General features: G+C 67.9%; 47 protein-coding genes (1 of these 47 running past the window's edge). 25 read left to right on the top strand and 22 right to left on the bottom strand.

Features of this window, described 5'->3' with window-relative positions; all coding sequences use genetic code 11:
* The 3 genes from AC3DE2_RS19875 to AC3DE2_RS19865 all read left to right on the top strand — a co-directional run.
* A protein-coding gene (locus AC3DE2_RS19875) for an ATP-binding protein (RefSeq protein WP_488427520.1) crosses the window boundary here: on the top strand, positions 1 to 3595 show its 3' portion. The gene continues 728 nt to the left of window position 1, outside the view; the window shows 3595 of its 4323 coding nt (coding positions 729-4323); its start codon lies beyond the left edge, outside the window; the stop codon is at positions 3593 to 3595.
* 331 nt (positions 3596 to 3926) lie between these two features.
* Complete coding sequence (locus AC3DE2_RS19870; RefSeq protein WP_488427519.1) at positions 3927 to 4811, top strand: helix-turn-helix domain-containing protein; 885 nt, start codon at positions 3927 to 3929, stop codon at positions 4809 to 4811.
* 87 nt (positions 4812 to 4898) lie between these two features.
* The gene (locus AC3DE2_RS19865; RefSeq protein WP_488427518.1) at positions 4899 to 7757 is read left to right on the top strand and encodes a TonB-dependent receptor plug domain-containing protein; all 2859 of its coding nucleotides are present in this window, start codon (positions 4899 to 4901) and stop codon (positions 7755 to 7757) included.
* 59 nt (positions 7758 to 7816) lie between these two features.
* Here the strand turns inward: AC3DE2_RS19865 and AC3DE2_RS19860 are convergent, their stop codons facing one another.
* The 7 genes from AC3DE2_RS19860 to AC3DE2_RS19830 all read right to left on the bottom strand — a co-directional run bounded on the left by AC3DE2_RS19860 (position 7817) and on the right by AC3DE2_RS19830 (position 12316).
* Positions 7817 to 9079, bottom strand: a complete 1263-nt coding sequence (locus AC3DE2_RS19860) for an RNA polymerase sigma factor (RefSeq protein WP_488427516.1) — start codon at positions 9077 to 9079, stop codon at positions 7817 to 7819.
* A gap of 140 nt (positions 9080 to 9219) precedes the next feature.
* The gene (locus tag AC3DE2_RS19855; protein ID WP_295382838.1) at positions 9220 to 9594 is read right to left on the bottom strand and encodes a YciI family protein; all 375 of its coding nucleotides are present in this window, start codon (positions 9592 to 9594) and stop codon (positions 9220 to 9222) included.
* An 18-nt stretch (positions 9595 to 9612) separates the two neighbouring features.
* Positions 9613 to 10278, bottom strand: a complete 666-nt coding sequence (locus AC3DE2_RS19850) for a dihydrofolate reductase family protein (RefSeq protein WP_295382839.1) — start codon at positions 10276 to 10278, stop codon at positions 9613 to 9615.
* Positions 10279 to 10299: 21 nt separating this feature from the next.
* Positions 10300 to 10965 carry a dihydrofolate reductase family protein gene (locus AC3DE2_RS19845; protein WP_488427515.1) on the bottom strand — a complete coding sequence of 222 codons (666 nt, stop codon included), beginning with the start codon at positions 10963 to 10965 and terminating at the stop codon, positions 10300 to 10302.
* Positions 10962 to 11393: a VOC family protein gene (locus AC3DE2_RS19840; protein ID WP_488427514.1), complete on the bottom strand. Its 432-nt coding sequence runs from the start codon at positions 11391 to 11393 to the stop codon at positions 10962 to 10964. The genes AC3DE2_RS19845 and AC3DE2_RS19840 overlap by 4 nt, the downstream gene beginning before the upstream one ends.
* A gap of 54 nt (positions 11394 to 11447) precedes the next feature.
* Positions 11448 to 11855, bottom strand: a complete 408-nt coding sequence (locus AC3DE2_RS19835) for a VOC family protein (protein WP_488427513.1) — start codon at positions 11853 to 11855, stop codon at positions 11448 to 11450.
* A gap of 44 nt (positions 11856 to 11899) precedes the next feature.
* On the bottom strand, positions 11900 to 12316 hold the full coding sequence (locus AC3DE2_RS19830) for a YciI family protein (protein ID WP_488427512.1): 417 nt from the start codon (positions 12314 to 12316) through the stop codon (positions 11900 to 11902).
* Between the two features lie 248 nt (positions 12317 to 12564).
* On the opposite strand from AC3DE2_RS19830, the gene AC3DE2_RS19825 reads away from it, so the two are divergent.
* Positions 12565 to 12942 carry a YciI family protein gene (locus AC3DE2_RS19825; RefSeq protein WP_295382844.1) on the top strand — a complete coding sequence of 126 codons (378 nt, stop codon included), beginning with the start codon at positions 12565 to 12567 and terminating at the stop codon, positions 12940 to 12942.
* An 18-nt stretch (positions 12943 to 12960) separates the two neighbouring features.
* On the opposite strand, the gene AC3DE2_RS19820 is transcribed toward AC3DE2_RS19825, so the two are convergent.
* Entirely contained in the window at positions 12961 to 13380 is a 420-nt protein-coding gene (locus tag AC3DE2_RS19820; protein WP_295382845.1) for a hypothetical protein, read from the bottom strand.
* A 138-nt stretch (positions 13381 to 13518) separates the two neighbouring features.
* Here AC3DE2_RS19820 and AC3DE2_RS19815 point away from each other — a divergent pair, with 138 nt between their 5' ends.
* Both AC3DE2_RS19815 and AC3DE2_RS19810 read left to right on the top strand, forming a co-directional pair.
* On the top strand, positions 13519 to 13761 hold the full coding sequence (locus tag AC3DE2_RS19815) for a helix-turn-helix domain-containing protein (protein WP_295382846.1): 243 nt from the start codon (positions 13519 to 13521) through the stop codon (positions 13759 to 13761).
* A gap of 217 nt (positions 13762 to 13978) precedes the next feature.
* The gene (locus AC3DE2_RS19810; RefSeq protein ID WP_488427511.1) at positions 13979 to 17332 is read left to right on the top strand and encodes an autotransporter family protein; all 3354 of its coding nucleotides are present in this window, start codon (positions 13979 to 13981) and stop codon (positions 17330 to 17332) included.
* A gap of 24 nt (positions 17333 to 17356) precedes the next feature.
* Here AC3DE2_RS19810 and AC3DE2_RS19805 read toward each other — a convergent pair whose 3' ends face one another.
* Positions 17357 to 17866: a DUF1697 domain-containing protein gene (locus AC3DE2_RS19805; RefSeq protein ID WP_488427509.1), complete on the bottom strand. Its 510-nt coding sequence runs from the start codon at positions 17864 to 17866 to the stop codon at positions 17357 to 17359.
* 116 nt (positions 17867 to 17982) lie between these two features.
* Here AC3DE2_RS19805 and AC3DE2_RS19800 point away from each other — a divergent pair, with 116 nt between their 5' ends.
* Positions 17983 to 18777, top strand: coding sequence for a DUF2884 family protein (locus AC3DE2_RS19800; protein ID WP_488427508.1), 795 nt, complete (start codon positions 17983 to 17985; stop codon positions 18775 to 18777).
* Positions 18778 to 18824: 47 nt separating this feature from the next.
* On the opposite strand, the gene AC3DE2_RS19795 is transcribed toward AC3DE2_RS19800, so the two are convergent.
* Both AC3DE2_RS19795 and AC3DE2_RS19790 read right to left on the bottom strand, forming a co-directional pair.
* Positions 18825 to 19439: a DNA N-6-adenine-methyltransferase gene (locus tag AC3DE2_RS19795; protein WP_440470699.1), complete on the bottom strand. Its 615-nt coding sequence runs from the start codon at positions 19437 to 19439 to the stop codon at positions 18825 to 18827.
* A gap of 29 nt (positions 19440 to 19468) precedes the next feature.
* Positions 19469 to 21559 (bottom strand): gluconolaconase, encoded by a 2091-nt coding sequence (locus tag AC3DE2_RS19790; RefSeq protein WP_488427507.1) that lies wholly within the window; start codon positions 21557 to 21559, stop codon positions 19469 to 19471.
* 103 nt (positions 21560 to 21662) lie between these two features.
* Between AC3DE2_RS19790 and AC3DE2_RS19785 the strand changes: the two genes are divergently transcribed.
* A complete protein-coding gene (locus AC3DE2_RS19785; protein ID WP_488427506.1) occupies positions 21663 to 22328 on the top strand; it encodes a DUF998 domain-containing protein in 666 nt (221 codons plus the stop codon).
* Between the two features lies 1 nt (position 22329).
* On the opposite strand, the gene AC3DE2_RS19780 is transcribed toward AC3DE2_RS19785, so the two are convergent.
* Positions 22330 to 24261 carry an alpha/beta hydrolase family protein gene (locus AC3DE2_RS19780; RefSeq protein ID WP_488427538.1) on the bottom strand — a complete coding sequence of 644 codons (1932 nt, stop codon included), beginning with the start codon at positions 24259 to 24261 and terminating at the stop codon, positions 22330 to 22332.
* A gap of 277 nt (positions 24262 to 24538) precedes the next feature.
* Here AC3DE2_RS19780 and AC3DE2_RS19775 point away from each other — a divergent pair, with 277 nt between their 5' ends.
* Positions 24539 to 24868 carry an excalibur calcium-binding domain-containing protein gene (locus tag AC3DE2_RS19775; protein WP_295382890.1) on the top strand — a complete coding sequence of 110 codons (330 nt, stop codon included), beginning with the start codon at positions 24539 to 24541 and terminating at the stop codon, positions 24866 to 24868.
* A gap of 73 nt (positions 24869 to 24941) precedes the next feature.
* Here the strand turns inward: AC3DE2_RS19775 and AC3DE2_RS19770 are convergent, their stop codons facing one another.
* The 3 genes from AC3DE2_RS19770 to AC3DE2_RS19760 all read right to left on the bottom strand — a co-directional run bounded on the left by AC3DE2_RS19770 (position 24942) and on the right by AC3DE2_RS19760 (position 27193).
* On the bottom strand, positions 24942 to 25895 hold the full coding sequence (locus AC3DE2_RS19770; protein WP_488427537.1) for a polysaccharide deacetylase family protein: 954 nt from the start codon (positions 25893 to 25895) through the stop codon (positions 24942 to 24944).
* Positions 25896 to 26018: 123 nt separating this feature from the next.
* Entirely contained in the window at positions 26019 to 26855 is an 837-nt protein-coding gene (locus AC3DE2_RS19765) for an arylamine N-acetyltransferase family protein (protein WP_488427505.1), read from the bottom strand.
* Positions 26856 to 27001: 146 nt separating this feature from the next.
* Positions 27002 to 27193: a hypothetical protein gene (locus AC3DE2_RS19760; protein WP_295382860.1), complete on the bottom strand. Its 192-nt coding sequence runs from the start codon at positions 27191 to 27193 to the stop codon at positions 27002 to 27004.
* Positions 27194 to 27508: 315 nt separating this feature from the next.
* Here AC3DE2_RS19760 and AC3DE2_RS19755 point away from each other — a divergent pair, with 315 nt between their 5' ends.
* A complete protein-coding gene (locus AC3DE2_RS19755) occupies positions 27509 to 30571 on the top strand; it encodes a discoidin domain-containing protein (protein ID WP_488427536.1) in 3063 nt (1020 codons plus the stop codon).
* A gap of 88 nt (positions 30572 to 30659) precedes the next feature.
* On the opposite strand, the gene AC3DE2_RS19750 is transcribed toward AC3DE2_RS19755, so the two are convergent.
* Complete coding sequence (locus AC3DE2_RS19750) at positions 30660 to 31856, bottom strand: serine hydrolase domain-containing protein (protein ID WP_488427504.1); 1197 nt, start codon at positions 31854 to 31856, stop codon at positions 30660 to 30662.
* A gap of 189 nt (positions 31857 to 32045) precedes the next feature.
* Between AC3DE2_RS19750 and AC3DE2_RS19745 the strand changes: the two genes are divergently transcribed.
* Entirely contained in the window at positions 32046 to 33152 is a 1107-nt protein-coding gene (locus AC3DE2_RS19745) for a DNA glycosylase AlkZ-like family protein (protein ID WP_488427503.1), read from the top strand.
* A 33-nt stretch (positions 33153 to 33185) separates the two neighbouring features.
* On the opposite strand, the gene AC3DE2_RS19740 is transcribed toward AC3DE2_RS19745, so the two are convergent.
* Positions 33186 to 34208: a hypothetical protein gene (locus tag AC3DE2_RS19740; protein WP_295382867.1), complete on the bottom strand. Its 1023-nt coding sequence runs from the start codon at positions 34206 to 34208 to the stop codon at positions 33186 to 33188.
* A gap of 307 nt (positions 34209 to 34515) precedes the next feature.
* Positions 34516 to 37209, bottom strand: coding sequence for a pyruvate dehydrogenase (acetyl-transferring), homodimeric type (aceE, locus tag AC3DE2_RS19735; protein ID WP_488427502.1), 2694 nt, complete (start codon positions 37207 to 37209; stop codon positions 34516 to 34518).
* A gap of 235 nt (positions 37210 to 37444) precedes the next feature.
* Between aceE and AC3DE2_RS19730 the strand changes: the two genes are divergently transcribed.
* From AC3DE2_RS19730 to AC3DE2_RS19715, 4 genes are read left to right on the top strand one after another with little or no spacing between them, the layout of a single operon-like run.
* Positions 37445 to 39439 carry a SpoIIE family protein phosphatase gene (locus tag AC3DE2_RS19730; protein WP_488427500.1) on the top strand — a complete coding sequence of 665 codons (1995 nt, stop codon included), beginning with the start codon at positions 37445 to 37447 and terminating at the stop codon, positions 39437 to 39439.
* A complete protein-coding gene (locus AC3DE2_RS19725) occupies positions 39433 to 39870 on the top strand; it encodes an ATP-binding protein (RefSeq protein ID WP_295382873.1) in 438 nt (145 codons plus the stop codon). Before AC3DE2_RS19730 ends, AC3DE2_RS19725 begins: the two co-directional genes overlap by 7 nt.
* Positions 39867 to 40250: an STAS domain-containing protein gene (locus AC3DE2_RS19720; protein ID WP_295382875.1), complete on the top strand. Its 384-nt coding sequence runs from the start codon at positions 39867 to 39869 to the stop codon at positions 40248 to 40250. Before AC3DE2_RS19725 ends, AC3DE2_RS19720 begins: the two co-directional genes overlap by 4 nt.
* Positions 40251 to 40301: 51 nt before the next feature.
* The gene (locus AC3DE2_RS19715; protein WP_295382876.1) at positions 40302 to 40676 is read left to right on the top strand and encodes an STAS domain-containing protein; all 375 of its coding nucleotides are present in this window, start codon (positions 40302 to 40304) and stop codon (positions 40674 to 40676) included.
* Between the two features lie 232 nt (positions 40677 to 40908).
* Here AC3DE2_RS19715 and AC3DE2_RS19710 read toward each other — a convergent pair whose 3' ends face one another.
* Entirely contained in the window at positions 40909 to 43206 is a 2298-nt protein-coding gene (locus AC3DE2_RS19710; protein ID WP_295382877.1) for an NADP-dependent malic enzyme, read from the bottom strand.
* A gap of 219 nt (positions 43207 to 43425) precedes the next feature.
* Between AC3DE2_RS19710 and AC3DE2_RS19705 the strand changes: the two genes are divergently transcribed.
* The 6 genes from AC3DE2_RS19705 (at position 43426) to AC3DE2_RS19680 (ending at position 50101) form a co-directional block, all read left to right on the top strand.
* Positions 43426 to 44589, top strand: a complete 1164-nt coding sequence (locus AC3DE2_RS19705; protein ID WP_295382878.1) for an OprO/OprP family phosphate-selective porin — start codon at positions 43426 to 43428, stop codon at positions 44587 to 44589.
* A gap of 129 nt (positions 44590 to 44718) precedes the next feature.
* Positions 44719 to 45984, top strand: a complete 1266-nt coding sequence (locus AC3DE2_RS19700; RefSeq protein WP_488427497.1) for an amino acid deaminase — start codon at positions 44719 to 44721, stop codon at positions 45982 to 45984.
* Positions 45985 to 46004: 20 nt separating this feature from the next.
* Complete coding sequence (locus AC3DE2_RS19695) at positions 46005 to 47360, top strand: GntT/GntP/DsdX family permease (protein ID WP_488427496.1); 1356 nt, start codon at positions 46005 to 46007, stop codon at positions 47358 to 47360.
* 16 nt (positions 47361 to 47376) lie between these two features.
* A complete protein-coding gene (locus tag AC3DE2_RS19690; RefSeq protein WP_295382882.1) occupies positions 47377 to 48240 on the top strand; it encodes a MurR/RpiR family transcriptional regulator in 864 nt (287 codons plus the stop codon).
* Positions 48240 to 49673, top strand: a complete 1434-nt coding sequence (locus tag AC3DE2_RS19685; RefSeq protein WP_488427495.1) for an N-acyl-D-amino-acid deacylase family protein — start codon at positions 48240 to 48242, stop codon at positions 49671 to 49673. Before AC3DE2_RS19690 ends, AC3DE2_RS19685 begins: the two co-directional genes overlap by 1 nt.
* Positions 49674 to 49705: 32 nt before the next feature.
* Positions 49706 to 50101: a RidA family protein gene (locus tag AC3DE2_RS19680; protein ID WP_295382885.1), complete on the top strand. Its 396-nt coding sequence runs from the start codon at positions 49706 to 49708 to the stop codon at positions 50099 to 50101.
* Positions 50102 to 50104: 3 nt separating this feature from the next.
* Here AC3DE2_RS19680 and AC3DE2_RS19675 read toward each other — a convergent pair whose 3' ends face one another.
* Positions 50105 to 51361 (bottom strand): flavohemoglobin expression-modulating QEGLA motif protein, encoded by a 1257-nt coding sequence (locus tag AC3DE2_RS19675; RefSeq protein ID WP_488427494.1) that lies wholly within the window; start codon positions 51359 to 51361, stop codon positions 50105 to 50107.
* 292 nt (positions 51362 to 51653) lie between these two features.
* Positions 51654 to 52784: a ribosome small subunit-dependent GTPase A gene (gene rsgA, locus AC3DE2_RS19670; RefSeq protein WP_488427493.1), complete on the bottom strand. Its 1131-nt coding sequence runs from the start codon at positions 52782 to 52784 to the stop codon at positions 51654 to 51656.
* A 90-nt stretch (positions 52785 to 52874) separates the two neighbouring features.
* On the opposite strand from rsgA, the gene AC3DE2_RS19665 reads away from it, so the two are divergent.
* Complete coding sequence (locus tag AC3DE2_RS19665) at positions 52875 to 54152, top strand: aminotransferase class I/II-fold pyridoxal phosphate-dependent enzyme (protein WP_488427492.1); 1278 nt, start codon at positions 52875 to 52877, stop codon at positions 54150 to 54152.
* A gap of 161 nt (positions 54153 to 54313) precedes the next feature.
* Positions 54314 to 54967 carry an SGNH/GDSL hydrolase family protein gene (locus AC3DE2_RS19660; RefSeq protein WP_295379046.1) on the top strand — a complete coding sequence of 218 codons (654 nt, stop codon included), beginning with the start codon at positions 54314 to 54316 and terminating at the stop codon, positions 54965 to 54967.
* 30 nt (positions 54968 to 54997) lie between these two features.
* Here the strand turns inward: AC3DE2_RS19660 and AC3DE2_RS19655 are convergent, their stop codons facing one another.
* On the bottom strand, positions 54998 to 55801 hold the full coding sequence (locus AC3DE2_RS19655; protein ID WP_488427491.1) for a polysaccharide deacetylase family protein: 804 nt from the start codon (positions 55799 to 55801) through the stop codon (positions 54998 to 55000).
* 55 nt (positions 55802 to 55856) lie between these two features.
* Here AC3DE2_RS19655 and grxD point away from each other — a divergent pair, with 55 nt between their 5' ends.
* Entirely contained in the window at positions 55857 to 56786 is a 930-nt protein-coding gene (gene grxD, locus AC3DE2_RS19650; RefSeq protein ID WP_295379048.1) for a Grx4 family monothiol glutaredoxin, read from the top strand.
* 97 nt (positions 56787 to 56883) lie between these two features.
* The gene (locus AC3DE2_RS19645) at positions 56884 to 57663 is read left to right on the top strand and encodes an IS1595 family transposase (RefSeq protein ID WP_488425747.1); all 780 of its coding nucleotides are present in this window, start codon (positions 56884 to 56886) and stop codon (positions 57661 to 57663) included.
* Positions 57664 to 57671 lie beyond the last annotated feature (8 nt).

Raw genomic sequence — 57671 nt, 5'->3', positions numbered from 1 at the left:
CGCGGTCCGTGTCGATGCCGCGCCACTGGCGTCCCTGCTCGACAAGGCGGCCGCCACCATCGATGCCGACGAACTCGAACGCCTGCGTTTCCGCTGGGGTTTCGGCGATGCGTCCGATGACGGCCCGGCTTCCCCCACCTCGCTGAGCGAAGCGGAATCACGCCGACTGCGCGCGCTGCCGGTCTTGCGGGTCGGCTTCGAGGTCGACCGTTATCCGTACAGCTTCGTGGATGGCGAAGGACGGTTCGACGGCCTTGCCGCCGACTATCTTGCCCACCTCGGCGACCAGTTGGGCCTGCGCCTGCAGCCCGTTCCCGCGCGCGACTGGGATGATCTCCAGCAGATGATCCGCGCCGGCGAGATCGAACTGGTCGCGGCGGGAACGCCGGACGATTTCCATCAAGACGATGTCGCCTTCAGCCGGCCCTACGAGTACTTCCCGGAAGTGATCGTGGTCTCCGTGCACGGCCCGGCGATTGCCGGCGCACGCGATCTCGACGGCCGGGTGGTCGCGATTCGCGACGAAGCCGGCCTGATCGATCGGCTGCAGGCCCAGCTCGGAAGAACCACGTTCCGCCCGGTCGGCAGCAACGAGGCCGGCCTGGCGATGGTCGCCGAGCAGCAGGCCGACGCCTACATCGGCACCCTGCCGGCGATCGATTCGCTCATCCGCAACCACTATGCCGCGACCCTGCGGGTCGTCGGTCCCGCGGGACTCGACCAGGAACTGGCATTCGGCGCACGCGGTGATTTCCAGGGCCTGGTGCCGCTGTTCGATCGCGTGCTTGCCAACATGCCGCCGTCGCAGAAGCGGGCCATCCGCGCGCGCTGGTTGACCAGCAGCTATCACTACGGCGTTCCCTGGGACTGGGTGGCCGGCGGCATCGTGACGGCGCTGCTGATCATCGCCATCGTCGTGCTGGCCTATGCGCGCCTGCACCGGCTCTCGCGGGCGCGCGTGCGTGCCGAACGCGCACTGGGCGCGCAGTTGTCATTCCAGCGCGCACTGCTGGAGAGCGTGCCGTATCCCATCTTCGTCAAGGATGCCGATGACCGCTATCTCGCGGTGAACCAGGCCTACGAGACCATGTTCGGCTGCCGGCGCGAGACGTTGCTGGGGCATAGGCTCGACCAGGTTCATTTGGATCCGCAAGCCGACCTTGCCGGCATGCGGACCGCGGACAGTGCGCTGGCAGCCTGGAAGGAACCCGGGCACGGTGAACTTCGGCTGCCCTCCCGCAAGCCCGGCGTGTCCGCGCGCAGCATGATCGTGTGGTCGCATCCCTTCCAGTACCACGCCGATGGCCCGCCCGGCCGGCTGGCGACCCTGGTCGACGTCAGCGAGATTCGCGCGGCCCAGGCGCGCGCCCGCTCTTCGGAGCAGCGGTTGTCCGACATCACCGATGCCATTCCGGCGACGGTGTTCCAGTTCCGTCTATCGCCACAGGGGGAACGCCGCTTCATCTACGCTGCGGGCAACGTCCGCTCCCTGCTCGGCCTGTCGGCGGAAGAACTGGTGGCCGACGAACGCCTGCTCTACGACCGGCTGCATCCGGATGATCGCCAGCGCCTGCTCCAGGCGCTGAAGGAAACCGCGGATACCCTGCGCCCGTTGCCGTCCCTGGACCTGCGGCTCTGGACGGGCGAACGCTGGCACTGGCTGCGGACCGAAGCCGGGCAGCCGCGTCCGCTCCCCGACGGAACCCTGGAATGGAGCGGCTACTGGATCGACATCGATGCCGCCCATGCCCAGGAGCAGGCGCTTCATGATGCCAAGGCACGCGCTGAATCGGCCGCAGCGGCCAAGGCTGCGTTCCTGGCCTCGATGAGCCATGAAATCCGCACGCCGATGGCAGGCGTGCTGGGACTGATCGAACTGCTGGCGCGCACGCCGATGAACCGCGAGCAGGCCCACATGCTGCGGCTGGCCGACGATTCCGCGCAGGCGATGCTGCAGATCCTCGACGACATCCTCGACTACTCGCGGATAGAAGCCGGTCGCCTGGCCATCAGCCGCCAATCGTTCGACCCGCGCGCGCTGGTCGACAGCGTGGCCGGCCTGTTCAGCGCGCGGGCGCAGGAGAAGCATCTGCGCCTGCATGTCGTGCAAGACCGACGCCTGTCCGCCCGCCTGCTGGGCGACCCGGTCCGCATCCGCCAGGTGCTGAGCAATCTGGTCAGCAATGCGATCAAGTTCACCGAGACAGGCGAGGTCTCGATGACGCTCATGGTGGTGGATGAGCAGGCTGGCCAACAACGCCTCCGCTTCACCATCACCGACAGCGGCATCGGCATCGCCACCGACGATCTGGCCCAGCTGTTCCATCCTTTCGTGCAGGCGGAAGCACCCGGCGCGCGCCCCTCCGGCGGCACCGGCCTGGGCTTGGCCATCAGCCGCAGGATCGCCACCCTCATGCACGGTGATCTCCATCTGGCGAGCGAACCCGGGGCCGGCACCGAGGCCGTGTTCGAACTGACCCTGCCGATCGCCGAACCTTTGCAGCCTTCGCCGGCGTTCCGTGGTCGGCGCGCATGGTTGCGCAGCTGCGACCCGTGGCGCAGCAAAGGTCTGTACCACTCGCTTTCCGCGCTGGGATTCCAGGTGCTGCGCAGTGAAGGCGACGCGACGGAACCGCCCCCCGAGGGTATCGATCTGTTGGTCATCGACGCCTGCGCGCTTTCGCCCGCCGGGTGCAGCCAGGGCGTTCCCTGCATCCGGGTTGATCTGCAGGGTCCGCGGGAAGGCGTGTCCGGACAGGCCTGCATCGCCCTGCCCGGCGATCCGCTGTTCCATCATGCCATCGCGGACGCGTGCGGGGAGGCGCTCGGCCTGCAGGATGCCGCCGAAGTGACGACTTCCGTTTCGCATCGCACCGACGGGAACGGCTACATCCTGGTCGCGGAGGATCACCCGGTCAACCGCGCACTGATCACGCGCCAACTCGAACGCCTCGGCTACGCCCATCGCGTCGTCGAGGACGGCGTACAGGCCTTGGCGGTGATCGCATCCGGCGGTGTCGATCTTCTGCTCACCGATTGCCACATGCCGGGCCTGGATGGGTTCGCGCTGGCCAGGCGGATCCGCGAGGAAGAAGGCCCTGGCCGGCACCTGCCCATCATCGCGCTCTCGGCCAGTGCGTTGCCCGAACAGGTGCGGCGCTGTCTGGATGCCGGCATGGATGATTTCCTGGCCAAGCCGGTCCAACTGGAGCAACTGGCCGGCAAGCTCGAGCAGCATCTGCGTAAGCGCGCCGGCCTTCCGGCTTTGCCTACGGCACAAGCCGCAGGCACGGCATCGGAAATCCGGCCGACGCTGGCTGCCGACGCCATGGGGGCCTGGGTCAATGACCTGGTCGCGGCCTGTCGCGAAGATCTCGCCAGACTGGATGCGCTTCCCTCTTCCGATATCGCCGCGCGCCGCGCATTGCTGCATCGCATGGAAGGCGCACTCGCGCTGGTAATGCCGATCCCCGAAGGGGACCCCTTCAGCGCCGGTATCCGTGACCTCGGCGCGAGGGAGCATTGGGTACGCAAGCAGGTCCAGGCGCTCCGGGGCTCGCCAAGCCCGGGCGGCGGGCATGTCGCCATCGCCTGACCAGCCTGCCGCATGCAAAAAAAAGGCATCTTGCGATGCCAAGGGGGACTGGCGCGGCTCGACGCGCCAGAAGGAGATTGGTCGGATGCATCGCCGCGATGCGTCTGCCTGGACAGGCTAGGACATTTTCCGTGTGACGAGTTTCCACGGTTCGCACGGTCGACCCGGCCAATGTGCCCGCTCACTTTGCGTTTGTTGTTGCCACACGCCTTGTCTCGGAGTTTTCCGATTCCCGACAGTCGCCACGCCGGCCAATCTGCCGATGCCGTCCGGTTCAACACGGAGGCAATCACCAAAGCGCGCCAGCGCGCCGCAATCGAGGCAGACTCATATGGAACAACCGATGCTATGGGCGGACCGGGGCAGAACCCTGCGCTGTGGCGACACTCTGGAAGCATCTTCGCGTCCACACTGCCTGGCCGCATCACGCCAGGGCAACCTGGGATTGCAGGCCCGCCGGTACTCGCTATGGGTGCAGATCCGCGGAGAATCCTGGATAGAGTCCGCCGAGGGCCGATTCCGCCTGCGACCGGGCCAATGGATCGTACTGGATCGCGATTCCCGCCCCATCGTGCAGGCCACGTCCCTGGGACTGTGCCTAGGCCTTTCATTCGATGGTGGCGGCTCCGCCTCCCGTCGTGCCGCCACTGACGATGCACGCGTGTATCCCGGCAGGGGGCGCCTGGACGAGGGTGAGCGGCTGGTTTTCCTGCGCCTGTGGCGTCGCGCCTGCCCGCGATCCGCGAATGCCGCCAGAAGTGGCGATGCCGCGCCGTTGCTGGCGTTCATGGCGGAAATCCAGGGCGATCTGCAGCGCTATGCGCAACGGTGCCCTGGCCGCACCCGCAGCCATCGGCACCAGGTATTCGTGCGCCTGCAGCGCGCGCGCTTGTATCTCAACGGGCACCGCAACCGACGCGTGCCGATGCGCGAACTCGCCCGGCTGGTAAATTTCTCGCACAGTTACTTTTCGCGGACCTACACCTTTGTCTACGAAGAGCAGCCGCAGGTCACCGCCTCGCGCATCCGCCTGGCCCATGCCGCCGAACTGCTGACCAGCACGGAAGCACCGATCGGTGAGATCGCCCAGGCCTCAGGCTTCGAGAACAACTGCAGCTTCTCGCGCGCGTTTCGCGCCCGCTTCGGCGTCTCGGCAACGGACTATCGACGACGCGAAAACGCGCACGAGGACAATTCCCGCAAACCCAATGCGTGACCCTGGCAAGGCGATTCTGCGAATCCATCGGTAACGTTAAGAAGGCGTTTTTTCAGCCTTTTTCAGCGTTCCCAGGAGAGCATTCGAATGAAATACAAGAAGTCCCCGTCGGCCCTGCGGCTCGGCGTCCTGCAGGCGTCCGTGCTGCTGGCGCTGTCTCCCGCCGCCTTCGCCCAGTCGTCCGACAACGTCTCCACGCTGGACAAGGTGGAGGTGACGGGATCGCGCATCCGAGGCGCGCAGATGGAAACGGGCCAACCGGTTCTGACGCTGAGCCGCGAAGATATCGAGAAGAAGGGCTTCACTTCCGTCGCCGATGTTCTTCAGAACCTGACTTCTGCAGGTTCTCCCGCCATCTCTCGAGCCAATGCGCTTTCCTCAGGCGAAGCCGTGGGCGGCAGCTACATCGATATCCGGCATCTCGGCGCCACGCGCACGCTGATCCTTATCAACGGCAAGCGCCTCGGCGCGACCACCAGCGGCTATCAGGATCTCAGCCAGATTCCCATGGCGGCCATCGAGCGCATCGACGTCCTCAAGGATGGCGCCTCGGCGATCTATGGCTCCGACGCCATCGCCGGCGTCGTCAACGTGATCACCCGCAAGCAGACCGAAGGTCTGGAAGTAAACGGCTACTGGGGTCAGGAAAGCGCCGGAGACGGCCGCACCGATCAGTATTCCTTCACCCTGGGCACCCAGGGCGAGCGCAGCGGCGCTACCCTCTCGGTGGAATACCACCAGCAGAAGCCGGTCTCGGCGGGCGATCGCTGGTTCAGCAAATGGGGCAACGCGGGTCCGAACTACAAGGGTGACGGCTGGAGCGCCATCAGCCAGAACGGCGCGTTCTGTGACCCCTGCTCGCCCGCTGTGCCCCCGGCGTCCGTAAAGTGGTGGACGCTCAAGGACGGTGGTGATCCGAGCAATCGCGCCGACTACCGGTTGCACACCGCTGCGGACAATGCGAACGCCAACCAGCAGATGTATCTGCAAACGGGCATCGAGCGTCGCTCCGTGTTCGCCAGCGCGTACTACGACATCAACGACCGCGTCACCTTCAACGTGGATGCGCTGTACAACCATCGGACGACCGATCAGCAGATCGCCGGATATCCGTACCAGTCTGCCGCCTTTGGAACGCCTCTCAGCCGTGACAGCGCTTTCAATCCGACACCGGGCCAGGATGTCACCTTCCGCCGTCGCCTCTGGGAAGTTCCTCGCACGACCAAGAGCGAATTGGAGACCTACCGCTTCGCCGGAACCCTCGAGGGCAATTTCGAGATCGGTGGTCGCCAATGGAACTGGGATGTGGGGGCATTGTGGAACCGCAATACGCTCACCAAGACAGGACACGGCGACGCCAGCCTAATCGCCACCCGCCAGGCACTCGGCGCGTCCTTCATCAACGCCGACGGGGTCGCTCAATGTGGCACTGCCGCTAACCCCATCCCGCTGACGGCCTGTCGTCCCTGGAATCCGCTGCTTCCCTATGGCGTGGACGGACAGGGTTCGTTGGCCGATGCGGCTCTCCAGCGCTTCCTGTTTCCCTACTACACCGACACCGGCCTGACCCGTACCACCAGCTACACGGCCAACCTGTCCGGTGGCCTGTTCGATCTGCCTGCCGGCGAAGTGGGTCTGGCGATCGGTGTCGAACACCGTAAGGAAGAAGGACGGTTCACACCCGACGCGTTCTCCCAGTCGGGAGAGAGCACCGGCCTGGGCGGCTCCACCACGCAGGGTTCCTACAAGTTGGACGAGGTCTACCTCGAGTTGAATGTGCCGATTCTTGCCGACCTGCCCGGAGCGAAGGAGCTGACCTTCAACGCGGCGGGACGCTATTCCGACTACAGCAACTTTGGCGACACCACCAACGCCAAGTATGGTTTTACCTGGCGCCCGCTGGATGAGCTGCTGGTTCGCGGCACGTACGCCGAAGGCTTCCGTGCTCCGAGCATCAGCAATCTGTATGGCGGATTCGCGACCAGCTTCGAGCAATACACTGATCCCTGCGGCGTCAATGCCACCAACAGTGTGAACGGCAATTCGGCGTGTAATTCGGCCGGCGTTCCGCTGGGCTATGTCCAGTTGGGCCAAGGCCTTACGCCCTGCACCAGCTATCCCTGTCAGACGCCGGATCAGTTCATCCGGATGCCGAACGCACAGCTGCGCCCGGAAACCTCGCGCAGCAAGACCGTCGGCGTGGTCTGGAGTCCGCGTTGGGTCCAAGGACTGGATATCTCGCTCGACTGGTACAACTACTCGCTCAAGGACATGATCATTTCCGACAGCGTGGATCGCATCCTGCGGGATTGCTATGTCCTCGGAAACGCATCGCGCTGCGCCACCGTTCAGCGCGACGCGAACGATGGCCATATCACCGGCATGACGTACGGGCTGATCAATCTGGGCCGCATGAAGACCGAAGGCTATGACCTGGGCCTCAAGTACCGGTTGCCCGAGTTCGCCGCAGGACAGTTCAGCATCGACTGGCAGTCCTCCTACGTCAGCAAGTATGACGAGCAGATTCAGGACCGCCACGGCAACGACATCATGAGCGGCAGTGTCGGCATTCCCGGCATCTTCCGGTTGCGTTCCAATCTGGGCGTCGACTGGCAGAAGAACGAGTTCGGCATCTCGTGGACCACGCGCTACTACTCGGGCATGCGGGAAAGGTGCGTTCCCAATCGGCCGTGTACGGATCCGGGGCGTTACGCCGATGGCGAACCCAGCGCGGCGCGCCGGGTCGGTGCCAATACGTTCCACGATATCCAGGCACGCGTGAGCCTCCCGTGGGATGCGACGGTTTCGCTGGGCGCCGACAATGCCTTCAATCATCGGGGCCCGCTGTTGTTCTCCAACTCCGACGCACGCAGCAGCGACTTCCCCTACTACGGTGATTTCGATATCGGCCGTTTCATCTACATGAAGTATCAGCAGCGCTTCTAAGCCGCCAACTCCGTGCGGTGCTTCAAACCTCTCCCGTTCGCGGGAGAGGTTTTTTGTTTCTACGAATCCACGCACGCGGCCGCACGCGCCAGCATCAGGTCGCGCTCGCGGGCATTGCGGGTCAGTGCGGCGGCGCGCTCGAAGGCTTCGCGTGCTTCGTGTCTGCGGCCCAACTGCTCCAGCAGGTCGCCGCGTACCGCGGGCAGTTGCGGATACTCGCGCAGCAGGGGCTCCTCGACCAGCGCGTCGACCAGGGGCAGCGCCGCGGCCGCGCCCTCGGCGCGACTGAGGGCGACGGCGCGATTGAGCTCGACCACCGGTGAGGGCATCACGGCCGCCAGTTGTGCGTACAAGGCGGCGATGCGCGTCCAGTCGGTCTGCTCGGCACGCAATGCGCGCGCATGGCAGGCGGCGATGGCGGCCTGGAGGGTATAGGGTAGCCGCGCGCCGCCCAGCCGGGTCGAGCGTTCCAGCGCCTGCAGCCCGCGCTGGATCTGCAGGCGATCCCAGCGTGCGCGGTCCTGCTCCAGCAGCAGGATCGGGGTTCCATCGGCCGCGGTGCGGGCACGCGCCCGCGACGCCTGCAATTCCATCAGGGCCAACAGGCCATGCACCTCGGGCTCGTCCGGCACCAGCCCCGCCAGCACGCGTCCCAACCGCAAGGCTTCCTCGCACAGCGTGGGACGCATCCAGTCATCGCCGGCGGTGGCGGAGTAGCCCTCGTTGAAAATCAGGTAGAGGATTTCCAGCACCGACTCCAGGCGCTCGGCCAGCTCGCTCCGGCGCGGCACCTCGAACGGGACCTGCTTCTGCGCCAAGGTGCGCTTGGCGCGCACGATGCGCTGGGCGATGGTCGGTTCCGACTGCAGGAACGCGCGCGCGATCTCGTCGGTCGACAGCCCGCCCAGCAGCCGCAGGGTCAATGCCGCCCTGGCCTCGGTGGAGAGCACCGGATGGCAGGCGATGAACACCAGGCGCAGCAGATCGTCGCCGATGTCGTCTTCCAGCCGGTCGCTGTCGTCAGGCCTGGCCACGTCCTGTCCATCCAGTTCGTAGGCCAGTTCGTCGTGCTTGCGCGCATGCAGCTGGTGCTGGCGCAGGCGGTCGATGGCGCGATGCTTGGCGGCGGTCATCAGCCAGGCGGCGGGGTTGTCCGGCACGCCCGATGCCGGCCAGCGTTCGAGCGCGGACACCAGTACGTCCTGGGCCATTTCCTCGGCCAGCCCGACGTCGCCCAGCATGCGGGTGAGCCGGGCGATCAGGCGCGGGGATTCCATCCGCCAGAGCGTGTCGAGGGTGCGATGCAGGTCGTGGGCAGCCATGACCGGCGATCTGAACACCGGCCGGCGGGACGCGCAAGCTGAATGGCGGAGACCTCATCGACGTACCCCTCCCGTCCAGGTCCGCGGGCGATTCGCCATCCATGGGCGCGGCCGTCCGGAAGCCGCTCGGTCACCGGCGCCTATCCATCCAGTTCGAAGTAATGCAGGGGGCGGATTTCGATGCCCCAGCCCCATGCCTCTCCCGCATCCAGCCGAGTGGTCGGATGCAGCATCGCGATCCTGATGGCGTGTTCGATGTCGTCCGCCTCGATCAGGAACGCGCTGCCGATCCGGGCCGGCCCGGGGGCAAAGGGTCCGCTGACGACCTGCACGGTCTCGCCGACCCGGCGCAGGCTGTGGCTCTGGCGGCCGACACCGGCGTCCAGGATGACCTGGCCGCTGCCATACAGTTCCTCCAGGTGCGGCTGGCATTGCCGCATGGCCTGCTCGACCTGTTCACTCGGGCATGCATCCATCCGGTCCGGGTCGAAATAGCCAAGGCAGAGATACTTCATCGCGGGCGGCTCACGGGGTCAGCGCAGTGGACCGCGCGCGCCATGCAGGCGCTCGAACTTCAGGTGCACCACGGCGGGTGTCGCCACCGTGCGCACCAGCGACAGGCCGTGCAGGTCATCACCCAGTTGGTCAAACAGGCGCTCACCGCCGCCCAGCAGGATCGGCACCAGATGAAGCTCCATCTCGTCCACCAGTCCGGCGGCCAGATACTGCCGCGCCGCGTGCGCGCCGCCTGCCAGGGCGACATCGCGTCCGCCCGCAGCCGCGCGCGCCTGTTCGAGCGCGACATGGATGCCCTCGGTGACGAAATGAAAGCGGGTGTCTCCGAGAACCAGCGGCGATCTCGGGTGCCGCGTCAGCACGAATACCGGGTGGTGGAAGGGCGGCTCATCGCCCCACCAGCCATTCCAGGGTTCGCTCGTGCTCCATCCCCCCGGATGCCCGCCGAACATATTCCGCCCCATCACCGTGGCGCCGATGTTGACGAGCGACTCCTCCATCACCGCCGTGCTGGCGTTGATCTCACCGCCTTCCATGCCGTGCGCGCCGCGCCAGGCCGCCAGCGCGGTGGCCCAATGGTGCAGGCGCTCGCCGCCGATGCCCAGGGGATGCCGGACGCTCTGTTCCGGTCCGGCGACAAAGCCGTCCAGCGATATCGAAATGCGGAAACGCAGGCGCGACATGGCGTTCTCCAGGTGTCGTCGTCAGTCCAGGCCCGCCGCGATCCGGCGCTGGCGTTCCAGTTCCTCGGCCGAGGGTTCGTCCAGCCCGAAGTAGCCATAGTCCAGGCCGCCTTCGATGCGGTAGCACTGCCGCACCACGCCGGTATCGAAGGCACGCGACGTCTGCAGTTTCAGCGCCGCCGGGACGGTGCCATCGGCGAACAGGCGCTTGCCTTCCGCCAGCATCACCGGGAACCACCACAGCTGCAGTTCGTCGATCAGGTTTTCCCGCAGCAACGTCTGCACCAGAGTGCCGCTGCCGTGCACCTGCAGTTCCTGGCCGTGCTGGCGCTTCAGCCGGCGGATGTCGGCCAGCACGTCGGGCCCGAGCCGCTGGCTGCCTGCCCAGGCCAAGGTATCGAGGGTGCGGGTGGCGACATACTTGGGAATCCGATTGAACCGCGCCGCGATCGGATCCTCGTCGCCGAGGTGGGGCCAGTGGGCCGCGAACATCTCGTAGGTCCGCCGTCCCAACAGCAGCGCATCGAGTTCGTCCATGCTGCCGTTGATCAGCCCGAGCATGGCGTCGTCGAAGTACGGAGCGGCCCAACCGCCGTGGCGGAAGCCGCCGCTGCGATCCTCGTCCGGACCGCCGGGCGCCTGCACCACGCCGTCCAGGCTCAGGAAGGCGGTGACGACGAGTTTCACGACGCCTGCTCCTGGGCCTGCTCCTGCTCCTGCATCGCAGCCATGTCCATGTACACGACTTCCCACAGGTGGCCGTCCGGATCCTCGAAGCTGCGCTGGTACATGAACCCGTGGTCCTGCGGCTCGCGCGGCTGGCGGCCACCGGCGGCGATCGCCGCATCGGCCAGCTTGTCCACCCCGGCGCGATCGTCCGCGGACAGGCACAGGATGGCCTGGGCATGGGTGCCCGGATCGCTCAACGCCTTGTCGGTGAAGCCCTGGAAGAACTCCCGGGTCAGCAGCATCACGTAGATGGTGTCGCTGATCACCAGGCAGGCGCCCTGCTCGTTGGTGAACTGCGGGTTGAAGTGATAGCCGAGGCCTTCATAGAAGGCTTTTGAGCGGGCCATATCGGAGACGGCGATATTGACGAAGATTTGCGTGGGCATCGGAATGTTCCTTGTCGTCGAAGGGGTGATGGGACAGCGTCGGGCGAAGCCGGCTCAGATGCAGTTGATCATCCAGCGCACGCCATGGCGATCGGCCAGAATTCCGTAGCGCCGTGCCCAGAAGATCTGCTGCAACGGCATCTCGACGCCCTGCGCACCTTCGGACAATGCCGAGTACAGCGACTCGGCCTGCTCCAGATCGTCCAGATCGATCACGACATGGGCGCCGATGACGCCCTGGTAGGGGTGATCGGGCGTGGCATCGGTGCCCATCAGGCTGAACGCGCCGACATCCACGCGCCCGTGCAGGATCCGCGTCTTGAGTTCGTCCGGAAGGTCTTCGCAACCAGGGGTATCACCGAAGCTCTGCATCGCGACCACCTGGCCGCCGAGCAGTTCGGCGTACCAGGTCAGGGCCTGGCGGCAATCGCCGTTGAAGCTGAGATAGTGCTTGAGACGCATGGAAAAATTCCTTTTCGCGGGGTGGGTGTCGGGAAGGGAGGGCGTTACGGGTTGCCGAGGCGCGCGGCCAGGCGTTCTTCCCGTTCGCGCAGTTCCGGCGTCAGTGCGGGACCGAAATCGTCCAGTTCGAAGAACGGGCGGATCTCGACCTCGGCGCCACCGTCGAAGGGCGCGCGCTTGAGCCATTCGATGGCTTCATCCAGCGAACGCACCTGCCAGATCCAGAAGCCGGCGATCAGCTCCTTGGTCTCGGCGAACGGGCCGTCGATGACCGTGCGCTGCTTGTCGTCGAAGCGCACGCGCGCGGCGTGCGAGGTCGGGCGCAGGCCCTCGCCGGCCAGCATGACCCCGGCGTTGACCAGTTCCTCGTTATAGCGGGTCATGTCATCCAGTTGCTGCTGGGTGGGCATCACGCCGGCTTCGGTGTCGGCATCGGCTTTCACGAACACAATCACTTTCATGTCGTACTCCTCGGATGGGGTGGCGGGCAGTCTCCGGCGGGCGGAGCATCGCTGCTTACTGGGTACGACGGACGTGAAGGGCCGGGATCGACAGCCCCCCGCGAAATTTTTTTCGCCGGGCCGGAGAGGCCATTCTGGTGGAAGCGATCTCGGCGCCTGCGACCGGGCCGGGGGAAGATGCCTGCCCGGCCGGGATGCGGCATCATGCGCGCTCCGGCGGGCGTCCCCCGTCCCTCCTGGAGCAAGGCATGCAATACCTGTTGCTGGTCTATACCGATGACACCCTGCTGGAAACCCTGCCCGCGACCGAATATGACCGCCTGATGCGTGGCTGCCTGAACCACGCCGACGAGCTGAAGCAGGCGGGCACCCTGATTGCCTGCCAGCAGTTGGAACCGGCGCGGACCGCGCGTTCGCTGCGGGTCCGCAACGGCCAGTCGGCGATCACCGATGGTCCGTTCGCGGAAACCAAGGAAGTGCTGGCCGGTTTCAACCTGATCGAAGCCGACAGCCTGGACGAGGCCGTGCGCATCGCCCACGAGTTTCCGTGGTCGCGGTTCGGCTGCATCGAGGTGCGGCCGGTGCACGACATGGACGTGGAACGGCGGCGGGTCGGCCTGACCTGAGCAGCGCGCCCGTGCGGCCTACAGCTGCGCGCTGATCCGTGCCTTCACGCCGGGATGATCCCGGTAGTAGGCCGCGTTGTCCGCCAGATCGCGCCAACGGCGATGGTCGGCCAGGGTGCGGCCGACCTGCTGGGCCACGCCCAGCAGCAGCGTCGGTTCCGGTGGATGCTCACCTTCCAGCGCGCCTTCCATCAGGCGAATCATCAGCTGTGCCCGATCCAGGCAGGCTTCGGCTTCGCGGGAGGCGCTGCCATGCAACGCGTCGAGGCGGGCCGGGGCGAACCGGGTGATGCCGACATCCGCGAGCACCGGTTCGTGTGCTCCCTGCAGCAGATGCAGCAGTTGCGCCAGCGGCGTGTCCCGGGAATCCACGCCCGTTTCCGGCGCCTTGGCCTCGCTCTCGTGGTGAGGAATTTCACTTCTTGAATACGGATGCATGGGCAACCTCCTTGTGCGTTCGGGTCGATGCGGTCTCCTGCCGCGTCCCGCGATCTTTCCGGTTGGCGGATACGAGATTCAAACACGGTAGATGAATGCTCTGTAGATTGTCAAACGGTAGCCGGTGAGGCTGGGCGCATGCCGAAAGCATCCTCCGCCACGCGTACCGCGACCGCACGACAGCGCATTTCCGCCAACCTGAAAAAACTGCGGAAAGCGCGCGATCTGAGCCAGGAGGAGCTGGCCGAGCTGGCGGAATTCCACCGCACCTATGTGTCACAGCTGGAACGTTGCGTGACCAACATTTCCATCGATGGCCTGGAACGCCTGGCCAATGCGCTGTCGGTGGATGTGCGTGATCTGCTCAAGCCGGTGGATTGAAAACACCGGGTGCGCGCCATCACGCTTTCGATGTTTGCGCATCCCGGAACCTCGTTTCGTACTTGATGTACGGATGAAGTCGTAATAAGACTCACGCTCGACGCTTGACCATGCAGGCATGGGAGCGTCCTTGCTGGTGCAGGACCTGTCGTGTCGTTGTCCGCTCCGCCTCCACGCGCGCGCCGGACGCCGCTCTTCGTTCCAGGGAGGAAGTCCCGTGCGCCCCACCTGCCCGCATCGCCTCGCCTTCTCCATCGTCGGCTCTCTGCGCAGGCCATCGGCCGGCATCATCGGCAGCCTCGGCCTGGTGCTCCCCGCACTCGCGCTGGCCGACTGCAATCCCGCCACGCCCGCCAGCGGGCAGAGCGTGGTCTGTACACCGGATGCGCCCAACCCCTTCACCAGCGGCATCATCGCGCAGGCGGGCAGCACCGGCGTCAGCGTGACGATTGAAAACGGCGCCGCCCTGCAACCGGAGGCTTCGCCCGGCATCCACCTGCGCGATCAGAGCCGCGCCGACAACGGCGGCGGCATCACCCTGGCCGCCGGCAACACCTGGGATGCGATGTTCGCCGAGGGCAACGGCAATACCTTGATCAACCACGGCACCGTGGATACGACGGGCGACAATGCCGACGGCATGCAGGCCAACGGCAGCGACAACGCGATGGAAAACGCCGTCGGCGGCAGCATCGTCACCCGGGGCGCCAACGCCAATGGCCTGTTCTCCAATGGCGGCAGCAACAACTGGCTGATCAACGCCGGCGACATCGCCACCAGCGGCGCAGGCGCGGCCGGATTTCGCGTCAATGGCGGCAGCGGGCATGTGCTGTCCAATACCGGCAACATCCTGGTCCAAGGTGCGGGCGCGGCCGGCGTGCAGAGCAGCGGCGCGGGTACGCTGACCAACGAAGGCAGCATCGTGTCGCAGGCCGGCATCGGCGTGGCATTCACCGGCAGTGCCGGCAACACGCTCGTCAATCGCGGCGACATCCGCGGCGCGGCCACTGCCGTGGCGTTCGGCAGCGGCAGCGACGTGTTCGAATTGCACGCCGGCACCGTCACCGGCGCCGTCGACCAGGGCGACGGCGCCGATCGCATGCTCGTCACCGGCGGCACGGTGGAAGGCACGGTCCAGCAGGGGCGCGGCGTGGATGATTTCATCATGAGTGGCGGCCAGATTGGCGCGCTGCTGCAGGGAGACAACCTCGATACCTTCCGCATGACCGGCGGCCGCATCGTCGGCGCGTTTGAAGACGGCGACTACGCGGAGATGACCGGTGGCCGCATCGGCCGGGTCAACATGAAGCTGGACGACAACACCTTCGACATGTCCGGCGGCACCATCGACGGCAACCTGGTGACCGGTTTCGGCCGCGACACCATCCTCCTTTCCGACGGCTACATCGGCGGCAACATCAGCGTCAGCGGCGGCGATGACCGCATCACCGTCACCGGCGGCACGGTGCGCGGCGAGGTCCGCGTGAGCTTCGGCAACGATGTGTTCGAATGGAACGGTGGCGGGGTCATCCATGGCACCGTGGATCTGGGCGAAGGCGACGACACCGCGTCGTTGGCCAGCCTCAACCAGTCGCACCTGGGCGCGACGCCGCTCATCGACGGCGGGCTGGGCGGCGATGCGCTGTCGCTGTCCAACATCACCACCGGCGGCCTTTCCCGGTTCCAGCAGTGGGAGCGCATCGACGTCGGCAACGACACCGAGCTGAGCTTCGACACCGATCTGGTGCTGGGCGATTCCGGCAGCGGAACCGGGACCTTGAACGTGGATGCGACCAGCACGCTGTACGCCGGCGGCGGCTGGAACACCGGCGTGCGCGGCTTCGATGGCGCGCAACCGGTCACCTTCGTCAATGCCGGTCGCATCGACCTGACCAATGGCAATACCGGCGGCGCCAACGACACCTTCACCATCACGGGCAACTACATCGGCAACAACGCCGCCGTGTATCTGCAAACGGTGCTGGGCGACGACAGTTCGGCCTCCGATCGCCTGATCCTCTCCGGCGGACACGCCAGTGGCAGCACCGGGCTGGGCATCCTCAATTTTGGTGGCGGCGGCGCGGCGACGACGCTGGACGGCATCCTGGTGGTGCAGGCGCTCAACGGCGGCAGTTCCACCGCCGACGCATTCGCCCTGTTCGGGCCGGTGGCCGCGGGCGCGTTCGAATACTTCCTGTTCAAGGGCGGCGTCAGCGAGGGCACGGCCGAAAACTGGTATCTGCGCTCGACACTGGTGAACGTTCCCGAGCCACCGGCACCTGCGCCGGCACCGGATCCGACCACGCCCACGCCACCTACGCCGCGGCCCCCGCCCCCGGAGCCGCCCGCGCCACCTCCGCCGGAACTGCCGCCACCACCCCCTCCTCCCCCGCCGCAGTTGCCCGGCGATCCGGATGTACCCGATCCCGATCCGGAAAATCCCGGCGAGCAACCGCCGCCGCCACCGGAAGAACCACCGGCGGTCCCGCCGCCGTCTCCGCCACCGCCCGAACCGCCGGTTCCGGACAATCCGGCGCCATTGCCGACGCCTGACCGCGAGCCGCCCACGCCCGGCGCACGTCCTTCGACCGACGAAGTGATTCCGCTCTACCGGGTCGAATCGGCGGTGTACGCGGTGGTCACGCCGATCCTGCAGCAGATGTCGCTGGCCAGCCTGGGCACCTTCCACGAACGCCAGGGCGAACAGGCCCTGCTGGATCGCGATGGCGGTTTCCGCGCGGCGTGGGGCCGGGTGGTCGGGCAAAATACCCGGCAGGATTGGCGTGGCACGGTCGCGCCGACCTTCGACGGCAGCATCACCGGCGTCCAGGCCGGCGTGGACCTGCATGCCTGGGAGAACGCATCGGGCAACGCGCGCCATCACGCCGGCCTGTTCCTGGGCCGCACCCGTGCCGATGGCGACATCCGCGGCTTCGCGCTGGGCTGGTACAACCTGACCGTCGGCAAGAATCGCCTCGACGAGGACCATCTGGGCCTGTATTGGTCGCGCATCGGCGTGCGCGGCGGTTATCTGGATGCGGTACTGATGGCGAGCCGCTACGACGGGCGCGCGCGCTCCAGCCGCGGATTGGGCGTCGACCTTGACGGCCGTGGCCTGACCGCGTCGCTGGAAGTCGGCCGGCCGGTCCACTGGCGCGAAGGTTCACGCTGGTCGCTGGAACCGCAGGCCCAGATCATCTGGCAACGCAGCGATCTCGACGCTCAGGACGACGGCTTCGCGCGCGTGGCCTTCGACATCGACAGCGCCTTCACCGGAAGGGTGGGCCTGCGCCTGGCCGCCGACTTCCCGACCGCGGCCGGCCTATGGCAGCCCTATCTGAAACTCAACTACTGGCATGGCTTCGGTGGACGCGACGTGGTCCGCATGGACCGCGACGAACTGGTGACCTGGAAGGGCTACAACGCCATCGAAGTCGGCGGTGGCGTGGTGGCGAAGTTCAACCAGCGCCTCAGCCTGTACCTGACCGCCGACTACACGGCCGATACCGGCGATGCCGGACGCGACCGCGAGACGGTGGAAGGCAACCTCGGCTTGCGGGTCAGCTGGTGACGGATGCTCCGGGAAGGCGGTGGACTAGGCCGCCGCCATCTCGATCAGCTTGGCGATGGTGTTGAGATTTCTGCCGGTCCCCAGGCGCGCGGCGGGAATGACCAGTCGCGAATCGGCCATGCCGTCGCCGTAATGGACATAGATTTCGCGTTCGCCCAGCACGAGTCGTTCATCGCGCTGGTGGCGGAGCGTATCGAGGGTATTGGCCGGCGGCGGATCGTCGAGGAAGATCACCACCACGCGGTTGGGCGCGGCGCCGGTGAATGGCTGCGCCGCCAGCACCCGCGCCAGTTCATCGCGCTGCCGCACGATCACGCCGACCGGCTTGCCGGCATAGGCGGCCAGGCGCTTCTCCAGCGCGGCCTTGACCTGCGCCGGCGTGCAGTCGCTGTCGAACACGGCGTTGCCGCTGGCGATATAGGTGCGCGCGCGCTGGAAGCCCGCGTCCCCGCACATCGCGCGCAGATCGGCCATCGGCAGCTTTCCGGTGCCGCCGACATTCACGGCACGCAACAGGGCGATGTAGGGCGTCATCGCGCCAGCATAGCGCGACCGCCATCCGCCGCGACGAGGGTCACCATGACTTTTCCCACGGGCCCTGCCGGGCGACATCACGGATGCTCTGGCCCACCCTGTTCCCGGTTGCCTCCATGCGTCCGCTGCCGCTCGCCCTGTCCCTCCTTGCCCTGCTTCCGCTGGCGGCCCAGGCCGACGAGCCGGTGCGGCCGAAGGTCGATTCACGTCAGTGTGGTTTCAGCACGCCCTACAACGTGCTGGTCGATACCGGTGGCGTGTGGCTGTACCGCGACGAAGGTTCGCCCCGCGAAGTGTTCTTCCACGATGGCGAACTGAGCGTGGATCGCAAGGTGCGTACGGTCAGCGATGCTGACGCGCAGCGCCTGCGCCAGCTCGAGTACCAGGCCTATGCGCTGATGCCGGAAGTGGCCGGGCTGGCACGCGACTCGGTCAACGTGACCTTCGATGCGCTGTCCGGCGTGGTTGAAGCGATGACCGGCAGCAAGCGCAAGGCGCGCAAGGTCGATGACTTCCGCATCGACGCCATCGCGCACGTGGACAAGACCCTGGGCCGCGGGCGCTGGGATCAGGAAGTCTTCGACGAGAATTTCGAGGCGAAGATCGAGGATGCCGCCGAGTCGATGGCCTCGATGATCGGACGCAGTGCCCTGTGGAGCGTGTTCACCGGTCGCGCCGAACAGCTGGAGGCGCGCGCGGACAAGATGGACCGGGAACTGGAGCAGATGCTGGAAGTGCGTACCAAGGCCATCGAGGCGCGCGCGGATGGCCTGTGCTTGCAGGTACGGGCGATCAACGATGTGCAGTCGGCGCTGGAGTACCGCCACGACGGCGCGCCCCTGCGTCTGCTGGAAGTCACCGGCGACGCATCGGACAAGCGCGACGCGGACACGGTCGCCGCGCACCACTGAGGGGTCCTGCCGCCATCATGCACGCCTGTTCCGCGGGCGCGCGCCCGTCATGCCGGTCCGGCTTCGCCGACCGGCGTCACCACGAAGCCGTGCTTGCCGAAGATGCGGGCGAACTTGTCCGCGTTCCTGCCGAAGTAGAAGAACGCCTGCCCGCGCGTATTGCCCGAGATGTGCTTGCGATCGGCGTTCCAGAAGCTGATGCGGTGATGGGTGAAGCAGATGCGGGTGCAGCGCGCCACCAGCACGTTGAACCAGCGGGTATCGGTGGCATTGTTGACCAGCACCACGCCCTCGCCGAACTGGCGGGCTTCCCATTGGTCGATGAAGCGGTTGACCGCACGCGCGCACAGGCCCGCCGAGTACGGCGGATTCATGAACACCCGTCCGCGCGGGCCCGCCTTCCAATCCTCGTCGAAGGCCGATCGCTCCACCGTCAGGATGCGCTTGGCGCCGACGATCTCGTTGGCGGTTTCCGAGGTGAAGGGATCCAGATCGATGCCCCCCATCACCGCGCGCACCGAATCCAGATATTCCGGCGGCGTGAACCAGGAATCGGCGTCGCGGGCCTTGCTGGTCGGCACCCGGCCGATGTAGCCGAGCCGGTGCGCGCTGGCGGTGGACACCGGGAGCGCGACGATGTTGGAACGGGGAGTCTTGGGCATGGCCGCCATTCTATGCGCAGGACGGGGAACTAGCGCAGCACGATCTTCAGGTCGCGGCGCGCGTTCGCGGCGTTGCCGCTGTAGTCCAGCGCGGTGATCCGGATCAGATACTCGCCGGCCGGCAACTCCGAGGGCTGCCAGGATCCGGTTTCGACCACGCCATCGCGGACCCGGTTGGTCACCACGTACTGGAAGCGGGTGACCGCGCTGCCGTGCACGGTGATCCCGCTGTCGGCCGCGTAGGCCACCATGACCGCGTGGGGATCCGGCGGCATGCGGTTGAACTCGATGTTCATGCGTGGCGCTTCATGGCCGGGCAGGGGTCGGCCGGCGGCATCCAGGATCTGATAGCCCAGCGCATACAGGCCAAGCCGGCGACGCGGAAGATTGCGGTCGACCTGATCCCAGGCCTCGACCACGATCCGCACGCCGGACAATTCGCGCGGCACCACCACGTGGCCGCGTTCCTTCTCCGCCAATGGCTGATCCAGCGTGTCGAGCAGGTGGATGCCGTCGATGCGGGGCGGCTGCGAATCCGCGTAGCCGGTGAAGCCCAGCGCGATCGCATTGCGCTCGTAGCCGCTACCGCCCACGCTCAGGTGCACGTGTGCCATGGGATTGATCGTGCCCAGCACGTCGCCCGCGGCGAACCGGGTGCCGCGCCGGACCCGGATGCGCTCGGGCTCGCCGGCCTCGTCGCGCAGCAACTGGAACCGCGGATCCGTCACCTCGCCGCGCGCGGTGCGGCCGACCCGCATGTGGATGTAGGCCAGCGTATCCAGTCCCATGCCCTCGCCCTGCCCGCCGAAGCCCCATGCCGCGTGGGGGCTGGCGACCTTGCCATCCGCGATTGCGAGTACCGGCTGGCCGATGTCGCCGCGTATGTCCAGGCCGCTGTGCAGGTGGTCGCGGTTTTCATTCCGGAAATTGCCCCGCACTTCGCCCAGCGTACCCACCACCTCGTGCCAGCCTTGCTGCGGCGCCAACGGCCACCGCCCCTGCGTCTGCGGCAATGGCGCGTGGGGCGCGGGGCCGGCGATCAACGGAGGTGGCGTCGCGGTGCGCGGGGCGATGCGATGCACGCGGTAGCCGGTGGCGTCGGTGGCGATCAGTGACTGGCGACCATCCAGCGCAAGGCCGGCCGGACGCGACAGGCGTTCCTGGCGGGCGTGCCCGGTGATCACGCGGATGTGACCGTCGGCGGCAATCTGGAGAATCCGGCCACCGCTCATTTCCGAAACGTAGAGCACGCCATCCCGGGTGATCGCCAACGCCAGCGGACGACCGATTCCGGTGGCGCCATCCGGCCACCAGGTCCTGGCGGTACCGACGACGCCATCGGCGTTGACGTGGCGGATCGCGTTGTTGCGCAGGTCGGCCACCCACAACACGTCCTGGCGATCGACCGCCAGCGCGGTGGGCGTGTCGAAGCGCGCCGCGACGCCTGTTCCGTCGACGAAACCCGGATAATCGCCACCGGCCAGCGTGCTGACGTTGCCTTCCGGCGTGATCACGCGGATGCGATCGTTGTAGGTATCGGCGACATGGACCCGGCCCTGCGAATCCACGGCCACGCCGATCGGCCCGTTGAACTGCGCCTGCGCGGCCGGACCATCGCGATACCCGGCCACGCCCGTGCCGGCCAGCGTGCTGACGATGCCCTGAGGGGTGATCCGGCGGATGGCGTGATTGCCGGTATCGGCGACGTAGAGATTGCCAGCGCGGTCCAGCGCGAGGCCGGACGGCGTATGGAACGCCGCCGCGGTTCCGGCCCCATCGCGGAATCCTTCCACCGAACCGGCCAGGGTGGCCACCTGCCCGTCGCGGCCGATACGGCGAATGCGGTTGTTGTCGCCGCCATCGGCCACGTACACGGTGCCGTCGCCGGCCACCGCGACGCCATAGGGGTCGGCGAAGCGCGCGGCCTGCGGCAGGCCATCGCGATCACCGCCGATGCCGTCGCCGGCCAGCCATTCCAGTTGCGCGGCCCAACCCAACGGCGTCGGGGCCGGGCCGACCACGGGACCTACCCTGGGCGCAAACGGGTCGAAGAAGAAGGTGGCGGCGAGAGCCGCCGCGGTCAGGCCGATCACCAGGCCCAGCCAGGTTCTGCGCGTCATGCCGGTGCGGGTTCCTTGTGGATCGAAGCGTTCGCCTCGTGGCGGCATCGCATTCTTGCATGAGTCGACACTCTCGTCCGCGTGGATCGCTACCATCGCATCCATGTCATTCCACGTTTCCCCGGATCCCACCCCACCTCTCGCTCCCGCATCAGGCATCGCGGCGCCGGCCTGGACGCGCGCGCTCGCCGCGGGCGTGCAACTGGCTTGCACCGCGTTCCTGTTGATCGCGCTGGCACTGCAATTCCTGCGCCCGGATCTGGACTGGATGCGCACGCCGCTGAGTTTCTATCTGGTGGGCCCGTATGGTCCGTTGTTGCAGGGCGCGTACGGACTGCTGTCGCTGGGCCTGGTCGGACTGGGCATGTCCGCCTATCGCAGTGGCGCGGCCCACGCGCGCAGCGCCGCGCCGCTGTTGCTGTTCGTCATCGCGGGCACTGCCTTGATCGTCACCGCGCTGGCGGAGACGCCTTTTCCGGGACGTGCACTGACGCTGCAGGGACTCGTGCACGGATTGGCCGCGCAGACCGCGTTCCTCTGCGTCACCGTGGCGATGCTGCTGCAGGCCTGGCGCTGGCGTGCCGATCCGGGATTCCGGCACCGCTTCGCCGCCGCCTTCGGGTTGGCGGCGATCTGTTTCCTGGCCCTGTGGGTGCACGTACTCGCACGCGAGCTGCCGCGCGGCGCGAGCCAGAAGGCGGTCATCGTCCTGATCGGCCTCTGGCTGCTGCGGGTGTCCGGCTGGGTACGCCGCGACCGGCGCGCCTGATTCAGCGGGCAGTCTTGCCGCCCAGATGGCGTGACAGGAACGCCAACAGGCGCGTGTAGTACTCACGCCGGTGTTCCTCGGTGTAGAACCCGTGGCCTTCGGTCTTGTAGTACAGCGTTTCCACCGGCACCCCGGCCTGTTTCAGCGCCTTCTCCATGCGCTCGGAGTGCGCGAGCGGCGCGCGCTCGTCGCGTCCGCCGGCAGCCAGGAACACAGGCGCCTTGATGCGCGAAGCCAGGGTGGTCGGCGAACGCTCCGCCAGGCCATCGGGCGGTCCCATCCATTCGCCGGCCCAGGTCTTGCCCGAGCGGCTGCGATTGGACTGGCGCCTGTGCATCAGCCGCAGGTCGTAGACGCCGACATAGCCGGCGGCGCAACGATACAGTTCCGGCTCCCGGGCCGCGCCCATCAGTGCCGCGTAGCCGCCGTAGCTGGCCCCATAGATGCAGATGCGCGACGGGTCGGCGATGCGCTGATCGATGGCCCAGCGCGTGGCGTCGGTGAGATCGTCCTGCATCCGTCCGCCCCACTCGCGCGCGCCCGCCTGCACGTGCGCGCGCCCATAGTTGCCGGAACCGCGATAGTTCACGCGCAATACGGCGTAACCGGCTTCGGCGAGCATCTGCGCTTCGCCGTCGAATCCCCATTCGTCGAAGATGCCGAACGGACCGCCATGCGGGAGCAGCACCATCGGCGCCTGTGATCCCGCGTCGCGCGGCAGGGTGAGGTAACCGTACAGCGGCAGGCCGTCCCGCGCCTCCATCTGCACCACGCGGGTGGGCAGGACGACGGCCGGATCGAACCATTCGCGGGTGGAGAACACCCGATCCGCCTTCTTCTCGACAGTGTCGAACAGGAAATAGTCGCCGTGATTGCGGTCGCTCCACACGAACAGCAGTGCCAGTCGCCCGTCCGTGGTGATCGAGGTCATGTATACGCCATGCCCCGGGAACGCGCGTTCCAGCGCGCGGTAGAACCGCGCGGTCTTCCCTTTCTCGTCGAAGAAGGCGTTGCGTACGCCATCATGCACGTAGGACACGCCAATCGGCGTCCGCCCGTCGACATCGTAGAGTGTCCGGAAGGGATCCACGACGGGGTCCCGCAACAGTTCGGTGCGCTTTCCGTCCGCCGGATTCCAGGCGACGATCGCGTCCGGTCCATTCTTCTGTTCCACCTGCAGATAGGCGGTGAGGCCATCGGCGGAGAATCCAAGTGGAAACTCGCGATGCCGGGTTTCGTTCTCGTCGTTGATCAGGCGCCAATCGGCGCGGTTGTCGCCACGATAGTAGAGCCGGCTGGCGTTATCGACATCGGCACCGTGCGCGAAACGGACCACGCCAGCCCTGTCGGTGGTGAAGTCCGCGCGCCGCACGGGCGGTACGGCCTCGGTAATCCGGCGTCGCGTGTAGATATCGAGCCGATCGATCGAGATATTGGGATCGGTCGTCAACGGCATCGCCGCGACCAGTACGTTGCGTTCGTCATCCGGCAGCGTGTCGGCGAGGAAAACCGCGCGCGGTGGACCCGGCGCCTCGGTGCGGCTTCCGATCTCGCCGGTGCCGAACGGACTGGCCAGCAGGCGCGCCTGGCTGCCATCGGCATTCACCGCATGCAGTTGACCCAGCACGGACGGTTCATCGCGCGAGCCCAGCCGTTCGGCCATCGACACGACCACCCGCTCGTTGTTCGCCCACCAGAAATCGTCCACCACCGAATCCCGGTCGCCGCCGACCTTGGCGGTGATCGCGCGATCCGATCGCCGGATGATCGCCAGCACGGTGCGGTCCTCGAGCGGCACGGTGACCGCGTAGTAGTCGCCGGTGGGCGAGATCTTGATGCGTTCGAACTGGTCCGGCCGCAGATACGGCGCCAGATCCACGGTGCTTCCGGCATCGCTTCCCTGCGCCCACGCCGCCACCGGCGCCAGGCACATCCACAGCCAACCCCATTTGCGCTTGCGCATCCCCGGTTCCCGAATCCCTGGCAATTCCCGCATGCCCCGTGCACGCGCCCCGGGGCGCATCGTCGCAGTTGGCACGATTCCCGTCCATGGGCCCCAGGGGTCAACTACTGACGTGGCACGACGCCCGGCGCGCCTCCACCCGTCGCGTGTCCCGGCGGCATGTGCTTGAAAAGTCGGAAGTTCCCGTGATGGCACGAAGCCTGCGAGTTTCCAGGCGTGGGGATGGGGGAGAACGGGCGTGAGGCGGATGTGGGTGGTGCTGGCCGGGTGCGCGTTGGGGAACGCCGCCTGGGCCCATAGCGGCGGTCTTGACCGGCATGGATGCCATACGCAACGGTCGACCGGCGAGTATCACTGCCACCGCGGTGGCACGGCGCCGCCTCGCGCCCGTTCGACGCCCGCGTCCGAATCACTGCGCCTGGACGCGGCCCCCGCATCGAACAACCGCCCGTTTCGCAACTGCGCGGAGGCGCGCGCCCACGGTGCCGCGCCGGTGCGACGCGGCGATCCCGGCTACGGCGCGCACCTGGATCGCGACAACGACGGCATCGGTTGCGAGCCCTATCGCGGGCGCTGACCGCGCGGCCGCATCGCCGGCAAACCCGCGGCGCCGGGAATGGCTCCGTTCCCTCGCCGACAGCGAGGACGCGTCACTCGCCGTCCACGCCGGCCAGGTCCATCACCCATTTCGGTACCGCCGGTTCACCGGCATAGAACACCTTCGGTTTCTTCTCGGCCATCGCCCAGCGATGCAGCCAGCTCGGTCCGAAGCGGCCGTCGTAGCCCGTCTCGCCGCGCGCATAGGCGGGATCGCGCAAGGCTTCTTCCAGGGTCACGAACCGATAGCCCCTTCGGCGCGCGCCGTCGACCAGGTCGGCGAAGGCCACCGCGTTGAGTTCGTTGGCATGCATCAACCAGACCTGCGGCAAGGCGTAGCCCAGCAATGCCTGCGACTGCCGCTCGTAGTAGTCGAGCTTGTTGAGCATGTACGGCACGTAGCCCTTGCGCAGGCGTTCAAGCGTGGCCTCGCGGTCGACGACGGCGGTACCGGCCAGCACGTTGGCGTAGGCGAAGGCCCAGACCCACTCGCCGTTGTCGACGGTGACCGGGGCGATGCGATAGCCATGCGCATCGAGAAAGGCGCTGAGCGCGGCGCGATCTTCCGGCGTTCGCCCGGCACGCAGATAGGGATGGCGGAACCAGCGCGGCGTGGCGCCACGCTCGGCCAGCAGCGGGCGCAGCAGGCGTTCGCCTTTCAGGATTTCCGCTTCGAACGCCGGCAGGCCGACCGCGTGCAGGTCGACGTGATCGTAGGTGTGGTTGCCGAGTTCGTAACCGGCATTGCGCCAATCGCGCAGCATCCGCAGGCGTTCGGGCTGCACGGCGCCGTCCACCTCCAGCTTGCCCTCGTTGACGAAGCCCACCACCGGCACGTCCGCACGACGCAGTTGCGCCATCAGGCGTGCGTGCCAGTCGGACAACCCTGCGACGGCCTTCTCGTCGAGACGCTGCCAGGGCAGGTCGTCGATGGTCACCGCGATGCGGCGTTGCGGCGCCGTCTCGCCAGCGGACACCGGCGTGGCGGGGGCGGTGGCCTGCGCCATGCAGGACCACAGAAGAAGCAGGGAACAGCACAGGCGGAACACGCGCATCGGCGCCTCTCGGCAGCAGGATTGTGCCGAGCTTATCGTGCGTGGCTCAGGGTCGCCCGTGCCGTTGGGCAACGCTCATGCGGTGGCGCCCACCGGGACCAGCAAGCGTTCGATGGCCGCGTGCAGGCCCGGTTGCGCCGGCACCCGCAAGCCGAATTCACGGCGCAGGACCTGGATCACCGCTTCCGCATCGGCCAGCGCATGGCGCTCGCTGGCCGCCCCCATGCGATGGAGGGCGAAACTGCCGCCCTTGAGGGTCTTGCGCCAGCCGGGGCCGGTGCGCGCCACCCGCAACTGATCCCGGAACGGCGATTCCGGATGGGTGGACACGTACCAGTTGCCCACCACGTAATCGATGTCGGCCTGTCGCTGCAGATCGAACAGATACAGCGGGCGCCATTCGCCGGCCACCCGCGCGCGCAGGGTGTACTGGCCGTCCGCCTGTTCCAGTCGATACGACTCGTGCGGCGTGGCCTGCGCGTCCGGACTGTCCAGGCGCAGCGGCGCGGTCGGCACCATGCCGCCGAAGCCAACGTCGGTGATCCACGACTGGCCGTCCAGTTCGACCAGCACCAGCATGTGCGTGCGCGCGGGCACGGCATCGGCGGTGCCCTCCATGAGCACCCGGCCGGTCAGGCCGCGCGCCTCGAAGCCCAACTGCTGCAGCAGGGCCAGGAACATGCGGTTGAGTTCGAAGCAGTAGCCGCCGCGGCCTTCGAAGAGCAGTTTGCGTTCCAGTGACGGCAGATCCAGCGGCACTGGCATGCGCAGCAGGGTGGACAGGGTTTCGAACGGGAATTCGGCGGTATGGCGCGACTGGAGTTCGCGCAGGCTGTCCAGCGTGGGCGGCGGCGCGGCGGCGTAACCCAGGCGTTGCAGGTAGGGATAGGCGTGCTGCAGGGTCGGGAGCATGGGAATCGGCAGCGGGATGGGGGCCCGTGACAGTGCGCCCTCAAGCGTGCTTGAGGTCAAGCCTGTCCCCGGCGGCCGCGCCGATCCGCGGCCGCCCCGCACGTCCGGCCGGGCGGCATCGGACGCTTCAGTCCGCCGCACCCGCGCTACCGCGCCTGCCGGAAGCGCCAGCGGTAGTTGTTGCCTGGCAGGACCGGCAGGGTGTCGCGGTAGGCGCGCATGCGTTCCTCATTGGTTGGGGCCGTTGGAACCGCATGGCGCGCGGGGTGCTGCAGGGAAAGGAACGCCAGCGGCCCCAGGGTGGCCCGCATGGCGCGGATGAAGTCCGAATCGTTCATGGCGCACCTGCCTCGATGTCGTGGCGATGGCGCACCCGGTGCGGGCGGCGAAGAAACCGCCCGCAGGCCGGTGCTTCGATCGGTACAACGCGGCGGTGATCCGGGATCGGCCAGTGGCGCGGCGACCTCCGGGGCCGTTCCCGGTCGCACCAGTGGCCCGATGCCGCAGCGCAACTCGCATGTAAACGTTTACATCACTAGTATCCGGGCCATCCGCGGGTTTCCGCGGCCTCCCTGCCATACCGAGGGCCTGCGATGTCCGGTTCCACCGCTTCCCCCCGCACCCGCCTCACCCATCGCCACGCACTGGCCCGGATGGCCCTGGCTGCCTTGGCCGTCCTGCTCGGGCTGCCGCTGGCGCAGGCCCAACCTGCGCCGCAGCCGCTGCCGCCACGTGGCGAGTGGAAGGCCAGCAGTTCCTCCACGGCCAACCCGGCCATGAGCCCGGCAATGGGCATCGACGGCAATCCGAAGACCTATTGGGGCGGGCCATTCTCGGCCGGCCACTGGTACCAGGTGGATCTGGGCCGCACCAGTCCAGTGGGCGGCGTGCTCATCCAGTGGGAGGGCGGCTTCGCCACCCATTACCTGATCCGCTATTCCAGCGACGGCCAGCAATGGCGGGACGCGGTGCGCGTGACCGGCGGCAAGGGTGGCATCGAATACGTGATGTTCCCGGCGGTGCAGGCGCGCTACCTGCGTCTCGCCACACCGGAACGCACCGCCGACTGGGGCGTGTCGGTGGGTGAATTCGAACCGGTCGCGCACGCGCCGCGCCTGCGTGGCGTCATGGGCGCGGGTGATACCGATGCGCTGTGGACAGGCCACGCGGCACGCGTGCTGGACAAGCGCAGGCCGCTGGAAATCGAGCTGCCGCGCCCCTTGCCACTGGCCGGCCTGGAAGTCACCTGGAAGACACCACCCGGCCGCGCACGGCTGGAGGCGCGCGGCCCCGACGGCCGCTGGACGACGCTGGCGGAAGAGCCGGTCGTCGAAGGTGCATCCTCCTTCCTCGCCGCGCCCGAGGTGCACGAGGCCAGCGCGTTGCGGCTGGTCACCGAGGGTGGCGACGGCGCGATCGTGGACCGATTGGAACTGCTGGGCCCCAAGCGGCTGATGACCCCGCTCCGGCGCTACGAGATCGCCGCCGCGCGCCGCCACCGCGATCTGTTCCCGTCCTCGCTGCACCAGCAGCAGGTGTACTGGACCGCGGTCGGCATTCCCGGTGGCCAGCAGAAATCGGTGTTCGACGAATACGGCAACCTGGAAGCGTTCAAGGGCGCGCCGCTGGTGCAGCCGGTGTGGCGCGATCGGGATGGACGCACCGCCGCCGCCTTCAACAAGGAACTGCGCCACAGCCTGCGCGAGGGCTGGATGCCGATGCCGGCAGTGGAGTGGTCGCCGCAACCAGGACTGTCGCTGCGCAGCGAAGCGATTGCGGTGGAACAGGACGGCGCGCCGGTCACCCTGGTCCGCTACCGCCTGCACAACACCGGCGACCAGCCGGTGGACGGCCAACTCGCGCTGCTGACGCGGCCGATGCAGATCAGCCCGCCCTGGCAGAACGGCGGTCTTTCTCCCCTGCATGCCATCGCGGTGGAAGATGGCGCGGTGCGGGTGAACGGGCGACGGCTGTTCCAGTCGTTGACGCCGCCTTCGGCCGCGGGCGTGGCCGCGTTCGGCAAGCATGGCGAAGGCGAAATCACCCGTCACGCGGCGAATGGCGATGTTCCCGCCTCCCGCGACGTCGAGGATCCGGACGGCCTGGCCGCGGCGATCCAGCAGTATCCGGTGAAGCTGCAGCCAGGCGAGCATCGCGATGTCGTCATCGCCTTCGCGCTCGGCAACGCACGCATCGACACCCAGGCCAGGCAATGGCCGGATTCACCCGCGCTGGACATGGCCGCCCTGAAGGCGGGCGACGCCGCCGGCTTCGACGCGCTGGCCGACGCGATCGCGCGGCAGTGGCAAACACGGCTGGGCCGGATCGGCCTGAGCCTGCCGGATGCCTCGCTGGTCGACATGCTGCGCGCGCAGGCCGCCTACATGCTGATCAACCAGAGTGGCCACGCGATGCAGCCGGGGCCGCGCAACTACAACCGATCCTTCATCCGCGACGGCGCGGCGACCGCGGCGATCCTGCTGCGCATGGGCATGAGCGATACCGCGCGCGACTACCTGCGCTGGTACGGCAGCCATGCCGTGCATCCGAATGGCCTGGTCTCCCCGATCCTCAACGACGACGGCTCGGTCAACACCGGTTTTGGCTCGGATCTGGAATACGACAGCCAAGGCCAGTTCATCTGGCTGGTGGCGGAAATCGCGCGCCTGGACGGCGGCGCCGCCAGCGTCCGCGACCACCAGGACCAGGTGAAGCGCGCGCTGCGCTTCCTGCAGGAGCTGCGCGAACGCACGATGGTGCCCGGCTACCAGGCCGGACGCGAGGCGCCGGAGCGCTTCCACGGCATCATCGCGCCCTCGATCAGCCATGAAGGCTACCCGGTGCCGACCCACAGCTACTGGGACGACTACTGGGCGCTGAAGGGCTGGCATGACGGCGCCTGGCTGGCAGAACAATGGGGTGACCGGGAAACGGCCGCGTGGGCGCGCGAACAATACGCCGCGCTGCGTGCATCGGTGGCCGCCTCGCTGCGCACGACGATGAAGTGGAAAGGCATCGACTTCATCCCGGCTTCGGCCGATCTGGGCGAAAGCGATCCCACCAGCGTCTCCATCGGCCTGGATCCGACCGGCCAGCAGGATCTGATGCCCGCCGATGCGCTGGCCCGCACCTTCGCCCGCTACCTGGCCGACGTGCGCAAGCGCACGCCCGACGCGCTGTATGCGTACACCCCATACGAAATGCGCAACGTGCTGACCTACGTGCATCTGGAGCAGCCGGCCGAGGCCAACGAACTGCTGCAGAACCTGCTGCGCCACCGCCGTCCCGCCGAGTGGCAGGTGATTGCCGAGGTGGCCTATTCGGATCTGCGCCACGCGATCTATCTGGGCGACATGCCGCATACCTGGATCGGATCGGAGTACGCGCGCTCGATCTTCGGCATGCTGATGTACGAGGCCGATGATCACCTGTCGCTGCTGCCCGGCACGCCGCCGGAATGGGTGGCCGGTGAAGGCCTGTCCATCGACGGCCTGCCCACCGCCCACGGCACGCTGAAGCTGCGCGCGCGCCGCGAAGGCGACCGGTTGCAGGTCTCGCTGGGCGAGGGCCTGCATGCGGATGTACCCGTCACGGTCGCCTGGCCGGGACGCATCGCGCCGAAACGGGTGACCGTCGATGGCCGCCAGGTGCGCGGCTTCGACGCCAGGGGCGTGCGCCTGGCCCGCCCGTTCAAGGAACTGGTGGCGCAGTGGTGACAGCTCCGCTCGGAGCCCAGGGAAAAACGGGACCGGCCGGTCCCGTTTCCCCTTGCCTCCGCCGCGCAATGGTGGAGCGGGCTTCGCGCTACGGCGCCGCCAGACCTTCCTCGACGGCTGAAAATGCCGAACGCCCGCCGGCCCGCGCTTCCGGCACGCCGGTCGCGAAGTAGACCACGCCGGTGCCGCCGGCCGGATCGACCCACAGGCCGGACAGCAGGCCATAGGCCGACCCGGAATGGCCGAAGCGTGCGATGCCGTCACCGAACGGATCGTCATGGCATCCGCTGGCCGGCGTCGCCAGGGTCTGCACCGCCAGGCCATAGCGGCAGAAGAAGCCACGCCCACCCTGCCCGCTCTCGTCTTCCTCGGACGTAAGTCCGTTGCCGGGCGCGTAGGTCCATTGCGGCGCGACCAGGGTCCGCACCGAGGCTGGTTGCAGCAGGCGCACGCCGTCCAGCTTGCCCTGGCCCAGCAGCAGGCGGCCGATTTTCGCCAGCCCGTTCGCGGAGATCCGCAGCCCCCCCTGCGGCGAGAACAGCGCGCCGTTGTCGCCGGCCCGCCATCGCGCGAGATCGCAACTTCCATCGGCGGCGGGCACCACCGGACATGCCGGACGACGTCCATGATGGTCGTCGCGCACCGGCTGGCGCGCCTGGTCATACAACACCACCGCGCGCGCGGCGGTCGCATCGTCGCAGCTGGCCCAGTTGAAGCAGCCATCGATGGCCAGCGGTTGCAACACCAACCGCTGCATCAATCGGTCGAAGCGCTCGCCGGTCGCCTTCTCCATCACCGCCGCGATCAACGGAAAGTCCAGATTGGCGTAGCGGAAGAAGGTGCCCGGCGCATGCGCCGGATCCCAGGCGCGTGGATCGGCCAGCACGTCCTGCAACAGCCCGCCCAGCGGCACCTGGTAGTAGCCCGCCGCGTCGGTCAGGCCGGCGCGATGCGAGAGCAGCAGGCGCAGGGTGATCGGCGCATCGGGAAAGGCCGGGTTGCGCAGTTGCCAGCCCAACCAGCGCGACACGTCGGCATCCAGCTCCAGTTGCCCGGCCTCGACCAGCCGCATCACGCCAATCGCGGTGACCAGCTTGGATATCGATGCGATGCGCACGGGGTCCTCCGCCGTCATCTCGCGCCCGGCTGCGATATCGGCCAGGCCCTGCGCGCGGGTGGAGACGATGCCATCGCGGTCGAAGGCGACGCGGACGGTCGCGACAGGTTCGCCGGCACGCGATGACATCGTGGCGAACAACAGTACAAACAGAACCCCGGCACGCACCATCCCCATCCTCTCGTGAAGTCGCCCGGCGCATGCACCTTCGATCCCTCCCGGGATCCGCGCGCACCCGCCGGTGCTGCTGGCCGAAGCGTACTCCATCCCGCCCCGCGAACGACCGCGACGGCGTGGGCTGGGTTACGGCGCGACAGACGATCTGCAGGCGACCGGCATCATGTTCTAATCCACACGATGCCCATGACGCCCTCCCTCGACGACCTGCGCCGCTATGCGGTGGCGCGCACCCTGTTCACCCCGACCACGCTGCTGGCGGCTATCCGACGCCTGGGTTTCGTCCAGGCCGATCCGATCCGCGCGCCCGCGCGTGCGCAGGATCTGACCCTGCGCCATCGGGTGAAGGACTACCGCGCCGGGGATCTCGAGCGCCGCTATGCGCGGCTGCCGGTGGAAGAAGACTGCCTGGTCAATTACGGGTTCCTGCCACGCGAGCATCTGGCCTTGATGCATCCTCGTGTGTCCTCGCGCCCGTGGGATGCGCGGACCCGCCGCAAGGCCGCCGAGGTGCTGGCGTTCGTGCAGTCGCGCGGCGCCGTGCATCCGCGCGAAGTCGAACAGGCCTTCGCACACGGGCGGGTGACCAACTACTGGGGCGGCACCAGCAACGCCAGCACCCATCTGCTCGATGGCATGCACTACCGCGGCATGCTGCGCGTGCAGCGTCGCGACAGTGGTACCCGCATCTACGCCGTCGCCAACCATGCCTCCACCGACGATGGCGAAACGGCGCGCGTCCAGCGCGCCGCCAGCCTGCTCGATTTGATTGTGCGCAAGTACGCGCCCCTGCCCTCGGCCAGCCTGACCTACCTGGCGCGATTGCTGGGTTACGGCGCGCCCCATCTGGCGAAACAGATCCAGATCGCGCTGCAACAAGCGCGCGCGCAATTGCCCGGTTGCACGATCGACGGCACCACCTGGTTCTGGCCGGTCGATGAAAACCCGCGCTCGCGGCGTTACCGGATAGACCAACAGGTCCGCCTGCTGGCCCCGTTCGATCCGGTGGCCTGGGATCGTCGCCGCTTTGAGTTGCTGTGGGGCTGGGCCTACAAATTCGAGGCCTATACCCCGGCGGCCAAGCGTCGTTTCGGCTACTACGCGCTGCCGTTGCTGTGGCGTGACCAGGTAATCGGCTGGGCGAACGTCAGCGTGCAGGACGGCCGGCTGCAGCCGGACTTCGGCTACGCCGGGCGATCGCCAGCGAAGGATCCGGCTTTCCGCAACGCGCTCGAGGATGAACTGGAGCGCATGACGCGGTTCCTGGCCGGGCCCGTTGCGGCCTGATCACGGCGATTGCCGGAACTCCCGGAACAACGCCTACTTCACGCACGCGCCCAACTGGTTCTCCGCGTACCACAGCGCGCGCCGCGCCTGGTCATAGGCGGTATCGCCACGACGCGGCAGCATCTGCCGGGCCATGACCGGATCCGCGCCGTGGGCGATGGCGTACTCGACCTGCTCCAGTTCGGTGAGATGACCACGCACGGTCGCCAGCAGTTTCTGCACGCGCGCGGCATCACATGAGGCTGCGCGTTTCTGCAGCGCCTCCAGCGCGGTGCGGATGCGGCGGCTGGCTTCACCCGACAGCCCCGGCGCCTTCTCGTAGGCGATCGGCGCGGCCTTGTAGGCGTTGCCGGTTCCGGCGCGTCCGAGGTCCGATGCGTTGTCGTGGTTCTGCGGATTGAAGCCCACGTCCGGCGGCGGCCGCGCGCGCACCGTCTGCCGTTCTTCGCCGAAGATCTTCTTGCCGATCGCCGCCAGGCCATCGCCCAGCTTGCGCGCGGCCTGCTGGCCGAGGGTGCCATCGCTGGCCCAGGTACCGCCGAATGGACCGCCATCGGGATCGACCTCGATCGGATTGGGCGGATACAGCAGGTCCCGGGCGCGCTTGAGCTCGCGTTCGTTGGGCAGGCCCGGCGGATTGGCGGGCGGCTCCGCTTTCGCCATCGGATCGATCCGCGCCTGTGGCGGCAACCTCGCCCGGCCGGTATCGCGGTCGTAGAGGCGATCGACAACGCGGTTCTCGATCGGGATGGAAGGCGCGGGACGGCGCGCATCCACGCGCGGTGCATCGGCCGGCGCGACCGCGCGCGACGGCACGGCCATGTCCCGTGCCTGCGCGGTGGACGCCTCCGGTGGCCTGCCTGCCTGCGCGGGGGGTGGCAGCGATGGCGACCAGCGCGGTCGTTCCAGATAGACCACCCGCAGCGCGTCGTCGTCGCGGGTCGTGGGCAGCATGGGCCCCCTGAGCAGCAGTTTGCCGATCAGCAGCAGGATGGCGGCGGCGGTCGCGGCGGCGATGACGCGTGAAGCGGATTCATCGGGATAGGTGAATCTCACGCGTTCGATTGCCTTCGGGCGACGGGATGTGTGCGCTTTCAACGCGCGGACCGGATGCCGGTTGACCGATGTTGCCTCCGCAAGTTCCCTTCGTTGAAGTCCCTTGCCGGATCCGGCGCGCCGGCGTTTCTCCATTATTCATGCGTTCGCCGAGGCATGATGTTTGTTTTTCGTTTGGGTCCGGCGGCGTGGGGAAGGACGAGGCTGCCGCGCGCGAGCGGACATCGCGCGGAATCCGGGAATGGAAAGAGGGAAAAGAAAAGGGCGGCCAGCGGCCGCCCTTTTCCGTACATGCGGGAGGACGTGCTCAGACCCCGATCGGGTTGGCCTTCTCCACGTCGATCTTGTACTGCTTGATCGCGCGGGCGACGTCCTTGCCGGTCATCTTGCCTTCCTTCGCCAGCGCGGCGATGGCGGCGTGGGCAATGTAGTAGCGATCGACCTCGAAGAAGCGGCGCAGGTTGGCGCGGGTATCGCTGCGACCGAAGCCATCGGTGCCCAGCACGGTGTACTGCGTCGGCACGAAGGCGCGGATCTGGTCGGCATAGCCACGCACGTAGTCGGTGGCGGCGATGGCCGGGCCCTGGCGGCCTTCCAGTTGCTCGGTCACGTAGGCCTTGCGCGGCGCCTTGGCTTCCGGGTTCAGGCGGTTCCAGCGCTCGACGTCGAAACCGTCGCGGCGCAGCTCGTTGAAGCTGGGGCAGGACCAGATGTCGGCGGTGACGCCGAAATCCTTGTCCAGCAGTTCCGCCGCCGCGATCGCCTCGCGCAGGATGGTGCCGCTGCCGAGCAGTTGCACGCGCAGCTCGCCCTTCTTCGGCTTGCCGGCGTCCTTCAGCAGGTACATGCCCTTGATGATGCCGTCGGCCGCGCCTTCCGGCATGTCCGGATGGGCGTAGTTCTCGTTCATCAGGGTGATGTAGTAGTACTCGTCGATCTGCTCCTGCATCATCCGCTGCACGCCGTGCTGCAGGATCACCGCCACTTCGTAGCCGAAGGTCGGGTCGTAGCTGCGGCAGTTCGGGATCGCGCCGGCCAGCAGGTGGCTGTGGCCGTCCTCGTGCTGCAGGCCTTCACCGTTCAAGGTGGTGCGGCCGGCGGTGCCGCCGAGCAGGAAACCACGGGTGCGCATGTCCGCCGCCTGCCAGGCGAGGTCGCCCACGCGCTGGAAGCCAAACATCGAGTAGTAGATGTAGAACGGCAGCATCGGCACGTTGCTGACCGAGTAGCTGGTGCCGGCGGCCATCCACGACGCGATCGCGCCGGGTTCGCTGATGCCCTGCTGCAGCACCTGGCCGCTCTGGTCCTCGCGGTAGTACATCAGCTGGTCGGCATCGACCGGCTTGTACTTCTGGCCGAACGGCGCGTAGATGCCGATCTGGCGGAACATGCCTTCCATGCCGAAGGTACGCGCCTCGTCGGCCACGATCGGCACGATGCGCGGACCGATCTGCTTGTCGCGCAGGGTGATGTTCAGCGCCTGCACGAACGCCATGGTGGTGGAGATCTCGCGCTCGCCGGTGGACTTGAGCAGGCGCTCGTAGGTTTCCAGCTTCGGCGCCTCGAACGATTCGGCGGCCTTGCGCCGGCGCTGCGGCAGGTAGCCGCCCAGCGAGGCGCGGCGTTCCTTCAGGTACTGCACTTCCGGCGAATCCTCGCCCGGATGGTAGAACGGGACCTGCGCGGCCTCTTCCAGCTGCTTGTCGGTGATCGGGATGTTGAAGCGATCCCGGAAGGTGCGGATGGCGTCGTCGTCCAGCTTCTTGGTCTGGTGGGTCGGGTTGAGCGACTCGCCCGCCGAACCCATGCCGTAACCCTTGACCGTCTTGGCCAGGATCACCGTCGGCATGCCCTGGGTGTTCACCGCTTCGTGGAAGGCCGCGTAGACCTTGTGCGGATCGTGGCCGCCACGGTTCAGGCGCCAGATGTCGTCGTCGGAGAGGTTGGCGACCATCGCCGCGGTCTCCGGATACTTGCCGAAGAAATTCGCGCGCGTGTAGGCGCCACCGAAGGCCTTGCAGTTCTGGTACTCGCCGTCGACGGTTTCCATCATCAGCTTCTTCAGCACGCCGTCGGTGTCGCGCGCCAGGAGCGGATCCCAGTAGCTGCCCCACAGCAGCTTGATCACGTTCCAGCCGCCGCCGCGGAACACGCCTTCCAGTTCCTGGATGATCTTGCCGTTGCCGCGCACCGGGCCGTCCAGGCGCTGCAGGTTGCAGTTGACCACGAAAATCAGGTTGTCCAGGCCCTCGCGGCCGGCCAGCGCGATCGCGCCCAGGGTTTCCGGCTCGTCCGACTCGCCATCGCCGATGAAGCACCACACCTTGCGATCGGACTTCTCGATCAGGCCGCGGTGCTCCAGGTACTTCATGAACTGCGCCTGGTAGATCGCCGCCAGCGGGCCCAGGCCCATCGACACGGTCGGGGTCTGCCAGAAGTCCGGCATCAGCCACGGGTGCGGATAGGACGAGATGCCCTGGCCGTCGACCTCCATGCGGAAGTTGTCCAGCTGGGCCTCGTTGATGCGGCCTTCCAGGAACGCGCGCGAGTAGATGCCCGGCGAGCTGTGGCCCTGGATGAACAGCAGGTCGCCCGGATGCTTGTCGCTGGGCGCGCGCCAGAAATGGTTGAAGCCGACGTCGTAAAGGGTGGCGCCGGAGGCGAAGCTGGCGATATGGCCGCCGAGGTCGCCGGGCTTGCGGTTGGAGCGCACCACCATGGCCATGGCGTTCCAGCGGATGATGGAACGGATGCGCCATTCCATCGCCGCGTCACCCGGCGACTTGGCCTCGTTCTGCGGCGAAATGGTGTTGACGTATTCGGTGGTGGGCGAGAACGGCAGGTAGGCGCCCGCGCGGCGCGTCACCTCGACCATGCCTTCCAGCAGCTGATGTGCACGCAGGGCGCCGTTCTTCTCGATCACCGCCTGCATCGAATCGATCCATTCGCGGGTTTCCAACGGATCCGGATCGCTCTGCAACATCTCGTTCAACCAGTTCATTACCACTCCCAATCTGTCGCGCGGGACCGCGCGGACGTTGTCGTTTTCAGGACCTTGAAGTGTAGCGCACCGCCCCTGCCCCGATCTGGCTACGCGGGCGTATGGATTCGTGATTTTTTCGTTGCCCGGGCGGCTTTGACCACACCAAAATGAGACCTCTGGCGCTGCGCGCCGGGCACCCGGCCGACGTATCATCCGCGCAGGGGGACACATCGCAGGGATTCGGGGTTGCCGCATGAAGGGAAGTCGGCAGGACGGGGCTTTGTCGCCGGAGCGGACCGGCGTGGTGCATTGGCGCCGGAGCCTGCGCACCCGCATCGCGCTGTGGTCGGGCGTGGTCAACGTGGCCGTGCTCGTGCTGCTGGTGCTGGGCATCGCCTGGTTCGCGCGCAGGCTGATCATCGAGGACGCCCGCCGCGACACCATCGCCACGACCCAGGAAGCCGCCGAACGGCTCGACACCGCCCTGCGCGCGGTGATCATCACCACCAGCGGCCTGTCGGATCTGCTGGCCAATTCCAACCTGGATCCGGCCGAGCTGACCACCACGCTGCGGGCGATGGTCCGCGCCACCCCCGGCTGCGTCGGCGGCTTGCTGGTGGTTGAACCCGAACATCCCGGCCAGGCGCCGTTCGCGCGCTATATCAGCGCCCAGGGTCGGGACCGCGATTTCATCGCCGACGGCTACGACTACCGCGCCCAGGGCTGGTACCGGCGCACCGTGTCCGCTCCCGACGGCTGGTGGTCCGAGCCCTATCTCAACCGGACCGCCGGCGACATCTGGATGGTCACCTACAACCGCCCGCTGCGCCCGCAAGGCCGCGGCGTCACCACCCGCGGCATGGTCAGCCTGGACGTGCCGCTGTCCGAACTCACCGGCAGTTTCGAGAGCCTGGCCAACCTGCCGGGCTGGCGGGTCTCGCTGGTGGCGCCGGCCGGCACCCTGGCGGCCAACCCGGACGTGGGGGTGGCGGACAACCTGACCCTGGAACAGCACATCCGCCGCTCCGGCCGCACCGATCTGCAGCCCGCGGCCGACGCGACCCGCCTGCGCCGGCACCTGCAGCTGATGCATACCGACGCGCTGACCGGGGAGACCCGCTTCACCGTGATCGAGCCCATCGGCACGAGCGGCTGGACCCTGCTGGTGGCGCAGTCCTACGCGCTGGTCATGGCCCGGCTCGACCAGGCGCTGATCTGGCTGCTGGCCGGCGGGCTGGTGCTGGCGCTGCTGTGCACCCTGATCATCCGTCGCCTGGCCAGCCGCATCAGCCAGCCGGTGGAACAACTGACCGCCTCGGCCGCCTACCTGGCCGAGGGCCACTACGAGACCCCGGTGCCCTACACCCGCCGCCGCGACGAGGTGGGATTGATGGCGCGCACGCTGGAACACGCGCGCACCTCGATCCAGCGGCAACTGGCGGAGATCGAGGAAATGGGCGCGGCGCGGCAGAAACTGGAAAGCGAACTGGCCATCGCCCGCGACATCCAGCTGGCGATGCTGCCGCCGGGACGGGTGATTGATCGCGACGATCGCCACCTGGAAGTGTTCGCCCTGCTGGAGCCGGCCAAGGCGGTGGGCGGCGATTTCTACAGCTTCATCGAAGGCGGCGACGGCCGCCTGTGGTTCGCCATCGGCGACGTGTCCGACAAGGGCGTGCCGGCGGCGCTGTTCATGGCCCGCACGGTCACCGTGCTGGAAGTCGCGGCGCGGGCCGGCGATTCGCCTTCGGCCGTGCTGGCCGAAGCCTCGCGCCGGTTGGTGGAAGGCAACGACACCTGCATGTTCGCCACCGTGCTGTTCGGCTGCGTGGATCCGCGCAGCGGCCAGTGCGTGCTGGCCAGCGCCGGCCATGACGCGCCGCTGCTGCTGCATGCCGACGGCGCCTGCGAAATGCTGCCGGTCGCTTCGGGTCCGCCGCTGGGCTTTGAAATCAGCCGCGAATTCCCGCTGTGGCAGGGCCGGCTGCCGGCCGGCGCCACCCTGCTCGCCTACACCGATGGCGTCACCGAAGCCTTCGATCCGGGCCAGGACGCGTTCGGGCTGGAAAGGCTGATCGACGGCCTGCGTCCGGACGAAAGCGCGCGGGCGCAATGCGAGGACGTGATCGCGCGGGTGCATGGCTTCGCGCATCCGGCGCCGCAATCGGATGACATCACGGTGCTGGCCATGCGCCTGCGCCAGGATCACCGGACTCAACCCAGGGTGGAGGAGGCAGCCACATGCTGATACGCCTGATCGTGCCGGGCGAATACGCCCGCGTGGAAGATCTCAACGCTTCGCTGGAAGCCGTGCTCAACCGCCACGGAATGGCGCGTGCCATCCGCGACGATGTACGCCTGATCGTCGAGGAACTGGCCAGCAATGCCATCGACTACGGCGGCGAGCCCGCGGCCGGCACCGCCCAGCACGAGCTGTCGGTGGACATCAGCATCGAAGGCGATCTGCTGCACCTGGAGTTCCGCGACACCGGCGCCCCGTTCGATCCGCTCAGCGCGCCGGCCCCCGACCTGGACGCCGAAATCCAGGACCGCGCCATCGGCGGCCTCGGTGTCTACCTGATCCGGCAGCTTGCGCACCGGATCACCTACCAGCGCATCGACACCTGCAACGTCTTGCGCGTCAGCCTGCGCATCCCGCAGCCGGAGAGCGAACCATGAGCCTCGAAATCACCTTGCTTCCGCCCGGCCAGGGCAGCCAGCGCGTCACCGTGGCCGGCCGCCTGGACACCCACACCTACGAAGATCTGGACGAGGCGCTGGCGCCGCTGATGACGCCGCAGCTGCACTCGCTGGTGCTGGACCTGTCGCAGCTGGAGTACATCAGCAGCGCCGGCATCCGCTCGATCTTCAAGGCCCGCAAGACCCTGGCCGCGCATGGCGGCAAGGTACTGGTGGTGAATCCGCAGCCGCAGATCCAGAAGGTCTTCGATGTGGTCAAGGCCGTGCCGCTCAACGATATCTTCGGTTCCACCGCCGAAGCCGACGCCTATCTTGATGCGATGCAGCGCAAGGTCCTGCAGGGCGATGACAGCGACTGACGATGCCTGTCACACTTGCCGGCCAACCCGGGGCGCTCAAGGACACCGCGCATGAGTCTGGATATCGACGTCTATCCACCCGTCAACGGCAACCAGTACGTCGTGCTGGCCGGCCGGCTGGACTCGCATACCCATGAGGCGCTGGACGACCAGCTGGAAGCGCTGCTGGCCGGCAAGCCGCAGGCGCTGGTGCTGGATCTGGCGCACCTGGACTACATCAGCAGCGCCGGGGTGCGTTCGATCCTGAGGGCGCGCAAGGCGCTGGCGCCGCACGAGGGCAAGCTGCTGCTGGTGCATCCGCAGGAGCAGATCCGCAAGGTCATCGAGATCGTGCAGGCGGTGCCGATGGACAGCATCTTCGCCAGCGCCGAGGAAGCCGATGCCTACCTGGATGCGCTGCAGCGGCACATTCTCGGCGGACCGTAGTCCGCCAAGGGCAGACGCTTCTCAACCGCCGATTGGCGGGGCAGTCCCCCTCAATCCCCCTTTTTCCAGCGCCTTTCAACCGCCGGATGGCGGGTCAAGGGGGAGGTGAAAGCAGGTCTCCAGGCAATCTCGCGGCTGGGCGGGGTCTCCCTGTACCAGCCCCACCACGACAGTGGCGAAGCATTTCCCGTGCACCGGCCATCCCGCCTGCGCGGGATGGCCGCAAGCCGCATCAGCCCAGGCTGGCCTTTTCCGCTTCCCGCTGGGCGCGGATCTGCGCATCGACCGCGGCGATGGCGGTCATGTTGACCACCCGGCGCGGAGTGGCGCTGGTGGTCAGGATGTGGACCGGCTTGGAGATGCCCATCAGGATGGGGCCGATGGCCACGCCGTCGGTCACCACGCGCACCATGTTGTAGGTGATGTTGGCCGCGTCCAGGTTGGGCAGCACGAACAGGTTGGCGCGGCCGCTCAACGTGCTGCCCGGCATGATGCGCTGGCGCAGCACCTCGTCCCAGGCGGTGTCGCCCTGCATCTCGCCGTCGACGTTGAGGTCCGGTTTGCGCTTGAGCAACAGTTCGCGCACCTGGCGCATCTTGGTCGAACCGCGGGTCTCGTGGCTGCCGAAGTTGGAGTGCGACAGCAGCGCGATGCGCGGCTCGATGCCGAACAGCTTCAACCGGTAGGCCGCCTGCAGGGTGGCCTCGGCAATCTGCTCGGCGGTCGGGTCTTCCTGCACATGGGTGTCCAGGAAGAAGTACGCGCCCTGGTTGTTGATGACGCCGGTCATCGCCGAGGTCGACTGCACGCCCGGGTCCAGCGGAATCACGCTGCGCACGTAGCCCAGCTTCTTGTGGAAGCGGCCGACGATGCCGCTGACCATCGCGTCGGCCTCGCCGCGCGCGACCATCACCGCGGCAATCAGGGTCGGCCGCGAACGCATCAGGTTCTTGGCCGCCGCCGGGGTCACGCCGCGGCGCGCGGTCAGTGCGTGGTAGTACTGCCAATAGTCGTTGAAGCGCGGGTCGTCGTTGATGTTGGTCAGCTCGAAATCCACGCCCGCGCGCATGCGCAGGCCCAGGCGTTCGATGCGCGCGTCGATGACGTCCGGGCGGCCGATGAGGATGGGGAAGGCCAGGCCTTCGTCGATGACCGTCTGCACCGCGCGCAGCACCGTCTCCTCCTCGCCCTCGGCGTAGGCCACGCGCTTGCGGTCGGCGCGCGCGCGGTCGTAGACCGGCTTCATCATCAGGCTGGTGCGATAGACGAACTGGCCCAGCTTCTCGCGGTAGGCCTGCAGGTCGGCCATCGGCCGCAGCGCCACGCCCGACTCCATCGCCGCCCTGGCCACCGCCGGTGCCAGTTCCACCAGCAGGCGCGGGTCGAACGGACGCGGAATCAGGTACTCCGGGCCGAAGCAGGGAATGTCGTCGCCGTAGGCCGCGCCCAGGTCCGACGCCTCGCGCCGGGCCAGGTCGGCGATGGCATGCACGCAGGCCAGCTTCATCGCCTCGTTGATGCCGGTGGCGCCCACGTCCAGCGCGCCGCGGAAGATGTAGGGGAAGCAGACCGCGTTGTTGACCTGGTTCGGGTAGTCCGAACGGCCGGTGGCGATGATGCAGTCCGGGCGGACCTGGCGGGCCAGCTCCGGCAGGATTTCCGGGTTCGGGTTGGCCAGGGCCAGGATGATGGGCCTGTCGGCCATCGTCGCGACCATCTCCGGCTTGAGCACCCCGGCCGCGGACAGGCCCAGGAACAGATCGGCGCCGTCGACGATTTCGGCCAGCGTGCGCTTGTCGGTGTCGCGGGCGTAGCGCGCCTTGTCCGGGTCCAGGTGCGGACGGCCGGTGTAGAGCACCCCGTCGCGGTCCACCGCCAGGATGTTCTCCGGCTTCAGGCCCAGCGCCACCAGCATGTCCAGGCAGGCGATGCCGGCCGCGCCGGCGCCGCTGGTGGCCAGCTTCACGTCCTCAATCTTCTTGCCCACCACTTCCAGCGCGTTGACCACCGCCGCGCCGACGATGATGGCCGTGCCGTGCTGGTCGTCATGGAAGACCGGAATCTTCATCCGCTCGCGCAGCTTGCGCTCGACGATGAAGCACTCCGGCGCCTTGATGTCTTCCAGGTTGATGCCGCCGAAGGTCGGCTCCAGGCTGGCGATGATGTCCACCAGCTTGTCCGGGTCGGTCTCGTCGATTTCAATGTCGAACACGTCGATGCCGGCGAACTTCTGGAACAGCACGCCCTTGCCTTCCATCACCGGCTTGCCGGCCAGCGCGCCGATGTTGCCCAGGCCCAGCACCGCCGTGCCGTTGGAGACCACCGCCACCAGGTTGCCGCGCGCGGTGAACTCGCTGGCGGTGTTGGGATCCTCGACGATGGCTTCACAGGCATACGCCACGCCCGGCGAGTACGCCAGCGCCAGGTCGCGCTGGGTCACCATGGGCTTGGTCGGGGCAACCTTGATCTTGCCGGGGGGCGAAAGGCGGTGGTACTCGAGGGCGGCCTGCTTCAAATCGTCGTTGGACATTACGGGCGGTCTGCGCGATAGCACGAAAGAGGCCCGATTCTACCCCTTGCCGCCGGGCTCTGCCGGCTTTCCGCGGTCGCCGGAGCGCAGTCAAGCGCAACGTGAGTGCTCTCAATCCACCGGCTTCGCCCGCGGGAATCGCGGCGGCCAATCACCGTCCATCGACAGGGAGCAGGCTGTTATCGTCGCCACCTCCATCACGATGCCAAAGGGGCGTGGATGCCATCTTCGAGTCGACGCGTGCCGCCGGTGGCGGTTCTCTCGCTGGCGGCCTGCCTGCTGTCCTCACCGTCTGGCGCCCATGCGGACGACACGGTGACGATCAAGCCCAGTGGCCGCATCCACTACGACTTCGCGCGTTTCGACAACGACGCGCGCGGCACGCCCGAACGCGACGGCGACGATCTGCGCGCGGCCTGGCTGGCGATCGCCGGCCGGTTCCACGGCGTCGACTACAAGCTGGAGGCCGATTTCGCCGGCCACCGTCCGGTCGCGCGCGACGCCTACCTGGCCCGCAGCTTCGGCAACACCACCGTGACCGTCGGCCAGTTCAAGCAGTTCTACACGCTGGACGATCGCGGCAGCTCCAATCACCTGCTCGCGGTCGAACGCAGTTGGCTCGCGCAGGCCCTGGCGCCGTCCTACCGGCTGGGCGTGGGCGTGAACGGCCATCGTGACGGCGTGTTCTGGAGCGGCAGCGTCTACAGCCTGGAGAGCATCGACGTCTGGCAGGCCAAGGGACGCGCGGCCGGCGCGCGCGCGGGCTATGCGCCCTGGCGCGAGGCCGGGCGGGTATTGCATTTCGGCGCCGCGCTGGCGCACGAACGCCACGATCATCCGGGTGCGGACGGCGCACCCGCGCTGCGCGTGCAGCCGCGCGTGGCCGGCTACTTCGGCGACAACAGCCGGTTGTCGCTGGTGGATTTCCGCGGTGGCCGCGACGTCTCGGTGGACAAGTACGGGCTGGAGGCGGCGGGCGTGCACGGGGCCTGGTCGTGGCAGGCCGAAATCGGCGGCGCCCGCTACGACGATGGCCAGCAGCGCGGCCGGATCCGGGCCGGCTACCTGCAGGGCAGTTGGCTGATCACCGGCGAATCGCGCCCCTACGACGCCAAGGCTGGCCGGTTCGTCCAGCTCAAGCCGCAGGGCCGTGGCGGCGCCTGGGAACTGGTGGCCCGGTATGACCGCATCGAAGGACGCCAATGGCGGCTCAACCCTCGCGAGCTGTCGGCCGATGCCTGGACGGTGGGGGTGAACTGGTACGCGCCCCGGCATTTCCGGGTGATGCTGGACTGGACCGACAGCCGCCGCCGTGATGAAGTCGCCGCGCGGACGCTGGATCGCACGGGCGTGCTGGCCGGGCGCGTCCAGTTCGATTTCTGATGGGGTTCCCGACCGCAGCTCAGGTTCCGGATCACGGAACCGCGAGAAAATAATTTTCATAAACCCCTTCCTGTGCTACACAATAGCGGCCCGCGATTTTCCGCGGACCCGCGCAGGGGGAGGCGGTTCGTGCGAGAAAAATACTTTCAGTCCGAAGCGCCGCTCGAAGGCAAGGGCCTGCCTCCGGGGGGCCCGTGGACACCGGCGCAGGTCGCCGTCCAGGGGTGGTCGATTCCCGGCGAGCAGGTCAGCCTGCCGGTCGCGGTGTTGAGCGAATCGGCGTTGCGGCACAACCTCGCCTGGATGCGCGAATTCACCGAGGCCTACGGCTGCCGGCTGGCGCCGCATGGCAAGACCACCATGAGCCCCGCGCTGTTCCGCATGCAACTGGATGACGGGGCCTGGGGCATCACCCTGGCCACCGCGCCGCAGACCCGGGCCGCGCACGCGCACGGCGTGCGCAGGGTGCTGCTGGCCAACCAGCTGGTCGGCAAAGGCAACTTCGATCTGATCGCGGATCTGCAGGCGCGGGATCCGGAGTTCTGGTTCGCGTGCGTGGTGGATTCGGTCGACAACGTCGCCGCGCTGGGCCGCCACTTCGGCGCGCGCGGCCAGCGCATCCGGGTCCTGCTGGAAGTCGGCGCCGAAGGCGGACGCACCGGTGTCCGCGACGACGCGCAGGCGCGCGCGGTACTGGAGGAAATCACCCGCTGGCCCGATGCGATCGCGCTGGTGGGCGTGGAAGTCTACGAAGGCGTGATCAAGGACGAAGCCGGCGTGCGCGCGCTGCTGCGGCGCACCCTGGCGCAGTGGCAGGCCATCGACGCGGCCGGCGGTTTCGCCGAAACGCCTGCGCTGCTGTCCGGCGCCGGCTCGGCTTGGTTCGACGTGGTCGCGGAGGAATTCGCCGCGCCCGCCGCGGACGCGCGTGCCGAAGTGGTGCTGCGTCCGGGCTGCTACCTGACCCACGACGTGGGCATCTATCGCGAGGCCGCCGAGCGCATCCATGCCGCCAACCCGGTGGCGCAGCGGATGGGCCGCGGATTGCGGCCCGCATTGCGCCTGTGGGCCTGCGTGCAGTCGTGTCCGGAGCCGGGACGCGCCATCATCGGCCTGGGCAAGCGCGACGCCGCGTTCGACGCCGGTTTCCCGCTGCCGGCGCTGCATCACCGTCCCGGCACGCCGGCACCGGTCGACGCGCCCGCGCATTGGCGCGTGGTCGCGATGATGGACCAGCATGCCTTCCTGCAGTTCGAGGCGGCGGACGATCTGAAGGTGGGCGATCTGCTGTGCTTCGACATTTCCCATCCCTGCCTGACTTTCGACAAATGGCGCCACCTGCTGGTGGTCGATGACGCGCATCGCGTCATCGGTGCCGTCGAAACCCTTTTCTGACCGGCCGGGCCAGCGCACGCATGACGCCAGGAAACCTGTTGCTGCTGTACGCCACGTTGTCGATCATCGCCCTGGTGGTGTTGATCGCGCGCTACCGCCTCAATCCCTTCATCTCGATCACCGTGGTCTCGCTCGGCCTGGCGCTGCTGGCGGGAATGCCGGCGCCGGAGATCGTGCCGGCCTACGAACAGGGCGTCGGCAAGACCCTGGGCCACATCGCGCTGATCGTCGCGCTCGGCACCATGCTGGGCAAGCTGATGGCCGAATCCGGCGGCGCCGAGCGCATCGCGCGCACGCTGATCCGGCGTTTCGGCACCGGCCGCGTGCACTGGGCGATGATGCTGATCGCGTTCTGCATCGGCCTGCCGATCTTCTTCGAGGTCGGTTTCGTCCTGTTGATCCCGATCGTGCTCAACGTCGCGCGCCGCACCGGCGTGCCGCTGCTGCTGGTCGGGCTGCCGATGGTCGCCGGCCTGTCGGTGGTGCACGGGCTGGTGCCACCGCACCCGGCCGCGATGCTGGCCGTGCACGAGTACCAGGCCGATGTCGGGCGCACCCTGTTCTACGCCTTGATCGTCGGCCTGCCGACCGCCGCGCTGGCCGGTCCGCTGTTCGCCAGGCTGGTGTCCCGGCAAGTGCGGCTGGACGGGCCCAATCCGATGGAAGCGGCGCTGCTCAACCAGGGCCAGGCCCACCTGCCCGACGAGGCGCTGCCCGGGTTCGGCATCACCCTGGCCACGCTGCTGCTGCCGGTCGGGCTGATGTTGCTGGGCGGCTGGGCGGACGAACTCGCCGCGCCCGGCACCGTCGCCAACGACGTGCTGCGTTTCATCGGCCACTCGGTGGTGGCGCTGTTGCTGGCGACCCTGCTCAGCTTCGTCACCCTCGGTCTGATGCGCGGCTTCAGCCGCGAGCAGATCCTGAAGTTCTCGCAGGAATGCCTGGCGCCCACCGCCGCCATCACCCTGCTGGTCGGTGCCGGCGGCGGCCTCAACGGCATTCTGGTCAAGACCGGCGTGGCCCAGGAAATCACCCGCCTGTCGCACGAGTTCCAGCTGTCGCCGCTGCTGATGGGCTGGACGGTGGCGGCGCTGATGCGGGTGGCGACCGGCTCGGCCACGGTGGCGATGAGCACCGCCGCCGGCATCGTCGCGCCGGTCGCGCTGGCCGCCGGCTATCCGCACCCGGAACTGCTGGTGCTGGCCACCGGCGCCGGCTCGCTGGTGCTGTCGCACGTCAACGACGGCGGCTTCTGGCTGGTCAAGGAATACTTCAACATGAGCGTGGCCCAGACCTTCAAGACCTGGACCGTGCTGGAAACCCTCATCTCGGTGACCGCACTGCTGCTGGTGCTGGGCATCGCCGCGCTGCACTGACCGGCCGGAGGCCGCCATGTACGACATCGTCTACCACCTCAAGCAGCGCCTGCACGAGCTGAGCCCGGTCGAGCGGCGGATCGCCGACACCATCCTGGCCGACATCGACGGCGCCGCGCAGTCGGGCATCTCCGAGCTGGCCGAACAGGCCGGGGTCAGCGTGGCGGCGATCTCGCGTTTCGCCAAGGCGCTGGACTGCGACAACGTGCGCGAGCTGCGCGCCCGGCTGGCCGAGGCCAGCGCGGTCGGCAAGCGCTTCCTCGACGATCAGGACACGCCCCCCAGTTCCGCGCTGTACGCGCAGATCTGCGCCGACATCGAGAGCTGCCTGCGCCGCAACGTCGGCGGCCTGCAGGAACAGGTGGTGCAGTCGCTGGCCGAGGCGCTCGCCTCGGCGCGGATGATCTACGTGTTCGGCATGGGCGGCTGCTCGACCGTGTTCGGCCTGGAACTGCAGAACCGGCTGGTCCGCTTCGGCCGGCCGATCGCCGCCTACAGCGATGCGATCTCGCTGAAGGTGGTCGCCGCCACCCTGACCCCGCAGGACGTGGTGGTGGCGCTGTCGGTCAGCGGCATCACCCCGGAAATCCTGTCGGCGGTGGACATCGCGCGCGGCTACGGCGCGAAGGTCGGCGCGATCACCCGCGCCGACACCGCGCTCGCCGAGCGCGCCGACTGGCTGCTGCCGATCGTCATCGACGAGACCGACTTCGTGTTCAAGCCGTCGGCGTCGCGCTACGCGATGATGCTGGCGGTGGACGTGCTGGCGACCACGCTGGCGCTGCACATCGCCGACGACAGCCGCGAGCGCCTGCGCCGGATCAAGTTCGCGCTGGACAACTACCGCGGCGGCGAGAACCGCCTGCCGCTGGGGGATTGATGCGTTACGACCTGTTGATCCGCGACGCGTTGCTGCTGGATGGCAGCGGCGCTTCCGGCACGCGCGGCGACCTCGGCGTCATCGATGGCCGGATCGCGGCGCTGGGCAAGCTGGCGGGCGAGGCGGACACCGTCATCGAAGCCGGCGGGCGCGCGTTGAGCCCCGGCTTCATCGACGTGCATACCCATGACGATCTGGAAGTCATCCGCAATCCGGCCATGCCCAGCAAGCTGTCGCAGGGCGTGACCACGGTCGTGGTCGGCAACTGCGGCATCAGCGCCAGTCCGGTGCGCGCCGCCGATGCGGTGCCCGATCCGATGAACCTGCTGGGCGAACCGGAGGAATTCCGCTACCCGCGCTTCGCCGACTACCGGCACGCGGTGGAAGCCGCGCATCCCGCGCTCAACGTGGCCGCGCTGATCGGCCACACCGCTTTGCGCCAGAACCACATGGATCGGCTGGATCGCGCCGCCAGCGAGGCCGAACTGCTGGCGATGCGCGCGCAGCTGCGCGAGAGCATCGCCGAGGGCGCGCTCGGCCTGAGCACCGGCCTGGCCTACGCGTCGGCGTTCGCCGCGCCCGAACACGAAGTGCTGGAACTGACCCGCGACCTGCCCGCCGATCGCCTGTACGCCACCCACCTGCGCGACGAGTTCGCCGGCATCGTGCCGGCGCTGGACGAGGCGCACGCGGTCGGGCGCCATAGCGGCGCGCCGGTGCGCGTTTCGCACCTGAAATGCGCCGGCATCGACAATTGGGGGCGCAGCCGCGAAGTGCTGGCGTGGCTGGACGGCGCCGCCGGCGAACACGACATCGCCTGTGATTGCTATCCCTACGCCGCCAGCGCCTCCACGCTGGATCTGAAGCAGGTCACCGACGCCTACGACATCCTGATCACCTGGTCCGAACCGCATCCCGGACAAGGCGGCCGGATGCTGGCGGCCATCGCGGCGGACTGGAACCTGCCGTTGATGGAGACGGCCAGCCGCCTGCAACCGGCCGGCGCGGTGTACTTCTGCATGGACGAGGAGGACGTGCGCCGGTTCCTGCGCCATCCGCTGACCATGATCGGATCCGACGGCCTGCCACGGGACCCGCGGCCGCACCCGCGCCTGTGGGGTACCTTCCCGCGCGTGCTCGGCCACTATGTCCGCGAAGAAGGGCTGTTCCCGCTGCACGAGGCCGTTTACAAGATGACCGGCCTGCCCGGCAGCCGCTTCGCCCTGCCCGGCCGCGGCCTGCTGCGCGAAGGCTGGCATGCCGATCTGGTGCTGTTCGATCCGGCGCGCGTGCGCGACACCGCCGACTACCACGAGCCGGTGCGCGCCGCCGAGGGCATCGACGCGGTCTGGGTCAACGGCGTGCTCGCCTATGACGGCAAGGCCGTCACCGACGCGCGTGGCGGCCGTTTCCTGGCGCCAGCGGCCCGGTAAACGCATTCCATTGGACACGAGAGGTTGATTTCATGAGCGACATCAAGCGCTATGGCGCCGAAGGCGGCGTCGGCCAGGGCCGGCAGCACATGCCGTTCTCGCGCGCGGTCGAGGCCGATGGCTGGCTGTTCGTTTCCGGCCAGGTGCCGATGCGCGACGGCGAACTGATCGGCGGCACCGTCACCGAGCAGTCGCACGTGGCGATCGGCAACGTACTGGCGATCCTGGCCGAGGCCGGCTATGGCCCCGAGCACGTGGTCCGCTGCGGCGTATGGCTGGACGACGCGCGCGACTTCGCCGCCTTCAACCAGGTGTTCCGGCACTACTTCGGCGAGCACCCGCCGGCGCGCGCCTGCGTGGAGAACCGGATGGTGGTGGACTGCAAGGTCGAGGTCGACTGCGTGGCCTACAAGCGCCCCGCCCGCTGATTCTCAGATTGGATTGTCGGTCAGCTGATCCATGCGGATGCGGTTGGCGAACAGCGAGAACGCCAGCGTGCCGGCCAAGCCGTTGGCGCGGCTGACCCAGGTCGGCAGCCAGCGCGGCGGCGCCAGCACGCCGGCGTCGAACAGCGGTTCGAACAGATCCACATCCCCCAGCGTCATCTTGCCGGCGAACAGGCGCCGGCACAGCTGCAGCCGGTCCCGTTGCAGCGAATGGCGGAAAAAGGTGTGGACGGCGATCAGCCCGCGCAGGTAGACCGTGTCCTTGGTGAACGCCGCGCCGCCGCCGGTGGGCACGCCGCGGAACACGCGCTGCGCGGAGGCGAAGCTCTCGGTCGGATTCTGGCCGGCCGCGCAGAAATAGCGGTATACCTCGATGAAGTCCGCGCCCGCCAGGGTCATCGCGATCGCCTCGATGCGCAGGCTGATCCGCTTCATCCGCTCGATGTCGATGCTGCCGGTGATCTGCTCGGCGAAAGTCGCCAATCCTTCCTGGGTCTCGGTGATGCGCGGCGACGACAACGCCAGGCTGGGGAACAGCGGCTGTTCGCGGCCGTTGAGCGCGGTCAGCGAGTGCACCAGCGCCTCGTGCTGGAGCAGTTGCCGGCGGTCGTAGTCGCTGAAGGCCGCGCCGTGGCGCAGGCGGATGCGGGTGGCGCCGGCGGCCGCCTTGGCGATCAGATCCGGATCCAGCTCCACGGTGATCACGCGCGCATCGAAGAAGTCGTCGAGGTCGCCCTGCAACTGGAGCTGCAGGGCGGTGGCCGAGACCGGAATCTGTTCTTCGGGCGCCAGCAGTTCGCGATCCAGATCCTGGGCGATGGCGATGAAGTGGCGAGCGGCGTCGCGGGTGGTCGGTCCGTTGCCGGGCAAGGGCGCTTCGGGCGTGCCGAACAGGGTGATCGAATGCGTGGTCACCGCTGGCGTCCCCAGGCATTCCAGCAACCGCGCCGCGGTCGACCAGCTGTCCACCGACTCGCGCAGGTAGCGGCCCAACGGATGCGCGATATCGGCGGCCTGCGCGATCGCCTCCAGTTCACGGCGCGCCTCGCTGAAATCCAGCTTCGGGTATTCCACCTTCGGCAGGCGCGGATTGCCGCGCTCCACGCCTTCCAGGAAGGGCGCCTGCAGGGCGGCCGGCCAGCTGGCCAGGCTCAGCAGCTTGATGCCGCGCACCGCCTTGACCAGGCGCGCATCCAGCGCGGCGTGATGGGTGATATCGGAAGACAGGTTCATCGTGTCCATGCCGATGCCCCGCGCGTAGTTCCCGCGCATGCCTCTGTAGGAGCGACGTCAGTCGCGAAGGCGATCAGGGTAGACGTCTCCAAGGTTCCCACCCGGAGCTCGCGACTCACGTCGCTCCCACCAGTGGAAGCTGGTATGCGGGGCGGTCTGCCCGGCAGGCAGGAATGCCGCTGCGCCATGTTCTTTCCTGCAGGAGCGACGTCAGTCGCGAGCTCCGGGCGGACGTTCCGAACGTGTCCGCCTGGGTCGTGTTCGCGACTGACGTCGCTCCTACGGGAGAGATGATCCTGCATCAATGCCGTCCGTATTTCTCGTCCAGGCGCTTGTTCAGCGCCTTGCCCTGCACGCGGGCCTCGGCCTTCTGCGTCAGCCGTGTCGCCAGCTTGCCAGCGGCGCTGGCCACTTCGTCACGCAGCTTGAGGTAGTTGAGGAAGCGCTCCTCGTCCAGCTCGCCGCGTTCGATCGCCGCGCGCACCGCACAGCCCGGTTCGCGCTGGTGCGAGCAGTCACGGAAACGGCATTGTTCGGCCAGCGCCTCGATGTCGGCGAAGCCGCCTTCGACCAGATCCTCCTCGCCGGTCGGCTTGAGCTCGCGCATGCCGGGGGTATCGATCAGGCAGGCACCGGAGGCGAGCGGTATCAGCGCGCGATGGGTGGTGGTATGGCGACCGCGCGAGTCGCTCTCGCGCACCTCGCCGGTCTTCATCCGGTCGTCGCCCAGCAGGGTGTTGGTGAGGGTGGACTTGCCCGCGCCGGACGAACCGACCAGCACCACCGTGCGCCCCGGCTGCAGCCAGGGCGTCAACACCGCCACGCTGTCGGCGTCCTTGGCGTTGAGCGCGAACACCGGCACGTCCTGGGCGGTCACGTCGGCCAAGGCCTCGATGGCATCGCTGGCGAGCTCGTGCCGATCGGCCTTGGTCAGCACCACCACCGGCTGCGCGCCGCCGCTGCCGACCAGCAGCAGGTAGCGCTCGATCCGGCGTGGATTGAAGTCCGCATCCAGGCCCGAGACGATGAACACCGTGTCCACGTTGGCGGCGATGACCTGCTGCTGGTAATGCTCGCCCGCGGCGCCGCGCTTGATACCGGTGTGACGCGGCAGCAGGGCGACAATGCGCTTCCTGCCTTCCAGCAGCACCCAATCCCCGACCGCCGGGCGCTCGTGGGCCGGCGAGCCGGCCTTGCGGAACCCGGGCCGCCGCTGCCACTCCGGCAGGGACTCGGCCTTGATGGCAGCGTCCGGACCGTCGGCGACCACATAGCCCGAACGGTGCTGCTCGGTGACCCGTGCCGGCCGCGCGGCCGGATGGGCCGCCAGCAGGGCGGCCCAGGCCGAATCATCCGGCGCCCCCGGCCAGGGCCAGCCGATGACGCGCAAGGGGGCGAAGTCGAGGGGCGGATGTACGGAATTTGCGGGCATGGCGGGATTCTAGACGCCTGTTAAACCGGGCGGCGCTCGGCTGCATAAATTTCCGTTAAGCTGGCCGTCCAACTCCCCGAAACCATTGCCATGTCTGCCCCGCCCCCCTTCCAGCTGCCCGTGCGCGAGCGCCTCTCCGAAGTCCGTTACGAAATTCGTGGCGAGCTGGCCCGGCGAGCCCGCGAGCTGGAGGCCCAGGGGCGCAAGCTGATCAAGCTGAACATCGGCAACCCCGGCGCCTTCGGTTTCCGCGCGCCCGCGCATCTGCAGAAATCGATCGTCGGCGACATCGACCATACCGATCCCTACACCCACCAGCAGGGCCTGCCGGCCGCGCGCGAGGCCGTCGCCGCCGCCTACACCCGCCGTGGCACCCCGCACGCCAGCGCCGACCGCGTGTTCATGGGCAACGGCGTCAGCGAACTGATCGACGTTTCGCTGCGCGCGCTGCTCAATCCCGGCGACGAAGTGCTGGTGCCCTCGCCCGACTATCCGCTGTGGTCGGCCGCCACCATCCTCAACGACGGCCGTCCGGTCTATTACCGCTGCACGCCGGAGAACGACTTCCTGCCGGATCCCGGCGAGATCGAACAGCTGATCTCCTCGCGCACCCGCGCGATCGTGCTGATCAACCCGAACAATCCGACCGGCGCGATCTATCCGCGCGAACTGCTGGAGCGGATCGTCGCCATCGCCGCCAAGCACAGGCTGCTGCTGATGGTCGACGAGATCTACGACCAGGTGCTGTACGACGGCGCGCGCTTCGAGCCGGTCGCGCCGTTGGCCGGCGATCATCCCTGCATCACCTTCAGCGGCCTGAGCAAGGTGCACCGCGCCTGCGGCTGGCGGGTGGGCTGGGCGGTCGTGTCCGGCAGCACCGAGCGGGTGCGCGAGTACCTGCAGGCGATGGATCTGCTGAGCGCGCTGCGCCTGTGCGCCAACGTGCCCGGCCAGTACGCGGTGGAAGCCGCGGTCAACGGCCCGGACACCATCACCGAACTGTGTTCGCCGGGTGGACGCCTGTACGAAACCCGCCGCGCGATCATCGAGGCCTGCGAGGCCAGCGAGCATCTGGAACTGGTGCGCCCGGACGCCGCGCTGTATGCGTTCCCGGCGGTGGTCGGGGATGCCGCCAGGGGTTTCGACGACCACGCTTTCGCCCTGGATCTGCTGGAAACCGAAGGCGTGCTGGTGGTGCCGGGTTCAAGCTTCAACGTGCCCTACCGCAACCATTTCCGGGTGACCTTCCTGCCCGAGGCGGCGATGATGCGCGAAGTGTTCACCCGCATCGGCCGTGCCCTGGATCGCCGCGCCGAGGCCGCCACCAAGGTGGTGCCGCTCAAGGGACGCCGCCCCGCGGCGGCCTGATCCGGAGCGCCCATGGTTTCATCGCCTCTCGCGGCGATGAAACCACCGGTACCCCGCTGCGCTCCTGTAGGAGCGACGTGAGTGGCGACGCCTTCGCGCGTCCAAGTCCCGGGTTGGCCGCCGGTCTTTGAACCCGCTGCCAACCGGCGCAGAATGCGCGCATGACCACCATCGCCGCTCCGCACACCACCGCCCTGCTGCCCGAGTTGAGCTATCTGGCGCTGGGCGATTCCTACACCATCGGCGAAAGCGTGCCCGAATCCGGGCGCTGGCCGGTGCAGCTCGCGCGGGCGTTGCGCAACGAGGGCGTTCCGCTGGCGGATCCGCGCATCATCGCCACCACCGGCTGGACCACCGACGAGCTGGACACGGCCATCACCGCGCAAGAGCCGCTGGGCGCGCATGACTTCGTGAGCCTGTTGATTGGCGTCAACAACCAGTATCGCGGGCGCGAGGTGGACGAATACCGCGTGCAGTTCGCGGCGCTGCTGTGGCGCGCGATCGGTTTCGCCGGCAATCGGCCGGAACGGGTGCTGGTGCTGTCGATCCCCGACTGGGGCGTCACCCCCTTTGCCGTCAAGGAAGGCCGCGACACCGCCCGCATCGCCCGCGAACTGGATGCCCACAACGAGGCCGCGCGGCAGGCCTGCGCGCAGCGCGGCGTGGCCTTCGTCGACATCACCGCGATCAGCAGGGCGCGCGGCGCGGAGACCCTCATGCTGGCCGACGACGGCCTGCATCCGTCCACGGCGATGTATGCCGAATGGACCCGGCTGGCATTGCCGGTCGCGCATCGCCTGCTCGCCCACGCCTGACGCCCCGGCGCGGCGCCGGCAAGCCCGGCGCTACATCGGCTGCGGCGGATCCGGAGGGCAGGATGGCAGCACGGTGGCGTAGCCCTGTTCGTCCAGCCAGGCGAGCAGTTTTGCGAGAATCTCGACGTTGTGCCCATGCGTGGCGCCTTCGTGCAGCAGCACGATCGCGCCCGGCCCGATGTCGCGGCGCAGGCGGGCCAGCACCTGGTCGGGCTCGCAGTCCACACCGTCGAAACCGCGCGCGCTCCAGGCCACCCGCGCCAGCCGATGGCGTTTGAGCGACAGGCCGACGAAGGGATTGGTCATCCCCACCACCGAGCGGAACCAGCGCGGCGTCTGTCCGGAAACCACCGTCAACAGCGACTGGTTGCGGCCGATTTCATCTTCCATCGCGACCGGGCCGAGCCGCCAGAAACGGGTGTCCGGATGGCTGGCACTGTGGTTGCCGATACCGTGCCCGCGACGCAGGATTTCCTGCACCCGCTCCGGCTGGGCGAGCGCGCGTTCGCCGACCAGGAAGAAGGTCGCGCGCGCGCCGTGGCGCTCGAGCAGTTCCAGCATCGGTCCGGTATCGGTGGAGGGGCCGTCGTCGATGGTCAGCCAGACTTCGCGTCGCGCCGTCGGCAGGCGCGACAGCGCCGGACACAGCAGGGTTGCCCGCGGGTACAACGTCGCCCACACCACGGTCAGATGGGTCAGCAGCATCGCCGGCAGGCCAATCCGCCACCCCCAGCGCCACCACAGCGCGACCACCGCCACTTGCGACAGCGCCAACAGGCCCAATATCCATCCGGGCCGACGCGGGACGCGATGCAGTGTTCTTGCGCGGGTCATGCCCCATGATGCCACGGGGCGTAGAATTCCCATTCCGTCTTCCGGTAAACCGTCCATGTCCCTCGACCCCGCCCTGCGCACCCGTATCGAATCCCTCCTGCAGTCCAACCGCGTGGTGCTGTTCATGAAGGGCCAGCCCAACATGCCGCAGTGCGGTTTTTCGGCCAAGGCGGTCGGCGCGCTCGGCGCGCTGGGGGTGGACTACGCGCACGTCAACGTGCTGGCCGACCAGGAAATCCGCGAAGGCATCAAGGCCTATGGCGACTGGCCGACCATCCCGCAGCTGTACATCGACGGTGAACTGGTCGGCGGCAGCGACATCATCGAGCAGATGACCAATTCCGGCGAACTGGCCAGCCTGCTGGGCCTGGACGCGCCGGATCGCACCCCGCCCGCGATCACCATCACCCCGGCCGCCGCCGAGATGCTGAAGAACGCGGTCGCCGACGCCGGTCCGGGCGCCACCCTGGCGCTGTCGATCAACGCCCAGTTCCAGCCCAACTTCCAGCTGGCGCAGTTCGACGCCAACGCCATCGCCGCCGAATCCAGCGGCGTGCGCGTGCAGTTCGACCTGGGCAGCGCGCGCCGCGCCGACGGCATCACCATCGACTGGGTAGACGACATCCGCGGCAAGGGCCTGGCGATCGACAACCCGAACGCGCCCAAGCCGGTCCAGGCGTTGTCGCCGATGGAGGCCGACGCCAAGGTCCGCGCCGGGGAGGTGCTGCTGGTGGATGTGCGTCCGGCCGACGAGCGCGCCATCGCCGCGGTCGCGGTGCCGTTCAAGACCTTCGACGGCAATGGCCGTGCCGATCTGGAAGCCCTGCCGAAGGACACCGCGCTGGCGTTCCTGTGCCGCAGCGGCGGCCGCAGCCAGCAGGCGGCCGAGGAATTCCTCGCCCGTGGCTTCACCCGCGTCTACAACGTCACCGGCGGCATCAACGCCTGGGCCGACGAAGTCGATGGCACGATCAGCAAATACTGATCCGCTCCACCATCGAAACGGAAACGGCGCCTCAAGGCGCCGTTTCTTTTTTTGGTAATTCCCAAGCAAACCGGACCAAATCTGAGAGGATTTGGTCATGAAGCAATGTCCTGCTTGCGCTGGTAGCCGGCACTACAGCCTGTCGGATGGACGACTCAAGTGCCGCGCCTGCGGCAAGCGCTTCACGTGGACGTCAGTGTGGGATTCGGTGCGCTTGCCGGGCGCCAGCAAACAGCGCCTGCTGGAGTTGTTCGTCCTCGGGGTGCCGTCCTATCGGCAACGTTTCCGCAGTGATACCACGGCCGCCACACGTGAGCGGTTCTACCGCCTGGCGCGCGCGTGCTGCGCAATGGCCGAGCAACTGCGGGAACCATTCGAGGGTGCACTGGAACTGGACGAAACCACGTTTGGCGGCGCCAGGAAGGGCAAACGCGGCTGGGGTTCTGCTGGCAAGGTGATCGTCTTCGGACTGATCAAGCGCAACGGCCAGGTCAAGGCGATGCCGATCGCCGCTCATGACCAGGCTTCGGTCATGCAACAGATCGATGCGCACAGTCGGGAAGGCTCGCTGTACTACACGGACGAGTGGCAAGCCTATGCCACCTTACGCTTGCGGGGCGAGCATGTGATGATCCGCAAGGAGAAGGGGCGACCGGTCGGACGTGACCACATCAACGGCATCGAGGGCTTCTGGAGCTATGCCAAGAACTGGTTGTATCCCTACCGGGGCGTGCCCTCCCAATACTTCCATCTGTACCTGGCCGAAGTTTGCTACCGCTTCAACCATCGCGAGCGGGACCTTAAACCCTTGCTTTTCAGGCTTTTGAAGACCACTTCAATCCAGGAACTACGGCCCATTCTGGTCCGGAAAGCTTAGGAATTACC

The sequence above is a fragment of the Pseudoxanthomonas sp. 68-E7 genome (genome assembly GCF_057773145.1).
Note: the sequence above shows the minus strand (reverse complement) of the source record. Positions and strands in the feature narration are given on the sequence as shown.

Coding starts and splice junctions, on each gene's coding strand:
- AC3DE2_RS19870 (WP_488427519.1), top strand. CDS start 3,927: ATGGAACAACCGATGCTATGGGCGGACCGGGGCAGAACCCTGCGCTGT.
- AC3DE2_RS19865 (WP_488427518.1), top strand. CDS start 4,899: ATGAAATACAAGAAGTCCCCGTCGGCCCTGCGGCTCGGCGTCCTGCAG.
- AC3DE2_RS19860 (WP_488427516.1), bottom strand. CDS start 9,079: ATGGCTGCCCACGACCTGCATCGCACCCTCGACACGCTCTGGCGGATG.
- AC3DE2_RS19855 (WP_295382838.1), bottom strand. CDS start 9,594: ATGAAGTATCTCTGCCTTGGCTATTTCGACCCGGACCGGATGGATGCA.
- AC3DE2_RS19850 (WP_295382839.1), bottom strand. CDS start 10,278: ATGTCGCGCCTGCGTTTCCGCATTTCGATATCGCTGGACGGCTTTGTC.
- AC3DE2_RS19840 (WP_488427514.1), bottom strand. CDS start 11,393: ATGCCCACGCAAATCTTCGTCAATATCGCCGTCTCCGATATGGCCCGC.
- AC3DE2_RS19835 (WP_488427513.1), bottom strand. CDS start 11,855: ATGCGTCTCAAGCACTATCTCAGCTTCAACGGCGATTGCCGCCAGGCC.
- AC3DE2_RS19830 (WP_488427512.1), bottom strand. CDS start 12,316: ATGAAAGTGATTGTGTTCGTGAAAGCCGATGCCGACACCGAAGCCGGC.
- AC3DE2_RS19825 (WP_295382844.1), top strand. CDS start 12,565: ATGCAATACCTGTTGCTGGTCTATACCGATGACACCCTGCTGGAAACC.
- AC3DE2_RS19820 (WP_295382845.1), bottom strand. CDS start 13,380: ATGCATCCGTATTCAAGAAGTGAAATTCCTCACCACGAGAGCGAGGCC.
- AC3DE2_RS19815 (WP_295382846.1), top strand. CDS start 13,519: ATGCCGAAAGCATCCTCCGCCACGCGTACCGCGACCGCACGACAGCGC.
- AC3DE2_RS19805 (WP_488427509.1), bottom strand. CDS start 17,866: ATGACGCCCTACATCGCCCTGTTGCGTGCCGTGAATGTCGGCGGCACC.
- AC3DE2_RS19800 (WP_488427508.1), top strand. CDS start 17,983: ATGCGTCCGCTGCCGCTCGCCCTGTCCCTCCTTGCCCTGCTTCCGCTG.
- AC3DE2_RS19795 (WP_440470699.1), bottom strand. CDS start 19,439: ATGCCCAAGACTCCCCGTTCCAACATCGTCGCGCTCCCGGTGTCCACC.
- AC3DE2_RS19790 (WP_488427507.1), bottom strand. CDS start 21,559: ATGACGCGCAGAACCTGGCTGGGCCTGGTGATCGGCCTGACCGCGGCG.
- AC3DE2_RS19785 (WP_488427506.1), top strand. CDS start 21,663: ATGTCATTCCACGTTTCCCCGGATCCCACCCCACCTCTCGCTCCCGCA.
- AC3DE2_RS19780 (WP_488427538.1), bottom strand. CDS start 24,261: ATGTGCCTGGCGCCGGTGGCGGCGTGGGCGCAGGGAAGCGATGCCGGA.
- AC3DE2_RS19775 (WP_295382890.1), top strand. CDS start 24,539: ATGTGGGTGGTGCTGGCCGGGTGCGCGTTGGGGAACGCCGCCTGGGCC.
- AC3DE2_RS19770 (WP_488427537.1), bottom strand. CDS start 25,895: ATGGCGCAGGCCACCGCCCCCGCCACGCCGGTGTCCGCTGGCGAGACG.
- AC3DE2_RS19765 (WP_488427505.1), bottom strand. CDS start 26,855: ATGCTCCCGACCCTGCAGCACGCCTATCCCTACCTGCAACGCCTGGGT.
- AC3DE2_RS19760 (WP_295382860.1), bottom strand. CDS start 27,193: ATGAACGATTCGGACTTCATCCGCGCCATGCGGGCCACCCTGGGGCCG.
- AC3DE2_RS19755 (WP_488427536.1), top strand. CDS start 27,509: ATGGCCCTGGCTGCCTTGGCCGTCCTGCTCGGGCTGCCGCTGGCGCAG.
- AC3DE2_RS19745 (WP_488427503.1), top strand. CDS start 32,046: ATGCCCATGACGCCCTCCCTCGACGACCTGCGCCGCTATGCGGTGGCG.
- aceE (WP_488427502.1), bottom strand. CDS start 37,209: ATGAACTGGTTGAACGAGATGTTGCAGAGCGATCCGGATCCGTTGGAA.
- AC3DE2_RS19730 (WP_488427500.1), top strand. CDS start 37,445: ATGAAGGGAAGTCGGCAGGACGGGGCTTTGTCGCCGGAGCGGACCGGC.
- AC3DE2_RS19725 (WP_295382873.1), top strand. CDS start 39,433: ATGCTGATACGCCTGATCGTGCCGGGCGAATACGCCCGCGTGGAAGAT.
- AC3DE2_RS19720 (WP_295382875.1), top strand. CDS start 39,867: ATGAGCCTCGAAATCACCTTGCTTCCGCCCGGCCAGGGCAGCCAGCGC.
- AC3DE2_RS19715 (WP_295382876.1), top strand. CDS start 40,302: ATGAGTCTGGATATCGACGTCTATCCACCCGTCAACGGCAACCAGTAC.
- AC3DE2_RS19710 (WP_295382877.1), bottom strand. CDS start 43,206: ATGTCCAACGACGATTTGAAGCAGGCCGCCCTCGAGTACCACCGCCTT.
- AC3DE2_RS19705 (WP_295382878.1), top strand. CDS start 43,426: ATGCCATCTTCGAGTCGACGCGTGCCGCCGGTGGCGGTTCTCTCGCTG.
- AC3DE2_RS19695 (WP_488427496.1), top strand. CDS start 46,005: ATGACGCCAGGAAACCTGTTGCTGCTGTACGCCACGTTGTCGATCATC.
- AC3DE2_RS19690 (WP_295382882.1), top strand. CDS start 47,377: ATGTACGACATCGTCTACCACCTCAAGCAGCGCCTGCACGAGCTGAGC.
- AC3DE2_RS19685 (WP_488427495.1), top strand. CDS start 48,240: ATGCGTTACGACCTGTTGATCCGCGACGCGTTGCTGCTGGATGGCAGC.
- AC3DE2_RS19680 (WP_295382885.1), top strand. CDS start 49,706: ATGAGCGACATCAAGCGCTATGGCGCCGAAGGCGGCGTCGGCCAGGGC.
- AC3DE2_RS19675 (WP_488427494.1), bottom strand. CDS start 51,361: ATGGACACGATGAACCTGTCTTCCGATATCACCCATCACGCCGCGCTG.
- rsgA (WP_488427493.1), bottom strand. CDS start 52,784: ATGCCCGCAAATTCCGTACATCCGCCCCTCGACTTCGCCCCCTTGCGC.
- AC3DE2_RS19665 (WP_488427492.1), top strand. CDS start 52,875: ATGTCTGCCCCGCCCCCCTTCCAGCTGCCCGTGCGCGAGCGCCTCTCC.
- AC3DE2_RS19660 (WP_295379046.1), top strand. CDS start 54,314: ATGACCACCATCGCCGCTCCGCACACCACCGCCCTGCTGCCCGAGTTG.
- AC3DE2_RS19655 (WP_488427491.1), bottom strand. CDS start 55,801: ATGACCCGCGCAAGAACACTGCATCGCGTCCCGCGTCGGCCCGGATGG.
- grxD (WP_295379048.1), top strand. CDS start 55,857: ATGTCCCTCGACCCCGCCCTGCGCACCCGTATCGAATCCCTCCTGCAG.
- AC3DE2_RS19645 (WP_488425747.1), top strand. CDS start 56,884: ATGAAGCAATGTCCTGCTTGCGCTGGTAGCCGGCACTACAGCCTGTCG.